Genomic DNA, 52,079 nt, shown 5'->3' on the forward strand with positions numbered 1-52,079 from the left:
AGGCTAGCCGAGTAATCGACTAGCCTTTTAAACTATCTATTTTTGAGACAGCCTCATTAGATTAAGTTCAGTTCCTTATTTTTTCTTCGTAAAAAGTGAATCGACAAATTCCTTCCGATTAAAGATTTGTAAATCAGTCATTTTCTCGCCTACGCCAATGTATTTGACTGGGATTTTAAATTGATCTGAGATGCCAATCACCACACCGCCTTTGGCAGTTCCATCAAGTTTGGTGATGGCCAATGAGGTGATTTCTGTGACTTTTGTAAATTCTTTTGCCTGAATAAATGCATTTTGGCCAGTAGATCCATCTAAAACGAGGAGGATCTCATGCGGTGCATCAGGGATAAATTTTTGCATTACGCGCTTGATTTTGCCAAGTTCATTCATCAGATTCACTTTGGTGTGGAGTCGCCCGGCAGTATCAATGATGACGACATCAGCATTAGAATCCACTCCTTGCTTTACCGCATCGAATGCTACCGAGGCAGGATCTGTATTCATGCCGTGAGATACTACTGGTACACCGACTCTGTTTCCCCATAGAATTAATTGATCTACCGCCGCAGCTCTAAATGTATCTGCAGCACCTAGGATTACTGATTTTCCTGCGGATTGGAAAAGATTTGCCAGTTTCCCTATTGTAGTCGTTTTGCCAACACCGTTCACTCCCACGACCATGATTACATAAGGTTTCTTTCCCTCCGGTAAATCAAAATCCATTAAATCTTGAGAATTGTTTTCCTTCAGAAGGTTTTCAATTTCTTCTTTGAGAATCACGTCGAGCTCCGCAGTGTTTACATATTTGTCCCGCGCTACTCGTTCTTCAATTCGTTGAATTACTTTAATAGTAGTATCCACTCCGACATCGGAGGTGATTAGTATTTCTTCTAATTCATCCAAAATCTCATCGTCCACCTTGGACTTGCCAACTACGGCCTTACTGAGTTTTGAAAAAATGTTTTCGCTTGATTTCTGAAGGCCTTGATCGAGGCTTTCTTTCTTATCTTTTGAAAAGAAACCAAAGATTCCCATGGGTATGCGTATTAAAAGTGGAATATAACGAAAAAGTCCCTGCTGACCGATGGACAGAGGGACTAGAATGCCTTATGCTGCAATTTGCAACTTATTTTTTCAAGGTGTCCTGTACCAATGGGGAAGGAACCATTTCTTCTCTGAAGGTATAAGCGCCAGTCTTTTCAGATCTAACAGCCTTGATAACTTTGGCGTAAGATACGCCGCCTTCTTTCTTAAGGGTTGCTACTACTTTCTTAGCCATAATTTTATCGTTTTAACGGAATTGCTTCCGAGCTAAATTATTTAATTTCTTTATGAACAGTTACCTTCTTCATAATTGGATTGAATTTTTTCAATTCCAATCTTTCAGTAGTATTTTTTCTATTCTTGGTAGTGATGTATCTTGAAGTACCTGGCAATCCAGAAGCTTTGTGCTCCGTGCATTCCATAATCACTTGTACTCTATTGCCTTTCTTAGCCATCTTTGTATTGATTTTAAGGTAGTGACCTTGATTATCTGATTACAATCATCCCGTTATCCTGAGCTTCTTTCAAAACCGCAGTGATACCTTTCTTATTGATAGTCTTCAATGCCTTAGTACAAACTTTCAAAGTGATCCATGCATCTTCTTCTGGAACGTAGAACGTCTTCTTGTGAAGATTTGGGTAGAATCTACGCTTAGTCTTGTTGTTTGCATGGGAGACGTTGTTACCTACTCGAGGTCTTTTTCCGGTTATGTCACAAACTTTTGCCATGGTAATGTATAGTAAATTGTATCCGTTTCTGTAATGAGTCTGCAAATATCGGAACTTTTTGGGGATATGCAACAATGCATTTCAAAAATATTCCCTTTTATATCAGACTTTTGGGTAGGGGCAGTGTTTACAGCCGTTCCCGCAACAATAACCACGTTTTAAGTGATAATTTTTTGTGAAAACCATCAGGCCTTGGTCGTTAAAATAAAAGTCTTCCGAACTTATTGCGTTAGTAGGGACAGGCTTCTTGGGATCTTTCATGGTTCGGGTAAAGGCAATTACTATATTTGAACTTATCGAGTCCTTATTATATAGTACACAAAATTACGAAAAACATGCAGACTATCACTTCAAGTAAGCAGGCAATTGAGTTAGAAGATAAATACGGAGCACATAACTATCATCCATTACCAGTTGTACTGGCAAGGGGAGAGGGAGTTTTCCTTTGGGATGTAGAGGGTAAGCGTTATTATGATTTTCTGTCTGCTTATTCTGCCGTGAATCAAGGTCACTGTCATCCTCGAATTAAGGATGCGTTGATAGAGCAGGCAAGTACGTTGACGTTGACTTCTAGGGCTTTCCACAACGATGTGCTAGGTCCATTTGAAAAATATATCTCAGACTATTTTGGTTTTGACAAGGTGCTTCCAATGAATACAGGCGCAGAAGGAGTGGAGACTGCGATCAAAATCGCAAGAAAATGGGGATATGAGAAAAAAGGTGTAGATGAAAACCGTGCAAAGATCGTAGTAGCGGAGAATAACTTCCACGGCAGAACGACTACTATCATTTCTTTTTCTAATGATGAAAACGCTAGAAAGAACTTTGGTCCCTATACAGCTGGATTTGTGAAAATCCCTTACGATGATATATATGCATTAAATGCAGTCTTGGATGATCCGGATGTAGTTGCTTTTCTAGTGGAGCCTATACAAGGTGAGGCTGGAGTCTACGTTCCTGGGCCAGACTATCTAAAGGAAGCTAAAGCAGCATGCGAGGCGAAGAATGTTTTGTTTATAGCAGATGAAATTCAAACAGGGATTGCACGAACAGGAAAGTTGCTTGCTGTCGACCATGAGAATGTTCGTCCAGATATCCTTATTTTAGGAAAAGCAGTTTCAGGTGGATTCTATCCTGTTTCCCTTGTTTTGGCAGATGATGCGGTGATGAATGTCATCAAGCCAGGTCAGCACGGCTCTACTTTCGGAGGTAATCCTCTAGGAGCCCGTGTAGCCATGACCGCTTTGGAAGTGGTAAAGGATGAGAAGCTTGCTGAGAATGCTGAGAGGCTAGGTGAATTATTTAGGCTAAGGATGCAGAAGCTTGTGGAGAAATCAGATCTAGTGACGCTCGTTAGAGGAAAGGGTTTGCTCAATGCGGTAGTCATCAATGATACTGAAGAAAGCAGTACAGCTTGGGATATTTGTGTTGCTCTGAAAGACAACGGGCTTTTGGCGAAGCCTACACACGGTAATATTATCCGTTTTGCTCCTCCGTTAGTAATGACCGAAGAACAGATTCATGAGTGCTGTGACATAATAGAGAAAACTATAACTTCCTTTGAGAAATAAGGGAAAGCATTTTTTGAATCTTTAAGGAAGCCCTCCCTTGTATTTGGAACTTGGGAGGGTTTTTTAGTGTCTTATGCTTAATTTTGAACACTTAAAAAACTTGACCAACACATGTTAAAAGCTGTCATTTTTGATATGGATGGGGTGATTTGTCATACCAATCCATTTCATTCCATTGCCTTCCAGCAGTTTTTCGCGAAGCGTAACCTCAATCCTACTGAAGCAGAATATGTAGAACATATGTATGGGAAAAACAACGGATATATCCTGAGTCATTTCCTCGGTAGAAAAATAGAAGGTGAGGAACTAGCGTTACTTGAAGATGAGAAAGAAGGGCTATTTAGAGATATTTATAAATCAGAAGTAGATCCTATTGCAGGCTTTATGGAGTTTTTTGCGCAGCTAAAATCTGAGGGTATGCTCACCGCGGTAGCAACTTCAGCTCCTAAAGCAAATCTCGATTTGATAATTGGAACACTTGGGATTGGCGATCAGATGCAGTCGCAATTAGCCTCTGAAGATGTGTCTAGGCATAAACCTGATCCTGAAGTTTATCTCAAAAGTGCGGCAAAACTTGGAGTGTCGCCAGAAGAGTGTTTGGTATTTGAGGATTCTTTCTCTGGAGCTAGCGCAGGAATTAATGCGGGGATGAAAGTGGTGGGTGTGCTTTCCAGCCATACTAAGAATGAGTTGCCAACCTGTGACTTATATATAGAGGATTATAAAAACTTAGATCTTGTCCATATTCAACAACTTTTCAACTAAATCATGCTAAGAAGACCTAGAAGAAATCGAAAATCCGAAGCAGTAAGGAATCTCGCCGAAGAAACCAGTCTTTCTGTCAAAGATCTGATCTTCCCCATGTTTTTGGTGGATGGTGCCAGGAAGAAGGTGGCGATTGATTCTATGCCTAATATATATAGGTACTCTATAGATACGATGCTTGGTGAAATCGAAAGCTGTTTGAAATTGGGGATTCAGTCTTTCGATGTGTTTCCTGCTTATCCGGATAGTTTGAAAGATACAATTGCTTCAGAAAGTTATAATCCTGAGACTTTTTACCTGAAAGCACTTCGTGAAATCAAGAAGGAATTCCCGGAAATATGCTTGATGTCTGATGTGGCAATGGATCCATATAGTAGTGACGGACATGATGGGCTGGTGAAAGACGGTAAAATCTTAAATGATGAGACGCTTGAAATTCTTGCAAGGATGTCTCTGGCTCAGGCTGATGCTGGAGTGGACATCATAGGTCCTTCGGATATGATGGATGGCCGAGTTGGTTATATCCGTGAGCTTTTGGATGAAAGTGGCTTTACTGACACTTCGATTATGTCTTACACTGCTAAATATGCCAGTGCATTTTATGGACCTTTCAGAGATGCGTTGGATTCAGCTCCAAAGTTCGGTGATAAAAAGACTTATCAGATGAATCCAGCAAATTCCCAGGAAGCATTGATAGAAGGAGATTTAGATACCGAAGAAGGTGCGGATTTTTTGATGGTTAAGCCCGCGCTTTCCTATTTGGACATTATTAAACTGCTAAACGATAATTTCCCGTTGCCTATAGCAGCATATAATGTGTCCGGTGAGTATAGTATGATCAAAGCTTCTGCAGAAAAGGGCTGGATCGATAATGATCGGGCTATGCTCGAAGTATTGTTGAGTATCAAGCGTGCTGGAGCGAAGGTTATTCTTACGTATTTTGCCAAAGAATATGCAAGTTTGGTGAAATAGATATCTATTGTTTTAAAAATACTTAAGAAACCGACGAAAGTCGGTTTTTTTATGTCCATTGGGTACTTATTTAGTGTAATTTCCTGTAATTATTGCTTTTTTTTTAAAGTGGGGTAGAAAAAATATCGATTTTATAAAAATTTATATTTTTCGTAAAACCAAACGGTTTACATAAATATCTGTTTTTTTTATTTTTATGAAATAAAATTCCAAATACGTAGTATTTTTTTTATCAATATTTGGAATTCACTGTATGGTGATTGGTTTCGTAAAATTTTATACATCTAAACCAAATATTATTTCATTTCTAATTTGGTTTGCAAAACAGCTGTAAATCTTCATTTTTTTGCGGAAAATGTAAAAATCGGATAAAAAATGACATTAAAAATCAGTTTTTAATGTATTAAATGTAAAAATGGATTTGTTTTTTTATCAATAATATAATTACATTCGATTCAAGTTTAATACATGAAACCTATCGTAAATTCTGAAAATCGTTCTAATAACTATATCTAACCTATGAAGTATTTCGCAACACTGTTGGCCCAAGACGCGGCCGCAACAATGGACTTGTCAGCCGAGATTTCTCAGAATCTCCTCACGACAAACAACGTTTGGATGATGCTATCCACAGCCTTGGTGTTTATTATGCACCTAGGATTTGCTGGAGTAGAAGCTGGATTTGGTCAGGCCAAAAACACAGTGAACATCTTGTTCAAAAACACGATTACCCCAATCATCGGTATTCTATCTTATGCCTTTGTTGGATTTTACCTAATGTATCCGGGGTTTGAAACTCCAGGTTGGTTTGCATTTGATGCTGCTGGTTGGAGCATGTTCTGGTTTTCCCCAGCAGATGCCGATGTAACAGTTGGTTATGCTGATGGTGGTTATACTTACTGGACAGACTTCTTGTTTCAGGCCATGTTTGCTGCCACAGCTGCTACAATTGTATCAGGGGCTATTGCTGAACGTGTAAAGTTGTGGGCTTACTTAGTATTTACTTTGCTGTATGTCGGGATAGTTTATCCTCTAATCGGAAGCTGGAAATGGGGTGGTGGAGCATTGGATGCCATGGGCTTCTATGATTTCGCTGGTAGTACTTTGGTTCACTCTGTAGGTGGCTGGGGAGCTTTGGCCGGTGTAATACTAGTTGGGCCTAGAATTGGAAAATATGTAAACGGAAAGACAGTGGATAAGCCAGGGTCTAGTGTTCCTTTGGCAGTAATCGGAGTGTTCTTGCTCTGGTTAGGCTGGTTTGGATTTAATGGAGGTTCAGTGTTATCTGCAGATCCTGCTTTAGTTTCATTCGTATTGGTTACTACTTGCCTTGCTGCCTGTGCCGGTGGTATAGGAGGGTTCCTTGCCGGGAATTTAGTTTTTAAGCGTCTGGATTTAGGCATGGTGCTCAACGGAGTATTGGCTGGCTTGGTAGGTATTACCGCAGGTGCTGATGTGATCAACCCATTGGCTGCAGTCTTTGTAGGCTTTGTGGCTGGAATATTAGTTGTTTATTCAGCTGTGTTGTTGGATAAGCTAAAGCTTGATGATGTGGTTGGAGCTGTCTCTGTCCATCTAACGTGCGGTATTTGGGGTACGCTAGCTGTTGGTATTTTTTCTACGAACCCTGATCATACCTTCTTCACTCAGTTAACTGGCGTGGCAATCTGTGGTGTTGCAGCCTTCTCTGCTGCTTTCATCATCTTCTTTGTACTTAAAAAGACTATTGGAATTCGAGTGTCTGAGGAGCATGAGCGTGGAGGATTGGATTCACATGAGCACGGGATCCGTGGTTACACTATTGTTTACGACGAATAGTCAACAGATAGCATTACCCTGCTGAGGCATGGCATCAGTGCTCACCTCAGCAGGTATTTTACGATCAATCCTATTATAAACCATTATCTATTTCTAACATGAAAAAAATTCAACTACTACTCGTAGCCTTATTTCTTATCGGTGCTACCAACTCATTTGCTCAAGAAGTAATCATTATTGAAGAAGAAGAACCTTCTAAGTTAACCTTCTCAGGATCGGTAGATGCGTATTTCCGTACCAACTTTAACGGACCAAATAAGGGAGATAATTTCCAAGCCCCTGCCACGTCGTTTGGCAATTTACCTGGTTTTTCACTAGGTATGGCAAACATCATCGCTACCTACCAAGGTGAGAAGGTAGGTGCAGTGGCAGATTTAGTTTTCGGCCCACGAGGGGAGGATGCAGTTTTTGGCTCTCCTATGTATGGCGGAGGAATGGCAGGTAGCTCTCAAATTGTAAATCAGTTGTATGTCTATTGGAATGTAAGCGACGCGGTGACCTTGACTATGGGTAATTTCAATACCTTTTTAGGTTATGAAGTGATCTCTCCAACAGCAAACTTCAACTATTCTACTTCTTATATGTTCTCTTATGGTCCTTTCTCCCATACAGGTTTGAAGGCAGATTTCGCTTTATCTGATAACTGGTCTTTGATGGCAGCAGTGATGAACCCTACAGATATGACTGAGTTTAATATTGCAGGGACCTATACTTTAGGTGCACAGCTGGGATATTCTACTGATGCTGGAGGAGCGTATTTGAACTTTGTCTATGGTGATCAGGATGGTAAACTTGAAGATGATGGTTCGCTTGTTACGAATCAGTACTCTAATGGACAGACGTTCCAAGTGGATTTAACAGCTGGCTTTGACGTGTCTGAGTCTATCTATGTAGGCTTGAATACTACCTACAATACAACTTCTGCTGGTGAAACCTTTACGGGTTCATCAATTAGTGATGCGAGTGGTGATGGCGCCGGTTTTCTAGGATTTGCTGGATACCTTCAGGCTACTACTTCTGAAATGTTTTCTATCGGTCTTCGGGGAGAATATTTTAGTGTGTTTAATGGAGGTTTGGAAGATGTAGTAGGAGTGAATGCAGACGGCGATGGTAGTGTCTTTGCGGCTACACTTTCAGGAAACATAAGAGTTCATAAAAACCTTACACTTATTCCTGAACTGAGAATGGATGCGATGAGTGACGATTTCTTTACAGACAATGATATGAATCCTAGCAAGAACCTTTCATCATTTATGCTTGCTGCAGTATTTGCATTCTAAAAATATAAACAGGGTCTATTGTTAATCATAAAGCCGGGATGAATTTCATCTCGGTTTTTTTATTTATTAGGCTCTTTGGTCTAAAAGCAGTGTGTTTTGAAATCATTTTCCATAAAAATTGCTGTGTTTCATTTGATTTTAGGTTTAATTTTAAACCATAAAAAATAAGTTTATTTAAAATTTGTAAAATATAATTTTATCATTTGTCAATAAATAAGAATAATGTCCTGAATTTACGTAACCTTTTGGTCTCTTAGAAAGTATAGTAAGGCAATAGCAACTTAAACTATACATGTTATGAAGAGATCGATATTATTACTCGCGACTATGGTGGTATCGGCAGAGGGATTCACACAATCCAAATTAAAAGGGCCAAGAGCTAAAAATGCAACAGCAGTTGAATTAGCCGCAAATTCTTTACCGATTAGATTCTATGAAGCGCCATCTGACCTAAAAGGCCCAGACGCTAAAAATCTAAAGATTTGGGAGAAGTCTTCAGCAAATACTAAGATTGTTTATGTGAGGAAAGAGAAAGCTCTAAAAGGGCCAAAAGCTAAAAACAGAAAAGTATGGGAGGATTAAAAGCCTCTTTATTATTCAATATTTATACAAAAAGCTCGGTTCGTTCCGAGCTTTTTTCATTTATAAGTCTTGTTCTCTTTCGAGCATTAATATAGCCGCTTGAGATACTATAAAGTACTTTTCTCCTTCATAGATAACCTCATGAGCTCCCGAAAGCAGGAAGATTGCCAAGTCACCTTCTTTGGCTTGAAGGGGAACGTATTTTACTTTTTCTTCACTGTCCATCCAGGGTTCGTGGTCATCGGTAGCGACAGGAATTGGATATCCTGGTCCAGCCTTAATGATGTAACCTTGCTGCACTTTTTCTTTTTCCTGCACCCCAGGAGGTAAGTAGAGGCCTGAGCCAGTTTTTGCGTTTGGCTTTTTCAAACGAATCAAAACTCTGTCTCCAACTACAATCAGTTTCTTCAATTTATTGTCAGATGTCAATTGCATGATTGATCTATTCTAGAATTAGGTAGTGAATACCAAAACGAAAATTTTGGCTTGTAACTAAAAAGGCACCTGCTTTTACACAGATGCCATTTTAAGTTGGTTTAGCTTTTGAAGCTATTATTTTTTCTCTTCTTCGCTTACTTCTTCGTAATCGACGTCAGATACTCCGTCACCAGCCTCGGCAGAACCTGCTCCAGCATTTGGGTCAGCTCCAGCTGCACCAGCGCCTTCAGCTCCGGCAGCATTGTACATTTCTGTAGAAGCCGCTTCCCATGCCTTATTCAATCCTTCCATTGCAGAATCAATTCCTTCAAGGTTTTGAGATTGATGTGCAGTTTTAAGGGTTTCAAGAGCTTGAGTGATCGCAGTTTTGTTTCCTTCGGATAGTTTATCTCCGTATTCTTTCAACTGCTTTTCAGTTTGGAACACCAAGCTATCCGCCTGATTCAACTTGTCGATTTTCTCTTTTTCAGCTTTATCTGTGGCTGCATTAGCTTCAGCTTCAGACTTCATTCTGTCGATTTCTTCCTGAGAAAGTCCTGAAGAAGCTTCGATTTTGATCTTCTGCTCTTTGCCAGTTCCTTTATCTTTTGCAGATACATTCAGGATACCATTAGCATCGATATCGAAAGTCACCTCGATTTGAGGTACACCTCTCTGTGCTGGTGGAATGTCAGAAAGCTGGAATCTACCGATACTTCTGTTATCCTTAGCCATTGGTCTTTCGCCCTGAAGTACGTGGATGTCAACAGCTGGCTGGTTATCAGCAGCAGTAGAGAATGTCTCGGACTTCTTAGTAGGAATAGTAGTATTAGCTTCTATCAATTTGGTCAATACTCCACCCATTGTTTCGATACCTAGGGAAAGAGGAGTTACATCCAAAAGAAGAACGTCTTTCACTTCACCAGTCAATACTCCACCTTGGATTGCAGCGCCGATTGCTACTACCTCATCAGGGTTTACGCCTTTTGAAGGCTTCTTGCCGAAGAATTTCTCAACTTCTTCCTGGATTTTAGGGATTCTAGTAGAACCACCTACCAAGATTACTTCGTCAATATCTGATGGACTCATGCCAGCATCAGCCAAAGCCTTCTTACATGGTTCCATTGATCTTTTTACAAGGTCTTCAGAAAGTTGCTCAAACTTAGATCTGCTCAAAGTTCTCACCAAGTGCTTAGGACCTGTCTGAGTTGCAGTGATATATGGTAAGTTGATTTCTGTAGAAGCAGAGCTTGAAAGCTCAATCTTAGCTTTCTCAGCAGCTTCTTTCAAACGCTGTAGCGCCATTGGATCTTGTCTAAGATCGATTTGCTCTTCAGATTTGAATTCTTCAGCTAGCCAATTCATGATCACCTGGTCAAAGTCATCACCACCCAAGTGAACATCACCGTTGGTAGATTTCACTTCGAATACACCGTCACCAAGTTCCAATACAGAGATATCAAATGTACCACCACCAAGGTCATACACAGCGATCTTCATGTCTTGGTGCTTCTTGTCCATCCCGTATGCCAATGCCGCAGCAGTAGGCTCGTTGATGATACGCTTCACTTCTAGGCCTGCGATCTGTCCAGCTTCTTTAGTAGCCTGACGCTCGGAATCATTGAAGTAAGCAGGTACGGTAATAACTGCTTCTGTTACTGATTGTCCCAAGAAATCTTCAGCTGTAGTCTTCATTTTCTGAAGGATCATTGCAGAAAGCTCCTGAGGAGTATATGATCTGTCACCAATTTTCACTGCAATTGTGTCATTGGTTCCTTTTTCTACTTTATATGAAGCGTGCTTCTTCTCTTCAGAAACTTCAGAGAATTTCTTGCCCATAAATCTTTTGACAGAAGAAATTGTGTTGGCAGGGTTAGTGATTGCCTGACGCTTTGCCGGATCACCTACTTTACGCTCACCATTTCCGTTGTCAAGAAAAGCCACAATAGAAGGTGTGGTTCTTCTTCCCTCACTGTTTTGAATGACTACAGGTTCGTTACCTTCCATCACTGCTACGCAGGAGTTGGTTGTTCCTAAGTCAATGCCTATGATTTTTCCCATGATTATATGTTTTTAAGTTATTTTCGAATTGAATACTTCTCCCTTTCTTCAATGGATGTGCCATCTGAGTTTTCATTACATTTTGTGTCACATTGGCAGAAAAGTTGACACCGACTTTTTGAAATGCACACAGAATTGTCATTTTCCCGCCTAAATGGAAACTCCATTCTGACAGTTTTTTAAACACAGAGTCCGTGGATGTTTTGCGGAGATCCACAGAGATTGAAGGTTATTAGAGTAGATTTTGATGTTAACATATTTCTCCAGAAGCTGGATGTGGGTTATACTTCCCCAATTCACTTGTGAGGTCTTACGAATATGTTTTTTTGTGAAAATTAGCGTAGCCTTTGCAACCATTCGACTGGCTCTTGCATCTATTAAGTATTATGAAACCATTTTTTAGAGGTAACATGAACGAACGATGTCGATGGTGTCTAGTGATTTTGCTAGGGGTAGTGGTGCTTACGGCAAATAGAGAGCTGGAAATAGTACCAACTATATGGGATAATATGAAGGGTTTTATTCCTGTTGTCAGAAATTTTTTTGGTTGACCTGGTCATTTTCAGGTTCATAGACCTATTTTTAGGTCATGTCAGATTCTCTCATAATTCAAGACTTGTATGTGTATCCAATCAAATCCCTTGCTGGAATTCGTCTTAAAGAAGCTACAGTTGAAGAAAGGGGATTTGAATTAGACCGTCGCTGGATGTTAATCAATGAAAATGGTCAGTTTTTATCACAGCGCACTTTTCCTCAAATGGCTTTAGTCAAAGTTGAAATTGAAGCCGAATCACTTAAGGTGTTTCACATTGCAAGCCCCACAGACTTTGTTCGAATTCCTATTTATGAAGAAGGGGCGAAGATTTCTTCTGTGACAGTTTGGGATGATGAGATGCCTGCCCGAATGGTAAGTTCAAACGCTGATGAGTGGTTTAGTAAAATACTTGGCACACATGTGCGTTTAGTGAAAATGCCGATCTCAACAGAGCGGAAAGTTGATCCCCGATATGCAGTAAATAAGGAGTCAGTCAGTTTCGCAGATGGAATGCCGTACCTGTTAATCGGGCAGAAATCACTTGATGATCTCAATTCAAAATTAGATGACGCAGTTCCTATGGATCGTTTTCGCCCTAACATTGTCTTTTCTGGTGGAGATGCTTTTTCGGAAGATTCTTGGGGGAAAATACAAATTGGTGAAGTGGATTTTCAGGTGGTAAAGCCTTGTGCCCGATGTGTGATGGTTACTGTGGATCAAACTACTGGCGATAAAGCTGCGGAACCACTGAAGACTTTGGCTGAATTTAGAAAGGAAGGCAACAAAATTCTTTTTGGTCAAAATATGGTTGCTCTATCCAATGGGATTATCAAAGTCGGGGACAAACTTAAGTTGAAGTAAGTCCTAGAACCCCATCCCTGATGCAGTTGGAATAGATAGGGTAAGAAAAGAAAATCCTGCTTCTGAAGAAAGCAGGGTTTTCTGTGGTCTCCGCGTAAAACTCTGTGATTTCTCTGCGGTAAAAAATCAGTTACTTGAAGTCTTTAACAGTCTGAATAAATACTTTCACCATTTCTGGATTGATATCTGGATAGACTCCATGTCCTAGATTAGCAACATGTCTAGTCCCACGGAATTGCTCCATCATTTCAATTGTGGCTTCACGAACTTGTTCTTCAGTGCCATAAAGTGCAGCAGGGTCTAAATTTCCTTGCAAAGTCTTCTCAGAACCGATCAACTTTCTTGATTCAGATATCCCCATATTCCAGTCCAAACCAATTGTTTCGCAGTTCAACCTGCCCATTTCTTCTCTGGCAAAGAAAGCGCCTTTTGCAAAAACTGTCTTGGGTACAGAAGTGATCGCGTCACAGATCTGAGCGATATAGGGCAACGAAAATTCTGCGTATTGCTTTGGCCCCAAAATCCCTGCCCAGCTATCAAAAATCTGAACTAATTGAGCTCCAGCTTCGATCTGAGCTTTTAGGTAATTGATCGTGCTGTCAGTGATCATCTGAAGCAATTGATGAGAAAAAGCCGGTTGGGTATAAAGCATTTCCCGAGCAGCAGAGAATGTTTTGCTTCCATGACCTTCTACCATATAGGAGAAAATAGTCCAGGGTGCTCCTGCAAAACCGATCAAAGGAACTCGTCCGTTCAATTCATTTTTAGTGATTCGAATAGCGTCTGTCACATATTGAAGTTCTGAGCCATCTGATACGTGCAATTTTTTCAAATCAGCTTCTGAACGAACTGTGTTAGGAAACAAGGGGCCTCTTTTCTCTACCATTTCATAAGGCAAACCCATTGCTTCGGGAATCACCAAGATATCTGAAAAAATAATCGCTGCATCTACGCCAAGTAGGTCTACCGGCTGAATAGTCACTTCTGCAGCTAATTCAGGAGTCTGGGCCAGTTCTATGAATCCACTGACACTTTCCCTTACTTTTCGATATTCTGGCAAAATTCTGCCTGCCTGACGCATCAGCCAAACTGGAGTTCTTTCAATAGATTCGCCTTTAGCGGCACGAAGTAGGAGGTCATTCTGTAAATGCATGGGGCAAAGATAAGCGCCAAATTATATATGGCTTGGAAAATTGACACATAAAAAAACTGGAACAATAAAAAATCATTGTTCCAGTTCGTGGTAATCCAGTTGGTTTAGGTGATGTGTTTAGTGGAATATTACTCGATGCGTTTGAAGTCTGAGTCACTTAAGCCCATTAGTTTTGTGACAGCGTTATAATCAGTTAGATCAATTCTAGCATTGGCAGAGAGAAGTTCTCCAGGCACTATTACCATTCTGAACAATTGATTGTCTGTCCACTCTGGTCCCAATAAACTGTAATCAAGTGGGCCATCTAGGAATAAACTGAAGTCATTATTTGAAAAGTCATAGTTGTACATCAGTACACCTTCTTCAAAGAATACGGTTTGTGGAAGCGCTCTCCAAATCGGATTAGAACCATCAGCATCCCATTGGATAAATGCCAAAACCATATCCCCATCAAAAATTGGCGGATCAAAACCTCTGATCACTTGGAAATTGTTTGCTTGGTTGAAATCAATTTCTAGCTCAAATACCTCTGATAATATATTAATCCCAGGCTCTCCCTCAGGTCCTGGAATTCCCTGAGGCCCCTCTGGTCCTTCACATGATTGGAATACGAACATTCCAAAAAGTGCCAAAATTAGTAAGTTGATATTTTTCATAGTCGTAGTTTGTTAAGGTTAGTAAACTGTTTTCACGAATTGTGCCATGAATTGGTTGGCTAAAATTCCTTAACAACTTTTTACTTAATAGGAGCGATGACTTGAATCTCTTCTTGCGAGATGATTTTATCTATGTAAGTGCCGCTCAGTTCTACCTGATTATCTTTTGCAAAAGCTTCCAGTTTTTCTTTGACAGTTTCTGGACTTGGCATAACCCATTTGTTACTTTTTATTTTGGCCAGCAAATAGCTTTCATTTTCAAAAGTGCGAAACTCTAAATCTGCTAAGGGAAGATTTTTATTGATTCCAACAAAGACAACCATGGTGTCGAGTTTTCCAGCAGGCTCAACTTCATAAATCGTGTGCAGAAAGCTTCCGGGATGCAATCCTTTTTGAGTTTCTATCTTTTCAAAAATCTCTCCCAAATCTTCGTTTCCTGGAGTCCCTCGATACGTAGCCCCAGCTAGATTGTCAGGTTTTTCTTCTATCAGCTGGATATTGATTGGTGCATTTCCGCCTAATTTCACAAAGCCCCAATATCCTCCAATCGCCAGAATGGCCAGAAAGATGGTGGTAGCTAGAATTTTCTTTTTCATTCTTAGAAAAGGTAACGAACACCAATTCCACCTTGGCCTTTGATATGGCCAATGCGGTCAATTAACTCTAGGAAAAATCCGGCTTCGCCAAAAACTGAGATGGGCACATCATCAAAGTAGTATTCTGCCCCAAGAAATGCTTCTGGGCCAAAATCGACATTGGTTCTGTTGTCATTTTTTACCACAGAAGAGGTGAGTCCATCTGCATAAGAATAGGTAACCTTGGTAGTTCTAAGCTGGATACCGGCGCCTCCATAAGCAAGAAGATATCCCTCGGTGATTCCAAAAACATCGGTAATGTCCTCATGATAGGCTGAGCGAACATTGAAAGAAACCCCTTTTTTTGCTCCATGCGAGATATAAAACGCGTTGGATTCAGGAGGATTGCTTTCAAAATCTTTTTGATAATAGCTAGCGCCATTGATGCCAGCACTACCGATCATTCCTTCGATGGAAATGTATTCAGTGAGGAAGTCTTTGTATGTAATAGAAAGTGGCTCTCCAAGACGAATGCCCACTCCTCTCTCTTGTGCAAAACTGATAAATGGTAATAATACCAAAAGGGTAATTAATTTGAATTTCACTTGATATGTTGGTTTAGGATTAGAGTTCAAAAATCAGGCTAGATCGCCATTGTTTTGAGTTGCATCTGATGCAGTTGGGTGTAATAGCCATCCAATTCCAATAAAGAATCATGAGTGCCTGTCTCTACTATTTCACCCTTGTTTAGGACAATGATTTTATCAGCTTTCTGGATTGTAGAAAGTCTATGTGCAATGACGATGGAGGTTCTTCCAGTCATCATTGTTTCTATAGATTGCTGGATCAATTCTTCAGTCTCTGTATCCACGGATGAAGTAGCTTCGTCCAAAATGATGATTTCAGGATTGTAGACCATCGCTCTTACAAAGGATATCAATTGGCGTTGCCCTACAGAAAGCGTAGCTCCTCGCTCCATTACATTGTAATCCAAGCCTCCCGGAAGCCGCTCTATAAACGTTTTTGCACCAGCTAAATCAGCTGCATACATCACTTGTTCACGGCTGATGCTTGGATTACCTAACGTGATATTGTAGAAAATTGTATTGGAAAAAAGAAAAACATCCTGAAGTACAACGCCGATATGCTTACGCAAAGTATCCAGTTCAAATTCACGAATATCGTGTCCATCGATGCTGATTGAGCCCTCATTGATCTCATAAAATCTAGAAATCAAATTAATGATGGAAGATTTTCCAGCTCCGGTGGCACCTACCAAAGCCACTGTTTTTCCTGACTCTACTTCGAAATTGATGTTTTTAAGCACATACTCATTTTCCACATAGGCAAACCAAACATTTTCTACTTTAATATTTCCTTTGACTTTCGCAGGGCTATAATCCCCTTCGTTTGCAATATGCTCATTACTTTCTAGCAATTTGAAAATACGGGAAGAGCTCACCACGCCCATCTGGAGCGTATTGAATCGATCTGCAATCATCCGAATAGGTCTGAAGAAAAGCTGCAAATACATAATGAAAGAAATCAGCACTCCGATCTCAATCTCCATTCCTAACACGCCTACGGCACCGTACCAGACGACCAAACCGATTCCGATTGCCTGGATAATCTCCGCAACTGGAAAATATATAGAATAATAGAGCACTGAGCGAATGTGTGCTCTTCGGTGCTCTTTATTTATTTCTTTGAATTTTTCGAATTCCCGCTCCTCCCGATTGAAGATTTGTACGATGTTCATTCCGGTGATGTGTTCCTGCAGAAATGAATTCAGATTGGAAACAGCGTTTCTGACGTCATTGAAAGTCACTTTGATTTTTTCCTTGAACACATAGGTAGAAATAATCATGAGTGGGAGTGTGGACAAACTAACAAGAGTGAGCTTCCAGTCAATGTAAAACATCACACCAAGAATGGTGACTAATTGTAGCAAGTCGCCGATTATCGCCGCCAGTCCCTCAGAAAATACATCTGCCAGGGTCTCGATATCAGAAATATTACGGGTGACCAATCTACCGATTGGCGTATTGTCAAAGAATTTTAAACGGAGCTTGAGCAGGTGCTTGTATAGTTTTACCCTAATGTCCCGAATAATCACTTGCCCTATCCAGCCTGAATAATAGGTGTGCGCCCATTGGACAAAGGCTTGCAAAATCATCAGCCCAACTAGAAGGTAAATGATTTTCAACAGACCAGCGCTATCACCCACTGCGATGTAATCGTCTATAGCGACTTGTATAAAATATGGTCGCGTAGGTGCCAAAATTGCCAGTGCGATCGTAAGAAAGACTAGAAAATAGAACTGTGCCTTGTAAGGTTTTACAAAGCCATATAGCTGCTTGAGTACTTTCGAATCGACGATTTCGCCGGAGGATGATTTTTCTTGTTCTAGGCTCAAGGTAAACTAGTCTAAATAAATGTCTTCTGAATATTCAATTTTGCTGAAAAACAAACCGTTAGCGGGGGCCGACTTTCCTGCTTTTTTCCGATTGCGAGATTCTATGATCTGATGCATTTCCTCAGGTTCCATTTTCCCAAGTCCAATTGCTACAAGTGTCCCCACGATAGCCCTTACCATTCCACGCAAAAATCGGTTTGCAGTTATATGAAATTGCAATTCACCGTCTTTTTGTTCCCAATGAGCTGATTTTATTTTACAGCGAAAATGTTTTACAGCCGTATTCACTTTGCTGAAGCATTCAAAATCTTCGTATTCCAAAAGAATTTTAGCAGCTTCGTTCATTCTGGTAATATCTGGATTGAAATAATGTCTCCAAGCGTAGTCTTCGATGAACGGACTTTTTTGCAAAATCATTCGATAAACATAAGCTCGGCTTATGGCACTGAAGCGCGCATGTGCATCAGCTTTGACTGCTCGGATCGAATTGACTGAAATGTCTTTCGGCAAAATACCATTAATCGCTCGAATGAATTTTTCCCTATTAATTTCCTGATCTGTGTCAAAGTGGCAAACCTGCATGCTAGCATGAACACCTGTATCTGTGCGACCTGAACCCATTACAGAAACTGCTTCTCTGAAATAAGTAGAAAGCCCAGCCTCCAATGCTTCTTGAACTGTAAATGCATTTTCTTGGATTTGCCAGCCATGATAGCGGGTGCCTTTGTAGCTAATGTCCAGGAAATATCTTTTGCTCTCACTCATACGGCTGCAAAGATACTATTCCCAATCAAATCAGCGCGAGAAACCTGCTTTCCTTGGTAATGAAGTGATAAGGCCTTTTCTTTGCCAAAAAATCAGAAAAAATGATACAGCGCGTACAATCAATATTCCTTTTCCTAGTGGCTGTGGCCATGGGTTTGACTTTGGGTTTAGACCTTTGGGTACAGCAAGTAGTAGATTCAGGTGAAACTTGGGAACTCAATGCTTTGTTTTTGCAGCAAATTAGCTCAACAGGGGAAGTTATCCAGTCCTCCTCCAATTGGTATATCGCAGCATTGGCTTCATTTGTTGGTCTTTTGGCTATTATATCAATTTTTCAATATAGAAATCATGGCAGACAGATGATGATCAATATGGTTAATTCCCTGTTTATGGTTGGTTTGGTTGCGATTGTTTTCTTGACTACCAATGGTATAAATAAGGAAATCGGAGCAGCGGACAATGGTGCCTATCAAATTGGTTTTTGGGCAATTCTAGCAGCGATGGTATGTAATATGCTTGCCAATCGCTTTATTCGAAAAGACGTTGCTTTGCTAAAATCTGTGGATAGAATCAGATAAAAGAGACGTTAGACTCAAGAATTATGACATAAGATTTTTGCAAGCGAAACAATCTTATAACTATTTTAACCAAAAGAGCCGGCAAATCGCTGGCTCTTTTGGTTTGTTGACCTGCTTCTCCAGAAGCAGGTTTTAAGTTTTTTACCAGAATCTGATTCCCACAGTAGGATAGAAGGTTTTGAAATTCTCTGTGGCAATGACTCCGGCTTGGATGGAGATATGCTGATTTAATTTGCGCTTGTAAAAAGCTTGCATAGTCGTTCCGTTGAAAAGTTGGCTTTTGTTTTCATTGACTAGAAATCCCACGCCAAACATATTGCCTTTGTTGGATTTTGGATTACTGCGATCCCAACTGTATTCAAGGTTTGCAAACCAATTGCTGTTGACTTTTATATTGCCCTCTATTCTTTCCGGGAAGAAAATCTTATTGGTGATGGATCCGCCAATACCAAACTTGCGAAAACTGAACATCATCCTTGCACCTACTATAGGTGTGAAATCTCCGCCAGTAAAGTCCATTCCTATTACAGCGTCCAATTCCAGCTGATCGACATAGGGTAGATATTCTCTTTCCAGATCCAGAATTACTGCATCTATTTTGGTTTGAGGATATTCCTCACTAAGTCGATATACTAAGGTTTTGAATTCAGGAAATTTGGTTGTCTTCTTCAGGACCGGGCTGAATTTTTCTTCCAGATCGCTGAGTTCGTATTCGGAATTGTTAAAAAGCAAGAGAAGCTTGCCGTCATTCGGGAAATCAAAAACCAAGGTGTCTGTAACAGGGGAATCCTCATTCAATTTTTCCAAATAGCTGCCAAAGGGCTTGTTTTCTATTTCCTGTGCCATTGCCATCTGGCAAAAGAGCATAGCAATTCCCGTAAGAAGTGTGATTCTTTTCATTTTAGTGTTTTTTTTAAGTAGGGTTAGTTATTTATGTCTATGGTGACCTGAGTTTTTTGGTCGGCTGAAGCTTGTTGCTTTTGATTTAATTCTGATTCCTGGCGTCCAAATCCAGTCGTTATCTGCATCTTAGGTTTGATTTTACTCCAAGAAATAGTGACTTGATGCAACGTTTTAGGAGCTTCAAATTCAGCCGCTGGAGGAATAATTAGCTCCGATACAAATGTGTTTTCTATACTCAAATCTGCTAGGTTTAGCTCTGGAGTCTCAATTGGAGTAATTGTTTCTCTTTGAGTTGAACTCTGTCTAGGTTTTGATAGTATTAGTGTTTCTGGTTTGCTCACCTCTGGTTTCAAGTCTTCGGATTTTGTTTCGGCTTCCTGGTTTGTATCAGTAGTTTCGATTTCAGTTGGAGGCAAACTGACTTCAGTGATCAATGGAGTTTCCTCTTCTTTTTCTCCCAATTCAAAATAGGCTATTCCAGAAAGAGCAAAAATTAATGCAATTGCCGCAGCTGCCATTCCATATTTCCAAAGTGGAATTATTGGAGTCTTTTGATCAAGCTCTTTTTCAATTGCCTCCCAAAGATCCGCTTTAGGCATTTTCACAGGAAGGTTTGGAATGTGCTCCTTCACTTGCGAATCAAAGTCTTTCCGCTGTTGAATTTTACTCCACAAGTCAGGTTTTGGACTATATTCTTTCATGCCTGTAGTAGTTTAGTGATGCGCCTTTTCAGAAGCGTTTTCGCGTAGTTCAACTGAGATTTTGAAGTGTTTTCTGATATTCCCAGCATTGAAGATGCTTCTCTATGTGAATACCCCTCTACTGATAAAAGAAGAAATACTGCTTTCGCACCAGTTGGTAAACTTTCTATAGCTTGGTCGAGCATCTCAGCATCAAACCATGAATCGAAATCATCACTTGAATCCATCTCTAAATTTTCAATTGGTTCAAAATGAATTTTCTTTCTGCTCTGCAAAATCGCTTTGCGAATCGTGATCGTTTTCATCCAGGAAAGCAAAGCCTCTGGATGTTTCAAGGAGTGGATTTTCTGGAAAATCTCTACATAGGAATCTTGTAAGACATCATTAGCTTCATCTTCATCATTCACTATTCTATAGCAAGCTGAGTAAAGCATCCCTTTGGTCAATTCAAAGAGCTGAAACTGCGCAGACCTTTCGCCTTTGAGGACGTTTTTGATCAGGTTTGTGTCTAGCTTTTGAATATTCATAGATTTGGCTTATACTTCAAAGAGTTACCTTAAAGGCAAAAGGTTGGAATGGAACTCAAAGTTTTTTTTCTGACTTATGGCATTTTACAAATTCTTTTCTCACTCAAGGAAATTATGGTAATTTCAAACTCTGCCTTTTGCAAGTATTAACAATCATTCTATGAAACTCGAAACACTCGCTATACACGGAGGAAATATTGTCACAGATTCTGAAAAACCGGTTATACAGCCTATTACGCTGAGCACCACATTTGTGCACCAACCTGAATCTATGATCTATGCAAGGGCAAATAATCCAAATCGTCATGCTTTAGAAAAGCTCTTGGCAGGTCTGGAAAAAGGTGCAGATGCTGCAGCTTTCTCTTCAGGCAATGCGGCGGGAGTTGCGGTGTTCCAAGCCTTAGAGCCAGGTTCGCATATTATTGCCCCTGATGATATGTATCATGGGTTGAAAAATGCATTGCTCTCTATTTTCAAGGGAGTTTTAGAGGCCACTTTTGTGGATATGGCGGATTTGGTGAAAGTCGAGCAAGCTTTCAAGGAAAACACAAAGTTGGTTTGGTTAGAAACACCTTCCAATCCCTTGTTGAAGATTACAGATATAGCTGCGGTTGCAATTTTGGCTAAGGAAAAAGGAGCGATTTTGGCTTGCGATAACACTTTTGCTACCCCTGTTTTTCAAAACCCAATTGATTTTGGAGCTGATATCGTGATGCATTCCAGTACCAAATATTTTGGAGGGCATTCAGATATTCTAGGGGGTGCTTTGATCACTAAAGAAATGGATGAGTTTTGGGCGAAAGTAAAAAATGTGCAGATCGGAGGAGGAGCAGTGCCTTCACCCATGGATTGCTATTACTTATGCAGAAGTATTAAGACCTTGCCTTATCGGATGAAAGGACATGCTGAACACGCTATCGTGTTGGCGAATTTCCTATCCACACACGAGAAAGTTGAAAAGGTTTATTACCCAGGATTGAAAACGCACCCAGGTCATTTAATAGCAGCCAACCAGATGACAGGTTTTGGTGGAGTTCTGTCTTTTCAGGTAAAAGGCAGTGCTGAAGATGCAGATCAGGTGATTTCCAAACTTAAGTATTTTACAAACGCTACCAGTCTTGGAGGGGTTGAAAGTTTGATTGAGCGAAGAGCTGCTTCCGAAGGACCCGATACATTGACTCCTCAGAATTTAATCCGAGTGTCAGTAGGGTTAGAGCATTTATATGACTTGCTGGAAGATCTGGAAGAAGCATTACACTAAAAAAAGGTCACTTCAAATAAGGAAGTGACCTTTTTTTGTGCTGTGCTATTATCTTAATTGTACCAATTCCTCAATCGGACCTCTACATCTGGAGCGGCATCGTTAACCATGGTTTTGAATTTTTCCACGTCGCTTAAACCGTTTGTTCCTCTATAATGATAAGGGTATACAATTGCTGGTTTGAATTCAGAAACTGCACTTGCAGCCTGATCAACATCCATAGTGTAAGGCAAATTCATGCACACAAAGGCTACGTCAATATTTTTAAGCACTCTCATTTCCGGAATGTCTTCTGTGTCTCCGGAAATGTAAAATTGTTTTCCCCCAAGATGAACAATGTATCCATTTCCACGACCTTTCGTATGTGGAGCCTCAGTACTTTCGGGTAAATTATACATTGGTAATGCCTCGACCTTAATTCCATTGACAGCTTTGGATTGATTGTTCCCCAAAACAATCAGTTCTTTTCCTGTGCCTGCAGTAAGCTTGTCTGCTACAGCTTGTGGTGCAATGATGGTCGCACCAGAAAGGTCTAGTCCATCAAGCGTTTCCTGATTGAGATGATCCCCATGAATGTCCGTGATCAGCACCAATGTTGGTTTCTTCTGCCCTTCAAAAGCAGCCGCACCACCATAAGGGTCCACATAAATTACTTGGTTATCATGCTCTAATACTAATGTGCCGTGCGTGATAGGATTGATCGTAACATCTCCTTTTTTGGCAGAAATCATGTCTTGCGAAAAAGCACCAAAGGAGATGAATAGAAGTATTAAGGTTAGATATTTCATAGTAGAATAAATATTCAGGTGGGATTGATTCTCTTTTTCTGAGAATAGATGACTTTATTATTGGGAGGTGTTCATTATTAATGATCAAAACATCGTTTCATATCTGAGAGCATCGAAATTTAGTCTGTGTGACGAACACTGTTATAGCCTTCTTTAAATGCGTTCACATTATTGTCCCAGTCATATATGGTTTCGAATAAAAAGAAGGCAAATACGCCAAGGAAGAAAAATAGTACCTCTCGCTTTGTAATTTTTTTCATGTCTAAGTTTGTTGAAGCATAGTGTAATATAAAAAATAGTTCTTAAAAACTTCCAATCCCTTTTGCCATCAATCCAGCTAGTAGTGGAATGATAAATAATAGCAGAAGTTCTAATCGAAGTAAAATGAAAATGGATTTCGGAATTGCAATTTTTTCATCAGGATCGCCTTTTCGGTTTTTGATGAAAAAGACTGTTGGATAGATTGATAGAATTCCAATTGTAGCGAAAATTGTGACCTTAATATGGAAGATAAAATTGTAAGTATAAAACTCGGTCGGCTTTCCATACCCTCCCAGCCAAAGCGTAAGTCCAACAGCCAAAAGGATCAATGCACCCATTCCATAAACTCCATCGATGGTAGCGATTCTTTTGATTTCCTTTCGTGTCAATTCCTTCTTAAGTAAAAGATGCTCCGAAACCAATGAGCCGACAATTGCAAAAATGCTGATAAAATGAAGGTAGCGAAGAATGATTTCTGGGGTCATAAATTGATTTTTGTAAAATTTCAAATTCAATAATTTCAAATTCCTATCCCGCCCAGCCTTCTCTATCCAGACTTCTATACTGTATCGCTTCGGCCAGATGCTCGACTTTGATTTCCTCAGATCCTGAGATATCAGCAATGGTTCTGGCTACTTTCAGTATTCGGTCATAAGCTCTGGCTGATAATCCCAGTCGCTCCATAGCGGTTTTCAAAAGCATCTTGCCAGCTTCATTGATCTGGCAGATTTGTTTTGTGAGATGCGAAGGCATCATGGCATTACAGAAAACCTCTGGATTTCCTTTAAATCGTTCCTTTTGCTTTTCTCGGCCTTTGATTACGCGTTCCCTTATTTCCTTGCTAGATTCTGTTTTCCGTGTGGAGGTCATCTCGTCAAATTTGACAGGTGTCACTTCTACATGCAGATCGATGCGATCTAACAGCGGTCCTGACACTTTATTCAAATACCGTTGCACTATTCCTGGACCGCAGACACATTCTTTTTCGGGATGATTGTAATATCCACATGGGCATGGATTCATGCTGGCGATGAGCATAAAGTTGGCAGGAAAATCCACGGACACTTTTGCTCTTGAAATGGTAACTCGGCGCTCTTCCAGCGGTTGACGCATGACCTCCAGTACAGTACGCTTGAACTCTGGCAATTCATCCAAAAACAATACTCCATTATGCGCTAAGGATATTTCTCCTGGCTGTGGATTTCCTCCTCCGCCTACGAGCGCTACGTCGCTGATGGTGTGGTGCGGAGATCGAAAAGGTCGATTGGCAAGCAGTGAGCCATTTCTTCCCAGCTTTCCAGCTACGGAATGAATCTTGGTCGTTTCCAAAGCTTCTACCAAAGTCAGGGGAGGAAGAATCGAGGGAAGACGTTTGGCTAGCATGGTTTTACCGGCTCCAGGAGGACCAATCATAATTACATTATGTCCGCCTGCAGCTGCGATTTCCATAGCCCGCTTTATATTTTCCTGACCCTGCACATCCGCAAAGTCAAATTCAATATCATCCAGTGAATGATAGAAAATCTCTCTGGTGTCCGTGACCAATGGTTCTATTTGAAGTTCGCCCATCAAAAAATCAGTGGCTTGCTGCATCGTTTCTACACCAATTATATCTAGGCTATTGACAATCGATGCTTCTTTGGCGTTTTCTACAGGGAGAATAAAACCCTTGAATCCCTTCTTTCTGGCTTCGATAGCAATGGGTAGTACTCCCTTGATCGGCCGGAGATTTCCGTCTAATGAAAGCTCACCCATAATCACATAATCTCCCAAAGTTGGAAATTCCACCTGCTCTGATGCCTGTAAGATTCCCATTGCAATCGGCAGATCATAAGCCGAACCTTCTTTCCTGATATCGGCTGGCGCTAGGTTGATTACCACTTTTTGCCTGGGCATTCTATACCCGAAATATTTTAAGGCACTTTCTACCCGCTGCTGGGATTCCTTCACAGCGGAGTCGGGAAGTCCGACCATAAAGAAACTGGTTCCTTGTCCCACATTCACCTCTATGGTGATGATGTTTGCATCTACGCCTGATACTGCGCTTCCAAAAGTTTTAGCTACCATAACATAAAAATATAAAAAGGAGACCTGTTGGTCTCCTCAATATACTAGTTTGATAAAATTAATATTTCACTTTTAGGTAATATTTTGTCTAGGTGGAATGTTACTTTGGTCAGTTTCCGGGGATGGAGTAGTTGGCCGAGGACTTGGTCTAGTCGGAGCAACTGGGTGTTCGAAGTCGTAAATTTTGGCTTTAAGTGCGTGTATCTCACTTTCCGTTTTTTTGATTTGGGAAGAAAGACTGCTGTAGGCAGCATAGCTACTACCCCAAGCGGCGAGGAAAATAATCAAGCCAATTAAGGTAATTGTCACCATGGAATCTGACGTGATTTCTTCCATTCCAAAGACTCCGCCAAGCGTGTCAAAGGCAATGAAGAAAATAAGAAAAGCACCAAAATAGACCAAAAGGGCTATTTGAAGGATTTGGTGAAGTTTTTTCATATGTAAATAATTTGATTTTTAGTGGCTATATGGAATCTCACACGATAGATAATTATCCAGTTTTTATGGTTTAATCGATGTGTTAGATCTCATAAGTATTAACATTAGTTTTAACGAATATACTAAACGGACTGAATACTAGAAAGCTTCTGGTATAAGCCTTCAGTTTGCATTAAGTCAACGTGCGTGCCACGCTGTACAATTTGACCATGCTCGATCACAAGTATCTCATCTGCATGCTGAATTGTGCTTAGTCTATGTGCGATCACCAATGTAGTTCTATTACTCATCAGTTTGGTCAGTGCTTCCTGTACCAAATGCTCGGATTCTGAATCTAAAGCTGAAGTAGCCTCATCAAGAATCAAGATTGGAGGGTTTTTCAATACTGCTCGTGCTATGCTTAGGCGCTGACGCTGTCCTCCGGAAAGCTTGGATCCACGCTCGCCGATACTAGTTTGGTAGCCATCTTCCATTTTTTCGATAAACTCGTGGGCATTGGCAATTGTAGCAGCTTCCATGACCTGCTCTTCAGTTGCTCCTTCTACCCCAAAAGCAATATTATTGAAAACCGTGTCATTAAATAGAATGGATTCCTGCGTCACTATTCCCATTTGGCTGCGCAAAGCTTGTAAATCAAACTCCTTTAGATTTTTTCCATCCAGTAAAATTTGTCCTTCCGAAGGATCATAAAATCTTGGGATTAAATCCGCCAACGTGGATTTTCCTCCACCAGAAGGACCCACAAGTGCAATGGTTTTCCCTCTCGATAAAGTGAAATTGATATTTTTCAACACGTTCACATCCTGGTAGGCAAAGCTTACATTTTTGACTTCAACTGAATTTTCAAAAGAATTCAATATGGCCGGACTTGCAGGGGAACTGATCTGAGTAGGCGTATCTACCACGGTGAAAATTCGCTCGGCTGAAGCGATACCCCGCTGAATACTGCTGACGGCACGGGAGATTTCCTTGGCTGGATTTAGAACTTGAGTGAAAATAATAATGTAGGTAATAAAGTCCGAGGCTCCCAAATCGGAATTTCCGCTGAGCACCAACCCACCCCCATACACCAAAATTCCGGCAACTACGAATACTCCGAGAAATTGGGATATCGGAGATGCTAATTCGTTTTTGCGAGCCATGTTCACGTTCACTCCAGCGTAATAATCGGTTTCTTTGTCGAATTTTCCCTTCATAAATCGCTCCGCATTGAAGGCTTTGATCACCCGCATTCCTCCAAGTGTCTCGTCTAAGATATTGACGATTCGACCAAGTGATTCCTGACTTTGCACCGCTTTTTTCTTCAATCTTCTAGTAATCCCGCCGATAATCGCTCCCGTGATGGGGATGATCAAAATGGTGAAAATTGTCAGTTTGGGAGACATAAAGAAAAGCACTGAGAAATAGAGAATAATGGTCACAGGCTCACGGAATACAACCCGAAGTGACTGCACAATCGTGTTTTCCACTTCTTGCACATCATTGGTCATTTTCGACATCAGATCGCCTTTGCGCTCATTGGAAAAATAGCCAATGTGAAGCTTACTGACTTGTTCGAAAATATCCATTCTCATGCGCTTGATGACAGTAGCGCGCACTTTTGCCAAAACTACCCCCGCTAGATAAGTGAACAGATTGGAGAGGAAAACTGACGCCACAATGATCGCACACACATAATAAAGTGTTCCCATCTTGCCATATTCCTCTGCTATTTGCAGGAAGTTGTAATTGAAGAGGTGGGAAAAGTATTCCAGTGAGAAATTGAATTCAGGCTTCTCGGAATATTGCGTCAGCGTTGCCGGATCTACTTGTTCGAAAATCACATCGAAAAGCGGCTTCAGCAAGGTGAAATTCAGCAAACCAAAAACGATAGAAAGAAACGCGTAGATAATATAGGTAGGCACGAATTTTCCGTATGGCTTGGCATAGGAGAGAATTCGTAGATAGGTCTTCATAAACTAATGTTCGTGGAATAATCTCGCAAGTTACGCAAAAATGGCGGTGGAGGTTATCAGTTAATAGTTGTAATCAGGTCGTATGAAGTTCCAGCGGAAAGCCAATTGCAGGTATTGGGAGGTGGCTGGACTGTCGAGGTCTTGAGCAGTACGTCTTCTGAAAGTATGGGAAGCATCGATAAAGAAATTATGCTTCAACATATAAGAAGCATTCAGATTAGTTTGAACCACCTTGTTCTCGATACCCTGACCGATCACATTATCAAATAATCCTGTTGGACTTCCTTCTAATCTATTTTTCAAGACATCTCCACCCCAGTTGGTCTCTTCGTCTGGATCTGCTCCATAGAGTTGGTACATGGTAGTGAAAGTCAGGTTCAGTTTTGGGATAGGCTGGTAGCGGAGGATTCCTAGCATTTCCCTGAAATTAGCTCCTCTTGGATGGGTAAGTGGAGTTCTCCAATTGCTGTAGGATTGATAGTCGACTTTTTCCTGAAAAGTATAAGGTCGGGCAGAATTGTATTCCAGCTGAAGATCTAGATTCGAAACCTTGAATAGGTCGATGTATTTGAATCCAGCCTGTAGACCGTATTTATTCCGCTTGGAGTTCTTGCCATCTTGTCCAAAGAATTCTGAAAAGACGAACTCATCCAGTGCAAACTGACCGTAAAGCTGCATGGTTGACAAGAAATTCCATTTGTAATCTATCCCGAGCATGACCTTGTCAGGCGTGCCGAGTGATTGCTCCACCCAGCGATAAAAGATAATTGGATTGTAATAATTGAAGTCTGCTTTGTCAGTCATCACAGACTCGAAGAACCCAAGGTTAAGGTTTTTGCCTACATTAAAACCAAGTCTGTGAAAGGAAAACCATTTTTGAGGATATCTACCATCCGTAGGTCGCCCTCTGTCGTAGTCCACATCTGCAGTCATTTGAGTCCAGATATTGGTCAATTGGAATTTCCAAACCTGGGTATTAAGCTTCACAAACATGTAGGGATTGGAAAAGTCGGAAAGCAAAAAGGATCTATAACCTTCCCCGATGAAGTTACGGTCATGGCCGACTTCTACCTGAATGTGTTTGGTGATGTTAAAACTCACATGTCCAAGCGCTGAGAAGTACGTGTAGCCATCTCCATTATATTCCTTCCAAAATCCCTCACCTGGCACAGCGCCATTGTGCTCAGCGTAGCCTTTCACCCAACTAGGGAAAAATGCCTCCGAAGAAGTGAAGTACGTGTAAAAACCAACTTTCTTATCTATTGATCCGCGAAGCACAACTCCACGAGAAAGGCGATTTGGGTTTCGGTCATTGTCGGGCTCGATCCCACCATTCAAGTACAAAACCGGACTTGCGTGGATATCAAACTCATCACTATAATAGTATGCAAAGTCTCCTGGTCTTTTATAAATTGCGTTGAACAGAGGTTTTTTGGAAAGTGGAGTTTCCCAACTTACAAACTCCCAATTATCCTGACTCAGGTAAGCGAGATTGAACTGATCTACACTAGTTCTGATCACCGCGTCATTCGCAATGCTGTCGAGAAAAGCTGCCACATGATCTCTTCGGTAGGGTTTTGCACCAGTGTGGAATACCGGATTGTTTTTGCCTTGAAGGATTTCGTACCGCTCGATTTTCTGGTAATAATCCCGATCGAAAGGAATGTAACTTCCCTGTGCAGTAACAAAAAGTGGAAGTAGAAATATGCCTAATAGAATAAGCAGTCGAGCGTGTAAAGGTTTTTGCATTGCCTAAATCTAAAAAACATTCCTGAAAATGGAATTCGAATACGGCTAAAGAGAGTTGAAATAGTAGTAATCAGCATTTTCCGATTGATTGAATCCGCCTAATAGACATTTGGTTACTGGCGGAGGAAGGGGTTTGAATTTGCTTTGAAATTAGAGTTGAATTTTATTTTTGGGCTAAAACGCCTTGATTTGCATACTCAAATCAAGTTTTTAAATCCTTTTGACCAATTGACTTAGAAATACTTGGCAAAGATTTGGTGAGTTTTGTGAAAAAGCCTAGCTTTGTGCCTCATTTGAAAGAGGTACATAATAACTAGCAATAATATGAAAGCTGATATCCATCCAAACTACAGAGACGTCGTTTTCTACGACACTTCTAGCGAGTTTAAATTTCTTACTAAGTCAACTATCGAAACAAGCGAAACTATCACTTGGGAAGATGGCAACGAATATCCTTTGTTTAAGGTCGAAGTGAGCTCTCAGTCTCACCCGTTCTACACAGGTAAGAAAATGATGCTTGATACTGCGGGTCGTGTTGAGAAATTCAACAGAAGATACGCTAAGAAGTAATTCTTCTATATCTCAGGCTAAAAAGTCTCCCGGAGCATGGATTCCGGGAGACTTTTTTATTTTTGCCTCATGGACTCAATTTTATTGTTTGATGACCCTGCTATTCGCGGCTCGTTACTTCCTTTTACTTTTACCCGACCAGTAGCGGAAATCCGCGTAGGGATACTGAAGGTGTCGGAAAAATGGGAAAAGATCACCGGTGCTTCAGTTTCATTTCTGACCCAAGACTACCTTCAAAAGAAATACCCTCGAAAATCTGGAAAAGCGCTGGCTATAAATGGCGCTTGGCTGCCAGATATTAGAAGTCTAGCTGTATTGAAATCCATTACATCAACTCAGGCGCTGTATTTCGGAAAGACCCTGATCGCAACCTATATCGGCGAAACGGAGAAAAATTTAGTGGCAGTGAAGGGCAAAGAAATTGTCCAGCTCGATTTTGAACCCACATTAGTATTGAAAACCTGGAATATTTTCCAGTTTAATGGAGCGGAGATAAAAAATGATTTTGAGTTGTTTACTAAAGGCAGAAAATCAGCGCAGATCACAGATCCTCATACTAAAGTATATTCTCCCGAAAACATCTTCGTTGAAGAAGGGGCAGTCATTAGAGCGGCGGTTTTGAATGCAGAAAACGGCCCAATTTACATTGGTAAAAACACCGAGATCCAAGAAGGAGCTTTGATTCGTGGGCCTTTTGCGCTTTGCGAAAGCTCTACAGTAAATATGGGAGCCAAAATAAAAGGTGATACCACCGTGGGCCCGCATTCCAAAGTGGGAGGGGAGTTATCCAACTCGGTGATCTTTGGCTATAGCAACAAAGGTCACGAAGGGTTTCTCGGCAATTCTGTAATCGGAGAATGGTGTAATATGGGAGCTGACACGAATACCAGCAACCTGAAAAACAATTATTCCCCAGTGAAACTCTGGGATTATACCGTCGGGAATTACTCCAATACTGGTTTGCAATTCTGCGGACTCATGATGGGCGATCATTCCAAATGTGGTATCAATACCATGTTCAACACAGGGACAGTCGTCGGCATTGGATCCAATGTGTTTGGTCCAGGATTTCCGCGTAAATTTATCCCTTCATTTGCTTGGGGTGGAGAGGAAGGATTCTCTACCTTTTTGTTCCCGAAATTTCTAGAGACAGCAAAAGCCGTAGTGGCGAGAAGAGGACTTGAGTTGAATGCGGAAGAACAAGAAATCTTACGTATGATTTTCGAAATGTCCAAAAACTATAGAATTTGGGAAACCTCATCCTGATTTATTAATTCATGCAATTCGCAGCTATACCGGGTCTTCCCGAAACCAAGTTAAACCTGATTAATGCCGTCAAAAACAATCATTTGGCGCATGCCCTGCTATTCCATGGGCCGGAAGGTTCCGCCAATTTGACGATGGCATTGGCTCTTTGTACTTATTTGTACTGTGATAATCCAAGTGATTCAGATTCTTGTGGAACCTGCGCCTCCTGCCAGCGGATGAGTCGATTGGTAGTTCCGGATTTGAATTTTGCTTTTCCGACCATCGCCTCTTCGAAAGATGATGACAAGGAGGATGATGATAAAATGGATGTGTTGTCCAGCTGGAGGAAGTTTGCGACGGAGCAGCCCTATGGTAATGTCCATGATTTCATCTACTTCAATAATTTTGAAAAGAAGCAGTTAAATATCTCCAAAGGAGCAGCCCGTAAAATCATTCAGGCACTTTCACTTATGTCGTTTGAAGGCGGTTACAAGATTATGATGATCTGGGCACCTGAATACCTTCACCCCTCGGCTGCAAATGCCCTCCTGAAAATTCTCGAAGAACCACAGCCTAAAACGCTTTTTATTTTGGTGACTGGAGCTGCCGATCAGCTTTTGACGACCATACTTTCAAGAACTCAGAAAGTTACGATTCGTGGGTTTTCTGATGAAGAAGTCAAAAGTCATTTGCTCGAGAAGGGACTTTGTGACGAAGCATCTGCAGATCAGATCGCAATGTTAGCCGATGGAAATCTGCGTGAAGCCTACCGACTCGTAGATCAGGTAGAAGATCTCCAGGTCAAAAAAATCAGAGAATGGTTTTTGTCCTGCTACAAAGCTGATTTCAAAAGTATTTTTGGACTTGCGGATGACTTTCACAAGTCGGATAAAGAAGCCCAAAAATCACTTTTACTCACAGGATTAAACGTACTTCGTGAGATTTTGCTGAAAAATGTAGGGTTGGAGGAGTTGCTTCGTACGCATGACGAGGATCGTAAATTCGTCAATAATATTTCCGGTAAGATCCTCAAGGAGGAGCATGTAGGGAAATTATATGGTGATTTCAATACTGCTCATTATCATTTGGAACGAAACGGTAACGCCAAATTCATCTTCACAGATCTATCGATGAACGTGACCAGATTGATGGCGAAAATAAGCTGATATGGAGCAAAAAGTAATTGGTAGAAAAGAGAAAGTATCACTTCCTGATTTAGGACTGTCGCTGGTTTGGGCCAAAGTCGATACCGGAGCCTACACAAGCAGTATTCATGCGGAGAATTTGGAAGTTTTAGAGGTAAATGGAAAGCGAGTGCTGCAATTTCAGCCACTTCTTCCCGGACATAAATCTTATACCGGCGAGATAGTTACCTTTGAAGAGTTCAGAGAGAAAAAAGTGAAAAACTCCTTCGGTCATGCTGAGGTTCGTTATTTGATCGAGACTACCTTTGAGCTAGCTGGCGAAAGTTATTCGGCGGAGTTCACGCTATCCGATCGGTCGAGTATGAGAAATGCGATTCTTCTCGGTCGGAAAATACTCAAAAATCGCTTCCTTGTAGATGTATCCAAAATCAATTTGGCTAGACCTTACCGGAAAAAATAATCAAAGTCAGATTTACCTAACAGGCCTTGTTGAGGGCTCATATTATCTAAAAATTTTCTTATGAAATCGAGCATGATTCAAGCGATATCCAAAGAGGTGCTTATCCATTGCGAGATTCTCCCGAAAAAAAAATCGGGGCAGGTTATCTGACCATAAAAAATCAACTATTAACAGATGAAAATTGCAATCCTTTCCACAAACCCAAATTTATATTCCACCAAGCGCCTGCTGGAAGCGATTAAAGCAGCAGGCCACGAGGGGATAATCGTCAATCATAGCATCTGTGATTTGATTCTTGAGCAAGATGGTCCGTCCATTATTCATAAGGGAGAGAAAGTACTGGGAGTAGATGCCGTTATTCCTAGGATCGGTGCTTCAGTAACTTTTTACGGTACGGCAGTGGTTCGTCAATTTGAGTTGATGGGCACTTTTTCTGTGGTGAATTCTCAAGCTATCGTCCGTAGCAGAGATAAATTGCGTAGCCTTCAGATCATGTCCAGTGCAGGACTTGGTATGCCCAAAACAGCCTTTACTAATTTCTCCAAAGGAGGAGAAAAACAAATTATCGAGCATGTCGGTGGAGCGCCCTTGATTATCAAATTACTAGAAGGAACGCAAGGACTTGGGGTAGTTTTGGCAGAAACGCGAAAAGCGAGCCAGTCCGTTATTGAAGCATTTCATGGATTGAAGGCAAGAATTATCGTTCAGGAATTCATCAAGGAAGCCAAAGGAGCAGATATTCGAGCTTTTGTGGTGAATGGGAAAGTAGTTGGAGCGATGAAGCGCCAAGGAGCTGAAGGGGAGTTTCGTTCCAACCTTCACCGAGGCGGCAAGGCAACTGTCATCAAATTAAGCCGGGCTGAGAAAGCTGCTGCCTTAGCTGCTGCCAAATCACTTGGCTTGGATGTGGCTGGTGTGGATATGCTTCAATCTGCCCGGGGCCCGCTGATTTTGGAGGTGAATAGTTCCCCTGGACTAGAAGGAATAGAGAAAGCTACGGGCATCGATGTCGCTGGATCCATAATAAAATTCATAGAAGAAGGCGTAAATAAGCGTCCATTAAAGATTTCAAGTCAATGAGTCAAGTAGTAAAAATAGGCACCAGAGGAAGTAAGTTAGCACTTTGGCAGGCTTATCATGTGGAGGAGCTTTTGCAAAAAGCCGGGCTGGAATCAGAGATAGTGATCATTGATACGAAAGGTGATCAAATCCTTGACGTTTCCATTGCGAAAATTGGCAGTAAAGGTGTTTTTACGCAGGAATTGGAAGATCAATTGCTGGATGGCCGGATCGATATAGCCGTTCATAGTGCAAAGGACATGCAGTCAAATTTGCCAGAAGGCTTTGAAATCATTGCTTTCACCGAGCGGGAAAAGGAAAACGATGTGCTTGTCTCTCATAACAAATCCGTTTCTCTTAAGAAGGATGTTGTATTAGGAACTTCTTCCACTCGCCGCGTTTCTACGTTGAAGCATTTTTACCCACATGTGAAGACAGTGGAGGTTAGGGGGAATCTACAGACTCGAATCCGAAAAATGGAGGAGGGACTTTGTGATGCCTTGTTACTTGCTTATGCAGGTGCGCATCGCATGGAATATGACCATATGATCGTGGCGGAATTGGATTTGGATGAATTTACTCCGGCTGTCGGGCAAGGATCTGTAGCCATCGAAGTGGCAACCATACTTGATTCGGAATTGAAGTCAAAAATCGCTGCTGCTTGTAATCATCAAGAGACTTCCTTACGGCTTCGTGCTGAGCGAGCTTACCTAAGAGTATTGGAAGGGGGTTGCAGCATACCGGTTTTTGCGCTAGCAAATATTACAAAAGACCAGCTTAGCCTAAAAGGCGGGATTGTGAGCTTAGACGGCAAAGAGCGGATTTCTCTTGTGGTAAATGGAGATTCCAGCCAGCCAGAAAAGTTAGGACAGGAACTTGCTGACCAAGTTTTTGCCGCTGGCGGAAAAGTCATATTAGATCAAATCAAATCAACCTTAAATAAATGAGAATTCTAAGAACCTTACTTTTTCTTTTTTTTTGTGCCTGCGTGTTTTCCTGTGCTGGAAGCAAAGATTACTTAGTCACCATCAAGACTAGCCACGGGGATATCGTGGCAGTACTCTTTGACGATACTCCTGAGCACAAATCCAATTTTATAGAATTGGCTGAAGCGGGAAGATTTGACTCCACAGAATTTCAGCGAGTGATGAAGAACTTCATGATTCAAGGTGGTGATGTGTTTACGAAGGAAAATCTTCCTCCCCAGGAGTGGCCGACTTTGCCGGCTGAGATCAGACCTAAGTATTATCATAGAAAGGGGATGATTGCTGCGGCAAGACAGCCAGACTCTGTTAATCCTGAGCGACGCTCAAATGGTTCGCAGTTTTATATCACTATAGGGAAGGTTTATGACGAACTGGAATTGACTACTGATATGAAGGAGCTTCAAAAGTCGCTGATGAAATACATGGAGCTGGGTAGTCAGGCAGAATTGAAGAATGAATACATCCGCCTTTACAATGAGCAGAAGTATGATAGTTTGACTACTATGATCCTTTCCATGAGAGATGAAATAGAGTCCTCTCTGAATGTGAATTTGACGAAGGAATTTACCAAAGAGCAAATTGAAGCATATACCACTGTAGGTGGAGTGCCTCATTTGGATAAGGAATACACCGTTTTCGGAGAAGTGATCCAGGGGCTGGAAGTGGCTGAAGAGATATCTAATGTGGCTACTAACACTAGAGATAAGCCAATTGAGACAGTTTATATGACGGTGAAAGTAGAGAAAATGTCCCGTAAGAAAATTGAAAAAGACTATGACTACAGCTTCCCAGATGACAAGTAAAAAGAAAGTATTTATCACTGGAGCGAATGGACTGCTTGGACAGAAACTTGTCGCTCAATTGGTGGAAAAGGGAGAGTTTCAGGTGTTTGCTAGTGGCAAAGGAGCATGCAGGCTGCCAGGTGAAGGCTTCGAATACGTTTCAGTTGATATTACGGATGAGTCTGGCGTGGAAAAAGCACTTGGCGAGATCAAGCCGGATGTAATTATTCATGGTGCTGCAATGACTCATGTGGATCAGTGCGAATTAAACCAAGAAGATTGCTACGATGCCAATGTCAATGCGACTGCTTATTTGATTAAGGCTGCAGAAGCGGCAAAAGCTCATTTTATTTTTGTTTCCACGGATTTTATTTTCTCAGGAGAAGAAGGCCCATTGGATGAAAATGCTGAAGCTGCTCCAGTAAATTACTACGGAGAGACTAAGCTCCAAGGGGAACAGCTGGTGAAGGCTTGCCAAACCAAATGGTCGATTGCACGAACCGTTTTGGTTTTTGGGATAGCTCACGATATGAGCCGGACGAATATTATCCTTTGGGTGAAATCTTCTTTGGAAGCTGGAAAAGAGATTCAAGTAGTGGATGACCAATTCCGTACGCCAACTCTTGCAGAGGATTTAGCAGCAGGGTGTATTTTGATAGCTGAGCAACAAGCGGAAGGCATATTCAATATTTCTGGGCCCGACTTTTTGACACCTTATGAAATGGCAAATATCACCGCCGATTACTTTGGGCTGAACAAAGAGTTAATCAAACGAGCAGATTCAACCACCTTTACTCAGCCAGCAAAAAGACCTTTAAAAACAGGATTTATCATCACCAAGGCACAGGAACAGCTTGGATATGACCCGAAAACTTTCCGAGCGGCAATTGGTATTTTAGCAAAACAAATTATCTTAGCCCGCTCTTAAAAGCAGTTTATACACCCTAATTTAACTTTAAAATAATTTATGGCAGCAATCAACGAAACCGAAGAAAGAGGCGAATTTGGTTCTAGTTTAGGATTCATAATGGCCGCAGCCGGTTCTGCCGTAGGTCTAGGGAACATTTGGAGGTTTCCATATTTAGTAGGTGAAAATGGAGGTGGTGCCTTTGTATTTGTTTACATACTATGTGTGCTTTTTATCGCGCTTCCGCTACTATTTAACGAAATAGCCCTAGGAAGAAAATCCGGTAAAAACCCAATCGGAGCTATACGAGACACAGGAGGAAATAAATTTTGGCAGATAGCAGGCGTGCTTTGCGTACTAGTCTGTTTTTTTGTTTTTAGTTATTATTCAGTGATCGCAGGATGGACTGTAGGGTATATTATCACTGAAATCATCAATGTGCCAGTTGATTTTGCTGAGTTTGTAGAGACACCGCTGTATGTGATTCCATTGACATTTTTGTTCATATTAATGACCATCCTTATTGTCTTGGGTGGAGTGTCTGGAGGTATTGAGAAAGCATCTAAATTCTTGATGCCAGTACTCTTTATTATCATCATTTTCATTGCTGGCAGAGCAGTTACCTTGGAAGGCGCAGGGGCTGGCATCGAGTATTATTTAAAGCCGGATTTCAGTAAAATTAATCCAGCTGTTATACTTCAGGCACTTGGTCAAGCTTTCTTTTCCATGTCGGTAGGTTGGGGTTTGATGATCACATTTGGTTCTTATTTACCTAAGAAGTCTAACATTATACAATCTGCAGGATGGATTGCAGGAATGGATACTTCCGTGGCATTATTAGGTGGTTTGATGGTATTTCCAGCGCTATTTGCATTGCTTCCAGGAAAAGATCCAGCTGCAGGTCCAGCATTGGTTTTCGATGTGTTGCCAAAAGTATTTGCCGCAATGCCAGGCGGACACGTAGTAGGAGCCTTATTCTTTATTCTTCTGATGGTAGCAGCATTGACATCCACTATATCTATGCTTGAGGTGCCAGTAGCCTACATGATCGATGACAGAAAGTGGGGTAGAAAAAAAGCAACTTGGACGATTGGTCTAGCTGCAATGGCACTTTCTGTTCCTTCAGCATTATCTCAGATTCCAGGGACGTTCTTTGCCAATTTCCATATCAATTTCTTTGGCAACCCGCTGCAAGGGTTCTTCGGCATCATGGATTTTGTCTTTGGTACGTTTGCTGTGATCGTGATTTGTTTGATGCTGGCGCTTTACACAGGTTGGGCATCAAAAATCTCTGATTATGCTGATGAGTTGAGATTGGGTGCGCCAATTTTCAAAGGGCCTTTCAGAGCAGGTTGGATTTTCTTCGTCAAGTGGATTTGTCCAATCGTAATCATTTTACTTATCCTTAATATGGTGGGGGTTTTTGGTACAGCGCAAGCTGCCTAGAGCGAACTCATTGAGATAGAAATTGAAAAGGAAGTCTTCGGGCTTCCTTTTTTTGTTTTTCAAGTTTAACCACAGAGTTCACGGAGTACACGCGGAGGGCGCTGCTCTGAATTTTCCTAATTATGGGTGAATTTTCAATTTAGTAGTATGGTTCGAAAACTGATTACTTAACACAGAGCACTGATTACTTTTCACATCAAACCTTTCACTGGATTTCCCGCTTGGCAAGGGAATTGCTAATTTTTCTTAAAATCCATCGTTACTAAGCTTACTAAACCAATAACTACATAACCATGAAAAAACTTATCCTTTCCCTAGCCTTGCTGGCATTTGCACTGACTGGCTATTCGCAGGGCTTTTCTTTTGGCCCCAAAGTAGGTCTGAGCCAAACCAAACTCGATTTGAAATCTGATGATTTCAAAAACGGTGATTCCAAGTTTGGTTACCATGTGGGGCTTTTTGCAAGAATCGGACTAGGTCCCCTTTATCTACAGCCGGAAGTATTGTACACGCAGACTCAAGGGCAATTTACATTCGATCCTGCTGATGCTCCGATCAAAGACTATGAAGCAGATTTCAATCGGGTAGATATTCCAGTGATGGTAGGTATGAAATTCTTTAAGTTACTAAGGATACAAGCTGGCCCCATAGCAAGTATTAATGTCAATTCTGAGTTGAAAGATGCGGGGAATACCATTCAAGATGTTGAATTTGATGATGCGACAATTGGGTATCAAGCGGGTCTTGGTTTGGATATCGGAAACCTGATCATCGATGCCAAGTACGAGAGTTCCTTAAATAAAGTGAGTAGTAGTGTAGGTGATTTCAGCACAGACCAGCGTGTCAATCAATGGATACTTTCTGTAGGATTTAAGCTGTTTTAGAAAATGATTTTCCATTTAAAAGCCCGATCGATTTATGTCAGTCGGGCTTTCTTTTACCACAAAGTATCAAAGTCAGCAAAGGTTAATGAGCTACCTGGTCATTGAATTTGAAAATTTGAAAATTGATCATTTACTTCTCAACCAATCTAGTTTTATAAATCACCGAATAGTCGTTTTCCGCCTCCGAGAAATTAAGTGAAAACCAGATTTCGTCTTTTGAGATGTATTTATTCAGATTGCCTAAGATTTCTGGTTTGGAGATAAGTGGGCTGATGCTTGTCCCATCAAAAAGTACTTTTCCTTGTGTATTGAATTTACTGCCTTCGTCAAATATTTTATTGATGTCTCCTCCAGCATTTGAGTTGGCTTCCTCATAGTCTTCATCGGACAAGCCGGCCAAGAAATCAACTAAAAAGAGATTATCCTCTAGTGCGATAATGCTATTGATTGTCCCAAGAAAGAAGTCTCGAATATCAAATGAATTTTCTTTACTGTTTTCTTTCGGCACCTTTTCTATAAATGAAGTAAAGGGGATTGATTTTACGGAGTTTGGAGCGCTAGTCGAGTCGAGCTGATCAAAAGCGTATCCATAGATTTTTGGCTCATTTCTGAAGTTAATAAAAAGGGAGTCTTCGTTAGCACTTAAGTTCAAATAATAGTTTAGCAAAGGATAGGACTTCTCAGTACTGCTGAATTTTGATGCTTTCGGAAAAGGGATTAGTGGAGAATATGAGCCTGTTTCCAAATCTAACACTTCAAGCTGCTTTGAGTTTTGTTGAAATTCGACCCCTTGGTGACCATATTTTTCAGAATTGCGTCCAGTGAGATTGGTGTAAAATTTATTGTCATGGATCACACTGTTATTTGCTCCACCTATGATCAAACTGACTGAGGAAGCAAAGTCCGGTTCGTAGTTTTTTAGTAATTCACCTTCCAGATTATAGGAGTAAACCCCTCTCGAGGTCGGGATAAGGAATTCAGAATTGCTTGAAAATTTGGCGATTCCAGTTCGGTTTCCCGCATAGTTGTTTGGGCCTTCACCTTTAAGCATGTAATAGTGAAGAATTTCTCCGGCAGAATTAGTCACGAAAAGCGTGTCAGTATTGGTGTCAGAGAGCAAAAAAGTGTTTCTGTCCGGACTGATGTCCATCAGTTCGAGATTCCCGAGATAATCCACGACCAGCGAGTCATAAATCTCAAATTTTAATTCTTGTTCCGAAAGAGGAGTGGAGGATTTGACTTCTTCTTTTTCACCGGAGCAGGATAGGATGCTGAGCGCAAAGGATAGGAGGCATAGATAGGTTGGGCTTTTCATCTCTGAACGAGTTTCAGTTTATAAAAAGTGAGGAACTCTTGCTCCTCGCCAATGTAATCGTCGTTTCTCAGTGCGTAGAAAGGTTTGGAGAGAGACTCTATGTTTAGGATCTGATCAATTGTATTTGGAATGATTATTTCATTTGACCAGATGGAATCGGTATTCATGAATTTTAAAATATGCCGTTGAAATTCATCATATTTTGGGAAATTCTCAGGGTTTTTCAATTCATTTTGCGTGAACATGTCCTCGCTTATTCCTTCAGTATATGTGATGAAAATCCCATCAGGGCGAGGGTAAAATCCTGAAATCCTGCCGTCTAGCATCTTATACCTAGAGATGTATTCATATGCCTTTGAATGCTCTCCGTTGTCAAAGAAAACCGATGGTGAAAAAGTAAAAGTTCTTATGAGTTTGAATCCATTTGCCATATCATAGCTGTGGATTAAAGGTTCATTATTCAGTACCAGGTAAAGTTTTTCGTTCACTATACCAAATCTTAACGCCGTTCTTTCATAATATTTATCACTACTATATCTGGATGTCGGGGGTATCTTTACAACTGGTTCAGCTTCACCTGTTGTAAGGTTTAATTTTTCCAAAAGGAAATGATCTCTGAAGAAAAATGGATCATATTGATCTGCTCCATTTCTTCCTGGATACCAGGCAATCAGATGACCATTCCAAGGTTCAAAATTTCTCCCAAATGACATTCCATCGTTTGAAATTGACAAGAATGGCATATCAACTTGTTTTTTAAGCGTGAGATCGGGATTGAATTCATACAGCCAGCTAAGAAAACTCATTCCATAAAGTTTTCCCTGTTCATCATAACGAAGTGTTGTAGGATAAATAACCGCTCCAGGCCCTTCCTTAGGGTAAGACTGCTGATTTAGGATCTCTCCAGTTTCATCAAATTCGATCAGACTATTCGGTTTAAAATCAAAAATTACCCCTCTACCATTTCGGAACTCTCCTCCATCTACACTTCCCAAATAATCCACCTGAATAGAATCTAGAACCTGTAATTCCCATTCATTGGAAGTCTCAGTGGATTTCTCTTTGGACGTTTCTGAATCTGAAGAGGAACAAGCTAGAAAGCTAAAAGCCAAAAAGGCTACTAAAATGTGTCTGTAAATCATTTTTCTGTCAATTTCATTTTGTAGACTCTTAAAAAATCTTCTTCCACGTCCTCTGCCGGTATTCTTTGAAAATACAGGAAGTCTTTATCTGCCATAAATCCACCAGCATTTGTGCCTGCAGGAAAATCCAGAGTTCCCAAATAAGAGAAGCTCTTTTCGTCAAAAACCATGATTCCTGGTTTAGCTTTTAAGGCTGCTTTTTTGTAGATAGCTGACCCTTCTTCTTCCTGACCAGAGCTCCAAAGTGCCCTCGCTTCTTCCATGATTCTCGGATCAATACCTGGATAGTATTGAATCAGAATTTTCCCCTCTATGATCACTATATTTTGAATTGCAGCTGTACCTCCATTGATTGTGACATTTCCGGGAGAAAACTCAGTTCTTGGAAGACCTTCTACTATATGGAAATCTGGTATAGCAAGTTGAATAGCTGTGTCGAGTTTTGCTTCTTCTTCCGAAAAGTCATAAATATAGAGGGTTGGATCTGAGCCATGAGAAAGGTATAATTTACCGCTGCTCACATTATATGCTGGAGCATAATCACTTTGCACGTAACCCATTCCGTCAAGGAATTTAGTTTCTGGTTCAAAAGGCCCAAAGTCCTGCATTTCCCCAGTTTCCAAATCAACGAGTTCAACGGCTTTATAGGTGTCGTAAAATTTTTGTTCGCCAGCATAGGTGTTACGCCCACGAAAGGACTTTGTCAATAGATAATCTTTTCCGCCAAGTGAAATAATCTCGGCTGTAAGTCCAGGTGCTGAAGATGATCCTGCGCTACTCATAGCTTCAGCGTGATCGATTTTTTTGATCATATTGCCGCTTAGGTCATAGATGAAGATTCCCTTCATTCCGATTAGAATTACCTTATCCTTTCCCCAAACAACTGGCAATTCCAGTTTGAACCCATAGGCATCAGGCGTATCTTCTTTTTTGGAGAATTGACCAAGGATTTCTCCATTTGAATTTGTTATAATAGTCTCGCTAGAGGGAAAGTCGAAAAAGGAAACAAGGCTGCCCTCCTTGTTTACAGAAGTCATTAAAGGATTGCCTAAGATTTCTAAGTCTAGGGAGTCAACGACATCTATGGAAAGTTCGATTGGAGTTACTTCAGTAGCAATTTCTTTTTTCTCACAGGAAAAAAGGCCAAATGAGCTAAATAGGAGTAAGATTAATAGGCTTTTACGCATTTGAATACGGTTTGTGGATTAAATGAATAAGATAGTAGTTAATCAGTTGACACCAAAAAAAACTCAGCCTGATTGACTGAGTTTTGTATTATTTGTTACTAAAAGTAAAAGTTATTGGTCTCCTTTTAAGTGACTTACAGGCCAATGCTGTTGATGTCCAATAGGAATTATTCGATTTGGCTTTTTACATAAGGCCAAATCGTCTCAAACACAATCTTATGCCCTTCCTCAGTTGGGTGAATGCCATCAGGAAGATTTAGCTCAGGAATTCCACCAACATTTTCCAATAGAAATGGAATGAGTGTGACGTCCTTTTCTTCTGCTACTGCAGGGTACATTTCTGTGAATTCAGTCGCATATTCTTGACCCATGTTTGGAGGAATCTGCATGCCAGCCAGAATGATCTTGGTGTCAGGAAATTTTGACCTGACTTTATCAATAATTTTAAGCAAGTTGCTTTTGGTTTCAGTCAGTTTTATTCCTCTAAGTCCATCGTTTCCGCCAAGTTCAAGCACAAAAATATCAGGCTTATCCTCTAAAAACCAGTCCAATCTGCTTAGTCCGCCAGCAGTAGTTTCACCGGAAAGTCCGCCATTGATCACTCTATAATTTAAGTCAAGGCTATCAATTCTTTGTTGTGTCAATCCTGCAAAACCGTCCTCGGGGTCGATTCCATAAGCAGCCGTGAGACTGTTGCCAAAGAAAAGGATGATTTTCTCATCGGATTTTTCTTCGGTAGTTTTTTCGGCAATTACTTCCGACTCGGCAGTTTTTGCCTTTTTCTCAGAACAAGAAAGCGTAGCCAATCCTACTAGGAGTACAGCTGGTAAAAAGAATGAGCGGTGAATATTGAATCGCATAGAAATCTGAATTGTAAACCGTAAAACTATATACCCAAAAGGATTTTTGGGCAAAAGGTTGGATAAAGATTATAAACAAGACGTAAAACACCATCATTGTAAAGTGATTTGTTGGTTTGTGGTGGTATAGCTATCTTCCATCAACATTATTGCGGGTAATCCGTTATTGACTGATTAACCCATTTCCCCACCCAAGTACAGCACATGAATATTTTATCAGTTTCAAACCTGAGTAAGGTTTATACAAGTGGCAGTAGAAAACTGACTGTCCTAGACGAGGTTACTTTTGACATTAAATCCGGTGAAATCATTTCCATAGTAGGTCCCTCAGGCAGTGGTAAAACCACTTTATTAGGACTTTGCGCCGGTCTGGACTCTGGATCCACTGGAAGTGTTGTGTTAGATGGCAATTCTCTGGAGAAGCTTTCCGAGGATCAGCGCGCAGCAGTGAGAAACCAAAGTGTAGGTTTTATTTTTCAAAATTTCCAGCTTTTACCTACTCTCACAGCTCTTGAAAATGTGATGGTTCCTTTGGAGTTGAAAAAGAGAAAAGACGCAAGAAAGAAAGCGCAAGAACTTCTTGATAAAGTTGGTTTGGGAGATAGAGGAACCCATTATCCCACACAGCTTTCCGGAGGTGAGCAACAGCGTGTTTCTATTGCCAGAGCTTTCGCCAATGAGCCTAAAATCCTTTTTGCGGATGAGCCGACAGGAAATTTGGATACAGAGACTGGAGAGATGATCGAGAAACTGATTTTCGACCTAAATAAGGAAGAGGGGACTACGCTTGTTTTGGTTACGCACGATTTGGAACTGGCGGCCAAAACGCAAAGAATCATTCATATTAAGGGCGGTAAAATACAGGAGGGTGCAGATGCCTGATTTCGGATGGATTATTAAGATGGCTTTTCGGGATTTCCGAAAAAACATCTCCAGACTTTTACTGTTTGTTTCCTCCATTGTCGTAGGTATTGCTGCATTGGTGGCGATCAGTTCCTTTGGAGAAAATCTCACAGCAGATATTAATAATCAGGCCAAAGAGCTTCTTGGTGCTGACTTGGTGCTTGAAAACAACAAGCCTATTGGTGAGCAGGCGATTGACAGTGCTGCTATACAAATGGCCTCAGAGGTCAATTTTGCGAGTATGGTTGCCTTTCCTGAGACCGGCGCAAGCCGTTTGACTCAGGTTCGTGCACTGGAAGGTGCGTATCCGTTTTATGGTTTTTTAGAAACCATTCCTGCTTCTGGAGATGCTGATTTTCGCTCAGGCGGGAAAAAAGCATTGGTAGAAAAGACACTGATGGCTCAGTTCAACGCGGAAGTTGGAGATCAGATCAAAGTAGGAGAGGTTCTTTTCACAGTTGTTGGAGAGTTGCAAAGTGTTCCTGGGCAGACAGGAATTACCGCTTCTGTAGCACCAGCAGTTTACATTCCTAAAGCTTATTTGGAAGAAACTGGCTTGGTTCAGTACGGAAGCCGAGTGAATTACAGCCGCTACTTTCAGTTTGAAGTAGGTACAGATGTAGATGCGCTGATCAAGCCCTATGAAGATATATGGGAAGAAGATCGGGTAGATGCAGACACGGTGGAGGACAGAAAGAGATCTACTGGTCGTTCATTTGAGAACCTTTCAAACTTCTTGAGCTTGGTAGCCTTTATTGCACTTCTTCTTGGTTGTGTTGGTGTGGCAAGTGCTGTGAATGTATTTGTGAAGGAAAAGCTGAGTTCAGTGGCAGTTTTACGTTGTTTGGGTGTTGCTTCCAGAGATGTTTTGCTGATATATCTGTTTGAGATCATGATCATGGGATTGGTCGGCGCCATACTCGGAGCTTTCTTTGGAACCTTACTTCAGTTTGTACTTCCAGCTGTTTTTGCAGATTTCCTTCCTGTTGAAGTTTCCTTTGGCATCTCTTGGTCGTCAGTTGGCTTTGGAATAATCACAGGTTTATTTGTGTCCATATTGTTTGCCTTATTGCCTTTGCTGAAAGTGAGAAATGTTTCTCCAATGGCTACGCTAAGGCCAGAAACAGGTGATTCTTCATTGCTGAAAGATCCTCTTCGTTGGTTGGTGATTGCAGGGATTCTGGCCTTTATCTGGGGCTTTAGTTTCTATTTGTTGGGTCGGGTGGACTTTGCTTTTGGATTTACTGCATTCGTGGTTTTTGCCTTTGGTATTTTGTGGGCTGTGGCTCAGTTGATCATTTGGGCTGTTAGAAAGTTTTTGCCGATTTCTTTTACCTACACCTTGCGTCAATCTTTGGCGAATTTGTACAGACCAAACAATCAAACAGTTTCCTTGATTGCGACTATTGGGCTAGGAACTGCGATGATTTCCACGCTCTTTTTTCTTCAAAATCAATTGCTGGAAGAGGCAAAATTTGCAGATAAGGAAGATCAGCCGAACATGCTGATGTTTGATATTCAAACGGCTCAGCTGCAGGATGTAAAAGCTAAAATTTTATCACGGGATCTTCCGATCATGCAGGAAGTTCCTATCGTGACGATGCAGCTAAATGAAATCAATGGAATAGACAAAAAGGAGAACGAAGAGCTTCCTGATGAAGAGGACTATTCTAGATGGTTATATAATAGAGAGTTTCGTGTCACTTATCGAGACTCGCTTATTTCTTCGGAAACATTAACCGATGGAGAGTTAATCCCAATGGGTGCAAGGGGAGACAGTGTTTTCGTTTCTTTTGAAAAAGGTTTTGCCGAAGGCAATGGAATGAAAATAGGAGACGAAGTAGAGTTCAATGTGCAGGGACGTCCTATCAAAACCTTTATAGGAAGTCTAAGAGATGTAAAATTCAATCAAGTCTCGACCAATTTCTTGGTGCTATTTCCAGAGGGAGTTTTGGATCAGGCACCAAAATTCCATGTACTGATCACTAAGACTAAAAATGACAGAGAAGCAGCAAATGTTCAGGCTGAGATCGTACGTGAATTTCCAAATATATCTATTATCAATCTAGGGGCAATTGTAGCGACGCTGGAAGAAATTTTAGGAAAAATCAGCTTTGTGATTCAGTTTATGGCGTTTTTCAGTATTGCAACTGGAATATTGGTATTGATCAGCTCCCTGATAATCAGTAAATATCAGCGGATGCGGGAGAGTATTTTGCTTAGAACTTTGGGCGCAAGCTCTGCAATCGTAAGTAAGATCAATACATTAGAATACTTCTTTTTGGGGAGTTTAGCGTCGCTGTCAGGGATTATTCTGTCTTTCGGGGCTACATGGTTGCTGAGTGAGTTTGTATTCAATATTCCATTCCGAGGAGCTTGGTTAGAAGCTTTGGTGCTTTACTTATCCATTACTGGTTTGACGATAGTCCTAGGATGGCTCAATGGAAGGAAGATCATCAATCAGCCTCCTATGGAAATATTGAGGGGGAGTTGAAGGACGGGATTTGAGATTTGCTCTACCGTATTGTCGAGTAAATGATTAATTTAGAATAACATATGTTATAATGTTATGGAACTAGATGCACAGAAAATAAAAATCGTTCAAGATATTTTAAGCCTTCAGGATGTTGCCGTTTTAAAGGAGATTGAAGGACTCCTGAGAGAAAACAACATAAAGGAAGCTTACGAAAAAACCTTGTCTCCAATGACTTTGGGGCAGCTGGAAGCCAGAGTTGAAAAGTCTATGGGAGACTATAAGTCAGGAAGAGTAAAGAGTTCTAAAGAGCTTTTGAAAAAATATGACAGGTGAATTCGAGGTTTGTTGGACTGATTTTGCAGAAAAGCAATTAGACTTAATTTTCGAGTATTACATACAAGAAGCCGGATATGGGGTCGCTCGCAACATAGTTCAAGGTTTGATCGCAAGAGTTGAGATCCTTAATAGTTTTCCAGAATCTGGACAGATTGAACCGGCATTATCTTTACTCCCAGATGAGTTCAGGTATTTGGTCGAGGGAAATTACAAAATACTCTATTTTATAAAAGACAAATCAGTTGCAATAATTGATGTCTTTGATACCAGACGGAATCCGGAGAAAATCAAAAGAGGGTTGTAAGAACTCTAACAGTATATTTCACTAAAAGGGTGTAGATATAAACAATGAACTATTTTCCCTACTCGTACCTAAGCAACTTAGCTGGATTGATCATGGAAGCCTTAATTATCTGAAACCCTACAGTGAAGCAGGTAATCGCTAAGATCAATGCAACCGGAAGTAGGTATGTCCACCAGGTTATTTCAATTCTGAAAGGGTAGTTTTGAAGCCATTTTTCCATCGAAAGCTTAATAATTGGGATCGAGACTATTCCAGCGATGATAACTAAAAAGAGAAATTGCTTAGAGAGTAATACAATTATTTGACTTACAGAAGCTCCCATTATTTTTCTAAGTCCCACTTCCTTAATTCTCTGAGTTACGGTAAGAAGTGTGATGCCATAAAGTCCCAATCCAGCAACGACCAGGGCGAGAAATGTGAAGACTCCTATCAGCTGTCCAAATTTCTGATCGGCTTTATATTGACCATTGAAGAAATCATCTAGAAAAAAGTATTCAAATGGCTTATCTGGAAATACTGTGCTCCATGTATTTTGGATCAATGCTACATGTTCTTCGGCATTGGCTCCGTTGATTTCCTCAAACTTAATAGAGACATATTTGTAGGGAAAGAAAGTAGATGTATAAGCTATTGGATAATTCGATTCTTTATATGAAACAGCCCTGAAATCTACCACTCCAACAATTTCAGCTTTTGCCAATGTTCTATTCCCCCAATTGACTTCTTGACCTATTGCATCTTCGGGGTTTTCAAAACCAAGAGTTTGAACTGCCTCTTTGTTTAGAATCATAGCGTATTGATTGTCAACACCATCAACAAAATTTCTTCCTGCAACTAGATCAACATCAAACGTTGGGATAAAGTCGTAGTCCATTCGAGTGAAATAAAGTGTGACAAGCTCTTCTGAATTTTTGGAGTGCCTAAAATTAGGCATCAATGACATGTGCTCTTTTCCAGGAATATCGTATGAAGCTGTAATACCTTTTATTTGTTCATTTGAATTTAGCTTGTCTCTAAAAGTGGAGAGCCTTATCGTGAACACTGAGTCTGAACCCGGAGGGCCAAAAGTAGCTTGGGTGTTGACTACGATTGTACTTTCTATATCAATTCCAAGACTACTGTTTTTCATTAGACTCAGTTGTCTGTAGGCGACAGTAGAAGCTGCAATCAAAGCTATAGAAATCACAAATTGAAATACAATCAAGCTATGTTTTAGACTAAAAAATGAGCCCTTTGAATGGCTCGAAGGGTTGCCCTTGAGTGCAAGGATTGGTTTAATGGATGAGGTGATAAATGCAGGGTATAATCCAGCTAATGCACTGCCAATAGTTATTGCGAGCACAGCTCCCAGTATAAAGCCAGGGTTGGAAAATAAAGAGAGTGCCGATTGTCCCCCAATGAAAGATGAAATATAAGGGGCTAACAAATATAAGAAAATGCAAGAAATTGAAAAAGCCAATAGGTTCATGGCCAACGATTCGACAAGAAACTGTTTGATAAGCTGGGATCTTCCAGAGCCAATCACTTTTCGGACGCCAACTTCTTTAGACCTTTCCAGAGAGCGGGAGATAGATAAATTGATGAAGTTGATCCATGCTATAAGCATCACAAAAATAGCTACAGTCAATAGTGCATAAACGATTTTCACCTCATTGTTTGGTTCCGCTTCAGCTAGTAGATTGGAATTTAAGTGGATAGAGGTTAAAGGCTGAAGAGTGAAAGTTGAAATGACGTTATCGTTCCCTTTGCCTGCTATATATTTCTCTACAAATGCCGGGAATTTGGACTCTAAGGCTGATATGTCTGTATCAGGTGTCATCAATAGATAAGTGTAAAATCCATCCCATCTCCAGTTTTCGGCATCACCTCCATCTTCTGAGCTAGTTACTTCTTGCCAAGCAAAGAGGAAATCAAACTTCATATGGGCGCTTTCTGGTATGTCCTCAAAAACGCCTACAACTTCATAGTTCTCAGCATAATTGTGACTTATGACCTTTCCGATTGCAGACTCATTTCCAAAGTACTTCTTGGCTGTAGATTGGGAAATCATGGCAGTTTTTGGCTCCAACTGTTTCACTTCAGCATTACCTTCTATGATTGGGAAAGAGAACACTTCAAAAAAATCGCCTTTTACATGATATACTTCTTTTTCTGCAAACCGAAGCATTTCTCCGTCATCTGCTAAATGAGTCAGCACGATATCTGATTCATTGCTTATCCTGAACATGGTGGTGTAATCGACTACTTCTGGATATTCATTCATCATGGCTTCACCAGTGGGAATAAATGACTGTGCTTTTTGGTATTGAAGTTCCCCATCAATGTGTCGGTCATGCTGAACTCGATAGATGCGGTCTGATTTTTCGTGAAAGCGGTCATAACTAAATTCAAACCTGACGTATTGAATGATGATCAGGGAGGCTGTCATTCCCAGCGCAAGGCCAAATAAATTTATGGCGCTAAAAATCTTATGCTTTAAAAGATTCCGATAAGCAACTAGAAGGTAGTTTTTCCACATTTGATGCTAGTGTTAGGGTGAAAAAAGATAATTGGGTTTCTACTTTCATGCCAAAATAAAGTTGGTAAATAGTGACCTTAAGGGTTATTTTTATTTCATATATTAAAAGTGCGAACAAAATTGTTCGAGTACGGGCAAAAGATATTTTTTAAAGCTAAACTTCAATTACATGCAAGCCTACGTCAACCACCTTCTAGCGGACATCGCAGCAGGGCATCGTCCGGAGGATTACTATGATAAATTCAGGAAAAATACTGAAGAAGAAGATTTTGAGGAATCTCTTCGCGAATCTGAAATGTTTGTTAGTCAGGAAAAAAGGAATGGCTTTGAAGGGTACTGTGGTCTGAAGCGGGTAAACTTTCCTCCAAAAGAACAACTTTCTGAAGATCAATTGACTCAGTTGACTACTGCTTTCGTTTCGATGATGAACTCCTGGAATTTGGAAGTAGCTTTTCCGGATGATCTACCGCAGCCACGACGATATGAGCTGCTGATGGATATCTTAGTGGGGCCAGTGATGATTTTCAAGCATGGAATCTATTGCTTTGATTTTTGCACTGGCAACCCTGAAGGCTGTGAATTAGGTGAATACTGCCCTTGTTTGAAGAGTGAATATTATACTCCTTGAATAGAAAAGCAATAGACTTCCTTTAAAGATATGGATATCCAGTAATTTCTATTTTTCTGCAGTGCTTATCATCCCCAGAAATTCGATCAGCCCTACAGCCTCAATATCTCCTCTCATCGGGAATCTGTCAGCACCAGAATAAACCACATATTTTTTGGTAACACCTATGTCCTCACAGGCTCTATGAAAACCTGATCTGATGGTCGGCGCACTCGATTTTTTTATTTCTATTCCCCATACTTCATTTGTCCCAAACTCAAGAACTAGGTCAATTTCTGCCTGATTACTTGAGCGATAATAACTTGCTGACCAGTCAGTGGGTAATTGGTTTAGGATATTTTCCATCACAAACCCTTCCCAGCTTGCCCCGACGGCTGGATGTCCTAGCAGCTGATCGAAAGAAGAAACGTTCAGTAGACTATGTAATAATCCTGTGTCCCGAATATATACTTTTGGGGTTTTTACCAATCGCTTTTTTGTGTTGCCAGACCAAGGATGTAACTGCCTCACCATGAAGAAATCCTGAAGAATGTCCAGATAATTTCGGGCAGTGGTGTGACTTACCTCCAGACTTTTTGCAATCTCTGTCATTACCGCTTGCTGTCCGTGATAATGTGCAAGCATGGACCAAAAGCGTTTCATTCGAGTGGCTGGAACTTGTGGGCCAAAGAGCGGTATATCCTTTTCTACATAAGTGGAAATAAAGTCTCGTCGCCAGTTTTGACTTTGGATTTCTGAGTCAGCTAGATAGCTGTCAGGGAAACCACCTCGAAACCATAATTTCTCCAAGTTAAAACCCAGAGGATCGTTCAGGTTAAGTTCATTGGCAGAAAAGGGATTGAGCTCCAAGTACCGAATTCGTCCTGCAAGAGATTCAGAAGATTGTTGTAAAAGATCTCGTGAGGCAGAGCCTAGCAGAAGAAAATGACCCGCACGCTCTCCGTTCCGCTTGCGCAAATCCACCAAAGCCCTAATAACTGGGAAGAGTTCTGGTTTTCTTTGCACCTCGTCGATTACCAAAAGCTGACTTTCAAAGCGTTTTAAATAGCTTTCTGCATCATCGAGTTTCGCCAAATCAGAATTCAGCTCCAAATCCAAATAATGGATAGGTTTGTCCAAAGCAGTCTTTGCCAAGTCTAAAGCTAGAGTAGTTTTTCCTACCTGCCTTGGGCCTAGAATAACCACTACAGGCATATTTTTCAGGCTGTCAATAAGCTTTTCTTCAAGTATTCTTTGGATCATCTCCTTTACAATTTGCTTTCAAATTGCATAAATATAATGTTAAAACCATGTAATTTGAAAATTAAACTTTCAAATTACATGGTTTTATGGATTTAACTTACTTAGAGAAAATTGTGAATTAATGTAGGCGCGGGGAAAAAGCTATTAAATGTCTGGATAGGTGAAAAAGAAAAAGCCCGCTTTTCAGCGAGCTTTTATGTACCCAGAGCCGAGGTATTCCCTTGTTCATAACTGTTTGATTTTTAGGTGCTCC

52 protein-coding genes are annotated in these 52,079 nt (G+C 40.8%); 24 read left to right on the forward strand and 28 right to left on the reverse strand.

The window, feature by feature from the left end:
• Positions 1 to 75: 75 nt before the first annotated feature.
• From ftsY to AACZ87_RS21785, 5 genes are all read right to left on the reverse strand, one after another.
• The gene (gene ftsY / locus AACZ87_RS21765; RefSeq protein ID WP_283414782.1) at positions 76 to 1,035 is read right to left on the reverse strand and encodes a signal recognition particle-docking protein FtsY; all 960 of its coding nucleotides are present in this window, start codon (positions 1,033 to 1,035) and stop codon (positions 76 to 78) included.
• Between the two features lie 91 nt (positions 1,036 to 1,126).
• Positions 1,127 to 1,279, reverse strand: a complete 153-nt coding sequence (locus AACZ87_RS21770) for a DUF4295 domain-containing protein (RefSeq protein ID WP_310108035.1) — start codon at positions 1,277 to 1,279, stop codon at positions 1,127 to 1,129.
• Between the two features lie 37 nt (positions 1,280 to 1,316).
• Positions 1,317 to 1,499, reverse strand: a complete 183-nt coding sequence (gene rpmG / locus AACZ87_RS21775) for a 50S ribosomal protein L33 (protein ID WP_057939355.1) — start codon at positions 1,497 to 1,499, stop codon at positions 1,317 to 1,319.
• 31 nt (positions 1,500 to 1,530) lie between these two features.
• A complete protein-coding gene (gene rpmB, locus AACZ87_RS21780) occupies positions 1,531 to 1,773 on the reverse strand; it encodes a 50S ribosomal protein L28 (RefSeq protein ID WP_057939354.1) in 243 nt (80 codons plus the stop codon).
• A gap of 102 nt (positions 1,774 to 1,875) precedes the next feature.
• Positions 1,876 to 2,034 (reverse strand): DUF5522 domain-containing protein, encoded by a 159-nt coding sequence (locus tag AACZ87_RS21785; RefSeq protein WP_339870190.1) that lies wholly within the window; start codon positions 2,032 to 2,034, stop codon positions 1,876 to 1,878.
• 74 nt (positions 2,035 to 2,108) lie between these two features.
• Here AACZ87_RS21785 and rocD point away from each other — a divergent pair, with 74 nt between their 5' ends.
• The 6 genes from rocD (at position 2,109) to AACZ87_RS21815 (ending at position 8,761) form a co-directional block, all read left to right on the forward strand.
• Positions 2,109 to 3,344, forward strand: coding sequence for an ornithine--oxo-acid transaminase (gene rocD, locus AACZ87_RS21790; RefSeq protein ID WP_339870191.1), 1,236 nt, complete (start codon positions 2,109 to 2,111; stop codon positions 3,342 to 3,344).
• A gap of 111 nt (positions 3,345 to 3,455) precedes the next feature.
• On the forward strand, positions 3,456 to 4,109 hold the full coding sequence (locus AACZ87_RS21795) for an HAD family phosphatase (RefSeq protein ID WP_339870192.1): 654 nt from the start codon (positions 3,456 to 3,458) through the stop codon (positions 4,107 to 4,109).
• Positions 4,110 to 4,112: 3 nt separating this feature from the next.
• The gene (gene hemB / locus AACZ87_RS21800) at positions 4,113 to 5,081 is read left to right on the forward strand and encodes a porphobilinogen synthase (protein ID WP_339870193.1); all 969 of its coding nucleotides are present in this window, start codon (positions 4,113 to 4,115) and stop codon (positions 5,079 to 5,081) included.
• A 519-nt stretch (positions 5,082 to 5,600) separates the two neighbouring features.
• Positions 5,601 to 6,899, forward strand: coding sequence for an ammonium transporter (gene amt, locus AACZ87_RS21805; RefSeq protein WP_339870194.1), 1,299 nt, complete (start codon positions 5,601 to 5,603; stop codon positions 6,897 to 6,899).
• 98 nt (positions 6,900 to 6,997) lie between these two features.
• Positions 6,998 to 8,179 (forward strand): porin, encoded by a 1,182-nt coding sequence (locus tag AACZ87_RS21810; RefSeq protein WP_339870195.1) that lies wholly within the window; start codon positions 6,998 to 7,000, stop codon positions 8,177 to 8,179.
• 297 nt (positions 8,180 to 8,476) lie between these two features.
• The gene (locus tag AACZ87_RS21815; protein ID WP_339870196.1) at positions 8,477 to 8,761 is read left to right on the forward strand and encodes a hypothetical protein; all 285 of its coding nucleotides are present in this window, start codon (positions 8,477 to 8,479) and stop codon (positions 8,759 to 8,761) included.
• A gap of 60 nt (positions 8,762 to 8,821) precedes the next feature.
• Here the strand turns inward: AACZ87_RS21815 and AACZ87_RS21820 are convergent, their stop codons facing one another.
• On the reverse strand, positions 8,822 to 9,196 hold the full coding sequence (locus AACZ87_RS21820) for a co-chaperone GroES family protein (RefSeq protein ID WP_339870197.1): 375 nt from the start codon (positions 9,194 to 9,196) through the stop codon (positions 8,822 to 8,824).
• A 117-nt stretch (positions 9,197 to 9,313) separates the two neighbouring features.
• Entirely contained in the window at positions 9,314 to 11,239 is a 1,926-nt protein-coding gene (gene dnaK, locus AACZ87_RS21825) for a molecular chaperone DnaK (protein WP_339870198.1), read from the reverse strand.
• 589 nt (positions 11,240 to 11,828) lie between these two features.
• Between dnaK and AACZ87_RS21830 the strand changes: the two genes are divergently transcribed.
• On the forward strand, positions 11,829 to 12,635 hold the full coding sequence (locus AACZ87_RS21830) for an MOSC N-terminal beta barrel domain-containing protein (protein ID WP_339870199.1): 807 nt from the start codon (positions 11,829 to 11,831) through the stop codon (positions 12,633 to 12,635).
• Positions 12,636 to 12,765: 130 nt separating this feature from the next.
• Here the strand turns inward: AACZ87_RS21830 and hemE are convergent, their stop codons facing one another.
• From hemE to truA, 6 genes are all read right to left on the reverse strand, one after another.
• A complete protein-coding gene (gene hemE, locus AACZ87_RS21835; RefSeq protein ID WP_339870200.1) occupies positions 12,766 to 13,788 on the reverse strand; it encodes a uroporphyrinogen decarboxylase in 1,023 nt (340 codons plus the stop codon).
• 128 nt (positions 13,789 to 13,916) lie between these two features.
• Positions 13,917 to 14,444, reverse strand: coding sequence for a hypothetical protein (locus tag AACZ87_RS21840; RefSeq protein WP_339870201.1), 528 nt, complete (start codon positions 14,442 to 14,444; stop codon positions 13,917 to 13,919).
• Between the two features lie 80 nt (positions 14,445 to 14,524).
• A complete protein-coding gene (locus tag AACZ87_RS21845) occupies positions 14,525 to 15,040 on the reverse strand; it encodes a hypothetical protein (RefSeq protein WP_339870202.1) in 516 nt (171 codons plus the stop codon).
• A gap of 2 nt (positions 15,041 to 15,042) precedes the next feature.
• Positions 15,043 to 15,624, reverse strand: a complete 582-nt coding sequence (locus AACZ87_RS21850; RefSeq protein WP_339870203.1) for a hypothetical protein — start codon at positions 15,622 to 15,624, stop codon at positions 15,043 to 15,045.
• A gap of 38 nt (positions 15,625 to 15,662) precedes the next feature.
• Positions 15,663 to 17,435: an ABC transporter ATP-binding protein gene (locus AACZ87_RS21855; protein ID WP_339870204.1), complete on the reverse strand. Its 1,773-nt coding sequence runs from the start codon at positions 17,433 to 17,435 to the stop codon at positions 15,663 to 15,665.
• 6 nt (positions 17,436 to 17,441) lie between these two features.
• Positions 17,442 to 18,200 (reverse strand): tRNA pseudouridine(38-40) synthase TruA, encoded by a 759-nt coding sequence (gene truA, locus AACZ87_RS21860; protein WP_339870206.1) that lies wholly within the window; start codon positions 18,198 to 18,200, stop codon positions 17,442 to 17,444.
• Between the two features lie 101 nt (positions 18,201 to 18,301).
• Between truA and AACZ87_RS21865 the strand changes: the two genes are divergently transcribed.
• Positions 18,302 to 18,778 (forward strand): DUF4293 domain-containing protein, encoded by a 477-nt coding sequence (locus AACZ87_RS21865; RefSeq protein ID WP_339870207.1) that lies wholly within the window; start codon positions 18,302 to 18,304, stop codon positions 18,776 to 18,778.
• Between the two features lie 141 nt (positions 18,779 to 18,919).
• On the opposite strand, the gene AACZ87_RS21870 is transcribed toward AACZ87_RS21865, so the two are convergent.
• Genes AACZ87_RS21870 through AACZ87_RS21880 form a run of 3 tightly spaced genes read right to left on the reverse strand, consistent with a single transcriptional unit; the run spans position 18,920 to position 20,909 of the window.
• The gene (locus AACZ87_RS21870; RefSeq protein ID WP_339870208.1) at positions 18,920 to 19,678 is read right to left on the reverse strand and encodes a hypothetical protein; all 759 of its coding nucleotides are present in this window, start codon (positions 19,676 to 19,678) and stop codon (positions 18,920 to 18,922) included.
• A 23-nt stretch (positions 19,679 to 19,701) separates the two neighbouring features.
• A complete protein-coding gene (locus tag AACZ87_RS21875) occupies positions 19,702 to 20,382 on the reverse strand; it encodes a hypothetical protein (protein ID WP_339870209.1) in 681 nt (226 codons plus the stop codon).
• A complete protein-coding gene (locus AACZ87_RS21880) occupies positions 20,379 to 20,909 on the reverse strand; it encodes an RNA polymerase sigma factor (RefSeq protein ID WP_339870210.1) in 531 nt (176 codons plus the stop codon). The genes AACZ87_RS21875 and AACZ87_RS21880 overlap by 4 nt, the downstream gene beginning before the upstream one ends.
• 160 nt (positions 20,910 to 21,069) lie before the next feature.
• Here AACZ87_RS21880 and AACZ87_RS21885 point away from each other — a divergent pair, with 160 nt between their 5' ends.
• A complete protein-coding gene (locus AACZ87_RS21885; protein ID WP_339870211.1) occupies positions 21,070 to 22,170 on the forward strand; it encodes an aminotransferase class I/II-fold pyridoxal phosphate-dependent enzyme in 1,101 nt (366 codons plus the stop codon).
• 53 nt (positions 22,171 to 22,223) lie between these two features.
• On the opposite strand, the gene AACZ87_RS21890 is transcribed toward AACZ87_RS21885, so the two are convergent.
• The 6 genes from AACZ87_RS21890 to AACZ87_RS21915 form a co-directional block, all read right to left on the reverse strand.
• Entirely contained in the window at positions 22,224 to 22,958 is a 735-nt protein-coding gene (locus tag AACZ87_RS21890; protein WP_339870212.1) for an MBL fold metallo-hydrolase, read from the reverse strand.
• 302 nt (positions 22,959 to 23,260) lie between these two features.
• Entirely contained in the window at positions 23,261 to 23,704 is a 444-nt protein-coding gene (locus tag AACZ87_RS21895; protein WP_339870213.1) for a DUF2214 family protein, read from the reverse strand.
• A gap of 43 nt (positions 23,705 to 23,747) precedes the next feature.
• A complete protein-coding gene (locus tag AACZ87_RS21900) occupies positions 23,748 to 25,286 on the reverse strand; it encodes a YifB family Mg chelatase-like AAA ATPase (protein WP_339870214.1) in 1,539 nt (512 codons plus the stop codon).
• A gap of 72 nt (positions 25,287 to 25,358) precedes the next feature.
• Positions 25,359 to 25,724: a hypothetical protein gene (locus AACZ87_RS21905; protein ID WP_339870215.1), complete on the reverse strand. Its 366-nt coding sequence runs from the start codon at positions 25,722 to 25,724 to the stop codon at positions 25,359 to 25,361.
• A 122-nt stretch (positions 25,725 to 25,846) separates the two neighbouring features.
• Positions 25,847 to 27,679, reverse strand: a complete 1,833-nt coding sequence (locus tag AACZ87_RS21910; protein WP_339870216.1) for an ABC transporter ATP-binding protein — start codon at positions 27,677 to 27,679, stop codon at positions 25,847 to 25,849.
• A gap of 60 nt (positions 27,680 to 27,739) precedes the next feature.
• Entirely contained in the window at positions 27,740 to 29,428 is a 1,689-nt protein-coding gene (locus AACZ87_RS21915) for a hypothetical protein (protein ID WP_339870217.1), read from the reverse strand.
• 324 nt (positions 29,429 to 29,752) lie between these two features.
• Here AACZ87_RS21915 and AACZ87_RS21920 point away from each other — a divergent pair, with 324 nt between their 5' ends.
• The 10 genes from AACZ87_RS21920 to AACZ87_RS21965 all read left to right on the forward strand — a co-directional run bounded on the left by AACZ87_RS21920 (position 29,753) and on the right by AACZ87_RS21965 (position 38,915).
• Entirely contained in the window at positions 29,753 to 29,998 is a 246-nt protein-coding gene (locus tag AACZ87_RS21920) for a type B 50S ribosomal protein L31 (protein ID WP_091695367.1), read from the forward strand.
• A gap of 69 nt (positions 29,999 to 30,067) precedes the next feature.
• Complete coding sequence (locus tag AACZ87_RS21925) at positions 30,068 to 31,264, forward strand: GlmU family protein (RefSeq protein ID WP_339870218.1); 1,197 nt, start codon at positions 30,068 to 30,070, stop codon at positions 31,262 to 31,264.
• An 11-nt stretch (positions 31,265 to 31,275) separates the two neighbouring features.
• Positions 31,276 to 32,412, forward strand: coding sequence for a hypothetical protein (locus AACZ87_RS21930; RefSeq protein ID WP_339870219.1), 1,137 nt, complete (start codon positions 31,276 to 31,278; stop codon positions 32,410 to 32,412).
• 1 nt (position 32,413) lies between these two features.
• Entirely contained in the window at positions 32,414 to 32,851 is a 438-nt protein-coding gene (locus tag AACZ87_RS21935) for a RimK/LysX family protein (protein WP_339870220.1), read from the forward strand.
• A gap of 174 nt (positions 32,852 to 33,025) precedes the next feature.
• Complete coding sequence (rimK, locus tag AACZ87_RS21940) at positions 33,026 to 33,931, forward strand: 30S ribosomal protein S6--L-glutamate ligase (RefSeq protein WP_283414813.1); 906 nt, start codon at positions 33,026 to 33,028, stop codon at positions 33,929 to 33,931.
• Complete coding sequence (gene hemC / locus AACZ87_RS21945; RefSeq protein WP_339870221.1) at positions 33,928 to 34,857, forward strand: hydroxymethylbilane synthase; 930 nt, start codon at positions 33,928 to 33,930, stop codon at positions 34,855 to 34,857. The genes rimK and hemC overlap by 4 nt, the downstream gene beginning before the upstream one ends.
• Positions 34,854 to 35,699: a peptidylprolyl isomerase gene (locus tag AACZ87_RS21950; protein WP_339870222.1), complete on the forward strand. Its 846-nt coding sequence runs from the start codon at positions 34,854 to 34,856 to the stop codon at positions 35,697 to 35,699. The genes hemC and AACZ87_RS21950 overlap by 4 nt, the downstream gene beginning before the upstream one ends.
• A complete protein-coding gene (locus AACZ87_RS21955; protein ID WP_339870223.1) occupies positions 35,671 to 36,606 on the forward strand; it encodes an NAD(P)-dependent oxidoreductase in 936 nt (311 codons plus the stop codon). Before AACZ87_RS21950 ends, AACZ87_RS21955 begins: the two co-directional genes overlap by 29 nt.
• A 39-nt stretch (positions 36,607 to 36,645) precedes the next feature.
• A complete protein-coding gene (locus AACZ87_RS21960; RefSeq protein ID WP_339870224.1) occupies positions 36,646 to 38,031 on the forward strand; it encodes a sodium-dependent transporter in 1,386 nt (461 codons plus the stop codon).
• Positions 38,032 to 38,324: 293 nt separating this feature from the next.
• A complete protein-coding gene (locus AACZ87_RS21965) occupies positions 38,325 to 38,915 on the forward strand; it encodes a porin family protein (RefSeq protein ID WP_339870225.1) in 591 nt (196 codons plus the stop codon).
• A gap of 130 nt (positions 38,916 to 39,045) precedes the next feature.
• Here AACZ87_RS21965 and AACZ87_RS21970 read toward each other — a convergent pair whose 3' ends face one another.
• From AACZ87_RS21970 to AACZ87_RS21985, 4 genes are all read right to left on the reverse strand, one after another.
• The gene (locus AACZ87_RS21970; protein ID WP_339870226.1) at positions 39,046 to 40,230 is read right to left on the reverse strand and encodes a hypothetical protein; all 1,185 of its coding nucleotides are present in this window, start codon (positions 40,228 to 40,230) and stop codon (positions 39,046 to 39,048) included.
• Positions 40,227 to 41,372 carry a hypothetical protein gene (locus tag AACZ87_RS21975; RefSeq protein ID WP_339870227.1) on the reverse strand — a complete coding sequence of 382 codons (1,146 nt, stop codon included), beginning with the start codon at positions 41,370 to 41,372 and terminating at the stop codon, positions 40,227 to 40,229. The genes AACZ87_RS21970 and AACZ87_RS21975 overlap by 4 nt, the downstream gene beginning before the upstream one ends.
• Complete coding sequence (locus tag AACZ87_RS21980; protein WP_339870229.1) at positions 41,369 to 42,559, reverse strand: hypothetical protein; 1,191 nt, start codon at positions 42,557 to 42,559, stop codon at positions 41,369 to 41,371. Before AACZ87_RS21980 ends, AACZ87_RS21975 begins: the two co-directional genes overlap by 4 nt.
• Before the next feature lie 167 nt (positions 42,560 to 42,726).
• On the reverse strand, positions 42,727 to 43,419 hold the full coding sequence (locus tag AACZ87_RS21985; RefSeq protein WP_339870230.1) for an arylesterase: 693 nt from the start codon (positions 43,417 to 43,419) through the stop codon (positions 42,727 to 42,729).
• A 204-nt stretch (positions 43,420 to 43,623) separates the two neighbouring features.
• Between AACZ87_RS21985 and AACZ87_RS21990 the strand changes: the two genes are divergently transcribed.
• The 4 genes from AACZ87_RS21990 (at position 43,624) to AACZ87_RS22005 (ending at position 47,438) form a co-directional block, all read left to right on the forward strand.
• Positions 43,624 to 44,301: an ABC transporter ATP-binding protein gene (locus AACZ87_RS21990; RefSeq protein WP_339870231.1), complete on the forward strand. Its 678-nt coding sequence runs from the start codon at positions 43,624 to 43,626 to the stop codon at positions 44,299 to 44,301.
• Positions 44,294 to 46,816, forward strand: coding sequence for an FtsX-like permease family protein (locus tag AACZ87_RS21995; RefSeq protein WP_339870232.1), 2,523 nt, complete (start codon positions 44,294 to 44,296; stop codon positions 46,814 to 46,816). The genes AACZ87_RS21990 and AACZ87_RS21995 overlap by 8 nt, the downstream gene beginning before the upstream one ends.
• A gap of 75 nt (positions 46,817 to 46,891) precedes the next feature.
• Positions 46,892 to 47,131 (forward strand): hypothetical protein, encoded by a 240-nt coding sequence (locus AACZ87_RS22000; RefSeq protein WP_339870233.1) that lies wholly within the window; start codon positions 46,892 to 46,894, stop codon positions 47,129 to 47,131.
• On the forward strand, positions 47,121 to 47,438 hold the full coding sequence (locus tag AACZ87_RS22005; RefSeq protein ID WP_339870234.1) for a type II toxin-antitoxin system RelE/ParE family toxin: 318 nt from the start codon (positions 47,121 to 47,123) through the stop codon (positions 47,436 to 47,438). The genes AACZ87_RS22000 and AACZ87_RS22005 overlap by 11 nt, the downstream gene beginning before the upstream one ends.
• Positions 47,439 to 47,496: 58 nt before the next feature.
• On the opposite strand, the gene AACZ87_RS22010 is transcribed toward AACZ87_RS22005, so the two are convergent.
• A complete protein-coding gene (locus tag AACZ87_RS22010; protein ID WP_339870235.1) occupies positions 47,497 to 49,956 on the reverse strand; it encodes an ABC transporter permease in 2,460 nt (819 codons plus the stop codon).
• Between the two features lie 169 nt (positions 49,957 to 50,125).
• Here AACZ87_RS22010 and AACZ87_RS22015 point away from each other — a divergent pair, with 169 nt between their 5' ends.
• On the forward strand, positions 50,126 to 50,584 hold the full coding sequence (locus AACZ87_RS22015) for a hypothetical protein (RefSeq protein WP_339870236.1): 459 nt from the start codon (positions 50,126 to 50,128) through the stop codon (positions 50,582 to 50,584).
• Positions 50,585 to 50,632: 48 nt separating this feature from the next.
• On the opposite strand, the gene AACZ87_RS22020 is transcribed toward AACZ87_RS22015, so the two are convergent.
• Positions 50,633 to 51,826 (reverse strand): ATP-binding protein, encoded by a 1,194-nt coding sequence (locus AACZ87_RS22020; protein WP_339870237.1) that lies wholly within the window; start codon positions 51,824 to 51,826, stop codon positions 50,633 to 50,635.
• Positions 51,827 to 52,079: the final 253 nt, after the last annotated feature.

Source organism: uncultured Algoriphagus sp. (assembly GCF_963974365.1).
Taxonomy (GTDB): Bacteria; Bacteroidota; Bacteroidia; order Cytophagales; family Cyclobacteriaceae; genus Algoriphagus.

What these genes read in the sequence shown, in the direction of transcription:
- AACZ87_RS21845 (WP_339870202.1), bottom strand. Translation starts at nt 15,040, where the DNA reads ATGAAAAAGAAAATTCTAGCTACCACCATCTTTCTGGCCATTCTGGCG.
- AACZ87_RS21795 (WP_339870192.1), top strand. Translation starts at nt 3,456, where the DNA reads ATGTTAAAAGCTGTCATTTTTGATATGGATGGGGTGATTTGTCATACC.
- AACZ87_RS21820 (WP_339870197.1), bottom strand. Translation starts at nt 9,196, where the DNA reads ATGCAATTGACATCTGACAATAAATTGAAGAAACTGATTGTAGTTGGA.
- AACZ87_RS21955 (WP_339870223.1), top strand. Translation starts at nt 35,671, where the DNA reads ATGACTACAGCTTCCCAGATGACAAGTAAAAAGAAAGTATTTATCACT.
- AACZ87_RS21870 (WP_339870208.1), bottom strand. Translation starts at nt 19,678, where the DNA reads ATGAAAAGAATCACACTTCTTACGGGAATTGCTATGCTCTTTTGCCAG.
- AACZ87_RS21910 (WP_339870216.1), bottom strand. Translation starts at nt 27,679, where the DNA reads ATGAAGACCTATCTACGAATTCTCTCCTATGCCAAGCCATACGGAAAA.
- AACZ87_RS21995 (WP_339870232.1), top strand. Translation starts at nt 44,294, where the DNA reads ATGCCTGATTTCGGATGGATTATTAAGATGGCTTTTCGGGATTTCCGA.
- AACZ87_RS21930 (WP_339870219.1), top strand. Translation starts at nt 31,276, where the DNA reads ATGCAATTCGCAGCTATACCGGGTCTTCCCGAAACCAAGTTAAACCTG.
- AACZ87_RS21810 (WP_339870195.1), top strand. Translation starts at nt 6,998, where the DNA reads ATGAAAAAAATTCAACTACTACTCGTAGCCTTATTTCTTATCGGTGCT.
- AACZ87_RS21875 (WP_339870209.1), bottom strand. Translation starts at nt 20,382, where the DNA reads ATGAAAGAATATAGTCCAAAACCTGACTTGTGGAGTAAAATTCAACAG.
- hemC (WP_339870221.1), top strand. Translation starts at nt 33,928, where the DNA reads ATGAGTCAAGTAGTAAAAATAGGCACCAGAGGAAGTAAGTTAGCACTT.
- hemB (WP_339870193.1), top strand. Translation starts at nt 4,113, where the DNA reads ATGCTAAGAAGACCTAGAAGAAATCGAAAATCCGAAGCAGTAAGGAAT.
- AACZ87_RS21970 (WP_339870226.1), bottom strand. Translation starts at nt 40,230, where the DNA reads ATGAAAAGCCCAACCTATCTATGCCTCCTATCCTTTGCGCTCAGCATC.
- AACZ87_RS22010 (WP_339870235.1), bottom strand. Translation starts at nt 49,956, where the DNA reads ATGTGGAAAAACTACCTTCTAGTTGCTTATCGGAATCTTTTAAAGCAT.
- AACZ87_RS21915 (WP_339870217.1), bottom strand. Translation starts at nt 29,428, where the DNA reads ATGCAAAAACCTTTACACGCTCGACTGCTTATTCTATTAGGCATATTT.
- rocD (WP_339870191.1), top strand. Translation starts at nt 2,109, where the DNA reads ATGCAGACTATCACTTCAAGTAAGCAGGCAATTGAGTTAGAAGATAAA.
- AACZ87_RS21885 (WP_339870211.1), top strand. Translation starts at nt 21,070, where the DNA reads ATGAAACTCGAAACACTCGCTATACACGGAGGAAATATTGTCACAGAT.
- rpmG (WP_057939355.1), bottom strand. Translation starts at nt 1,499, where the DNA reads ATGGCTAAGAAAGGCAATAGAGTACAAGTGATTATGGAATGCACGGAG.
- AACZ87_RS21985 (WP_339870230.1), bottom strand. Translation starts at nt 43,419, where the DNA reads ATGCGATTCAATATTCACCGCTCATTCTTTTTACCAGCTGTACTCCTA.
- AACZ87_RS21815 (WP_339870196.1), top strand. Translation starts at nt 8,477, where the DNA reads ATGAAGAGATCGATATTATTACTCGCGACTATGGTGGTATCGGCAGAG.
- hemE (WP_339870200.1), bottom strand. Translation starts at nt 13,788, where the DNA reads ATGCATTTACAGAATGACCTCCTACTTCGTGCCGCTAAAGGCGAATCT.
- amt (WP_339870194.1), top strand. Translation starts at nt 5,601, where the DNA reads ATGAAGTATTTCGCAACACTGTTGGCCCAAGACGCGGCCGCAACAATG.
- AACZ87_RS21830 (WP_339870199.1), top strand. Translation starts at nt 11,829, where the DNA reads ATGTCAGATTCTCTCATAATTCAAGACTTGTATGTGTATCCAATCAAA.
- AACZ87_RS21980 (WP_339870229.1), bottom strand. Translation starts at nt 42,559, where the DNA reads ATGCGTAAAAGCCTATTAATCTTACTCCTATTTAGCTCATTTGGCCTT.
- AACZ87_RS21865 (WP_339870207.1), top strand. Translation starts at nt 18,302, where the DNA reads ATGATACAGCGCGTACAATCAATATTCCTTTTCCTAGTGGCTGTGGCC.
- AACZ87_RS21960 (WP_339870224.1), top strand. Translation starts at nt 36,646, where the DNA reads ATGGCAGCAATCAACGAAACCGAAGAAAGAGGCGAATTTGGTTCTAGT.
- AACZ87_RS21905 (WP_339870215.1), bottom strand. Translation starts at nt 25,724, where the DNA reads ATGAAAAAACTTCACCAAATCCTTCAAATAGCCCTTTTGGTCTATTTT.
- AACZ87_RS21920 (WP_091695367.1), top strand. Translation starts at nt 29,753, where the DNA reads ATGAAAGCTGATATCCATCCAAACTACAGAGACGTCGTTTTCTACGAC.
- dnaK (WP_339870198.1), bottom strand. Translation starts at nt 11,239, where the DNA reads ATGGGAAAAATCATAGGCATTGACTTAGGAACAACCAACTCCTGCGTA.
- AACZ87_RS21770 (WP_310108035.1), bottom strand. Translation starts at nt 1,279, where the DNA reads ATGGCTAAGAAAGTAGTAGCAACCCTTAAGAAAGAAGGCGGCGTATCT.
- AACZ87_RS21990 (WP_339870231.1), top strand. Translation starts at nt 43,624, where the DNA reads ATGAATATTTTATCAGTTTCAAACCTGAGTAAGGTTTATACAAGTGGC.
- AACZ87_RS21895 (WP_339870213.1), bottom strand. Translation starts at nt 23,704, where the DNA reads ATGACCCCAGAAATCATTCTTCGCTACCTTCATTTTATCAGCATTTTT.
- AACZ87_RS21890 (WP_339870212.1), bottom strand. Translation starts at nt 22,958, where the DNA reads ATGAAATATCTAACCTTAATACTTCTATTCATCTCCTTTGGTGCTTTT.
- AACZ87_RS21880 (WP_339870210.1), bottom strand. Translation starts at nt 20,909, where the DNA reads ATGAATATTCAAAAGCTAGACACAAACCTGATCAAAAACGTCCTCAAA.
- truA (WP_339870206.1), bottom strand. Translation starts at nt 18,200, where the DNA reads ATGAGTGAGAGCAAAAGATATTTCCTGGACATTAGCTACAAAGGCACC.
- AACZ87_RS22015 (WP_339870236.1), top strand. Translation starts at nt 50,126, where the DNA reads ATGCAAGCCTACGTCAACCACCTTCTAGCGGACATCGCAGCAGGGCAT.
- AACZ87_RS21840 (WP_339870201.1), bottom strand. Translation starts at nt 14,444, where the DNA reads ATGAAAAATATCAACTTACTAATTTTGGCACTTTTTGGAATGTTCGTA.
- AACZ87_RS22000 (WP_339870233.1), top strand. Translation starts at nt 46,892, where the DNA reads ATGGAACTAGATGCACAGAAAATAAAAATCGTTCAAGATATTTTAAGC.
- AACZ87_RS21785 (WP_339870190.1), bottom strand. Translation starts at nt 2,034, where the DNA reads ATGAAAGATCCCAAGAAGCCTGTCCCTACTAACGCAATAAGTTCGGAA.
- rpmB (WP_057939354.1), bottom strand. Translation starts at nt 1,773, where the DNA reads ATGGCAAAAGTTTGTGACATAACCGGAAAAAGACCTCGAGTAGGTAAC.
- AACZ87_RS21950 (WP_339870222.1), top strand. Translation starts at nt 34,854, where the DNA reads ATGAGAATTCTAAGAACCTTACTTTTTCTTTTTTTTTGTGCCTGCGTG.
- AACZ87_RS21965 (WP_339870225.1), top strand. Translation starts at nt 38,325, where the DNA reads ATGAAAAAACTTATCCTTTCCCTAGCCTTGCTGGCATTTGCACTGACT.
- rimK (WP_283414813.1), top strand. Translation starts at nt 33,026, where the DNA reads ATGAAAATTGCAATCCTTTCCACAAACCCAAATTTATATTCCACCAAG.
- AACZ87_RS22005 (WP_339870234.1), top strand. Translation starts at nt 47,121, where the DNA reads ATGACAGGTGAATTCGAGGTTTGTTGGACTGATTTTGCAGAAAAGCAA.
- AACZ87_RS21975 (WP_339870227.1), bottom strand. Translation starts at nt 41,372, where the DNA reads ATGATTTACAGACACATTTTAGTAGCCTTTTTGGCTTTTAGCTTTCTA.
- AACZ87_RS22020 (WP_339870237.1), bottom strand. Translation starts at nt 51,826, where the DNA reads ATGATCCAAAGAATACTTGAAGAAAAGCTTATTGACAGCCTGAAAAAT.
- ftsY (WP_283414782.1), bottom strand. Translation starts at nt 1,035, where the DNA reads ATGGGAATCTTTGGTTTCTTTTCAAAAGATAAGAAAGAAAGCCTCGAT.
- AACZ87_RS21935 (WP_339870220.1), top strand. Translation starts at nt 32,414, where the DNA reads ATGGAGCAAAAAGTAATTGGTAGAAAAGAGAAAGTATCACTTCCTGAT.
- AACZ87_RS21900 (WP_339870214.1), bottom strand. Translation starts at nt 25,286, where the DNA reads ATGGTAGCTAAAACTTTTGGAAGCGCAGTATCAGGCGTAGATGCAAAC.
- AACZ87_RS21925 (WP_339870218.1), top strand. Translation starts at nt 30,068, where the DNA reads ATGGACTCAATTTTATTGTTTGATGACCCTGCTATTCGCGGCTCGTTA.